Below are 56390 nucleotides of genomic sequence, written 5' to 3'. Positions count from 1 at the left end.
CGGGCGGGTGAACGCGCGCTCAGGCCGAGGCGCGTGCGGGACGTGCCGTGGTCTCGCTCATGCGTTCGAGCACGCGCTCGATGCGCACAAAGACGTCGCGCAGCGTGTCCGGTTCCGGCAGCAGGGTCAGACGCAGGTGGCGGCTGGCTTCGACATTGAAGCTGGAGCCGGGGGCGAGCAGTACGCCTTCCTCTTCCAGCAGACGCAGCGCAAAGTCGCTGTCGTCGAATGTGGGCAGGGTCTCGGCGCGCACGGCGGGGAAGGCGTACAGCGCGCCGCGCGGGGCGACCAGTTCCAGATGGCGGCTGGCGGCGACGCCGTCCAGCACGGCCTGGCGCGCGGCGTGCAGGCGGCCGCCAGACTGCAGCAGCGGGCCGATGGTATCGGGTCCTTCCAGCGCGGCGCGCACGGCCCACTGCGCGGGGACGTTGGCGCACAGGCGCAGCGCGGACAGCAACTGCAGCGCGTCGCGCAGTTCGGCGGTGCGCGCGCGATCGCCGGACAGGCTCATCCAGCCGATGCGGAAGCCGCAGGCACGGTGCACCTTGGACAGCCCGGAGAAGCTCAGGCACGGCACGTCGCCAGCCAGCGGTGCTAGCGGTTCGAAGGTCGCGCCGTCGTACACGATGTCGTCGTAGATCTCGTCGCTGAGCAGCAGCAGATCATGTCGGGCCGCCAGGGCGACGATACGTTCGAGCAGCGCGCGCGGGTATACCGCGCCGGTCGGGTTGTTGGGGTTGATCAGCACGATGGCGCGGGTGCGCGGCGTGATCAGGCGTTCCATCTCCTCGGGATCGGGCAAATGGCCGTTGGCCGCGAGGCAGCGGTAGTAGCGCGGGCGACCGCCGTTGAGCACGGTCGCGGCGCTCCAAAGCGGATAGTCCGGGCTGGGCAGCAGCACCTCGTCGCCAGGGCCGAGCAGGGCGCGCAGGCTGATGTCGATCAGCTCGCTGACGCCGTTGCCGATGAACACACGGTCGGCGTCGACATCCGCCACGCCGCGTGCATGCTGGCGCGCGACGACGGCGTCACGAGCCTCGTCGATGCCCTGTTCCTGGCAGTACCCATCGCTGTGCGCCAGGTGGGCGGGAATGGCGTCGACCAGATGTGCCGGGGCGCGGAAGCCGAAGCGCCCTGGGTTGCCGATGTTCAGGTGCACGATCGGCGCGCCGGCCGCTTCCATCTCGCGCGCACGGCGAGCCAGGGCGCCACGGATCTCGTAGCGGACTTCGGCGAGGCGGGCGCTGGGTGCGATCGGCGTCACGGCGGGGCTTCACGAGTGGATTTGCCCGCATGCTAACAGCGCTTCGTGAGCAAGTGGGGCCGCGATGCGGCGCTTCGCAGGGCATAATCGTGGCATGAGTTCCGGTTCCGACATCGAGGCGCTGCGCCGCATTGGCTGGCGCGACGGCGATTCTGCCGCGCGCGTCGCCCGCGTGGTGGCGCAGCATCGCGCCGGCTATGAGGTGCACGATGGGCATGCCGTGATTGCCGCGCAGCCCGACGGACGCTTCCTGAAGCGCCGCATCGATCCTGCGGAACGGCCGGCCGTCGGCGATTTCGTGGTGCTGGACGAGGCCGAACCGCCGACCATCGAACGCATCCTGCCGCGTCGCTCGACGTTGACCCGCGCTGCGGCCGGCGAACGCTACGCGCGGCAGATCATCGCCACCAACATCGACTACGTGCTGGTGCTGACCGGTCTGGATGGCGACTTCAATCCGCGGCGCATCGAACGCTATCTGCTGCTGATCGAGGGCTCGGGCGCGCAGCCGGTGGTGCTGCTGACCAAGGCCGACCGGACCGAGGACGTCGAGGCCAAGTGCGCCGCGCTGCGCGAACGGCTGCCCGACACCACGCCGGTGCACGCCATCAACGCACGTGACCCGGCCACCATCGAACAGCTGTCCGGCTACCTCAGGCCGGGTGACACGGTGGTGCTGGTCGGCTCCTCCGGCGCCGGCAAGTCGACCCTGACCAACACGCTGCTGGGCGAGTCGCGCATGGCCACCGGTGCGGTGCGCGCCAGTGACAGCCGCGGCCGGCACACCACCACGCATCGCGCGCTGCTTCCACTGCCCGGCGGCGCCTGCCTGATCGACACCCCGGGCATGCGCGAGTTGAAGCTGACCGGCGAGGAATCGCTGGATCTGTTCGCCGACATCGAGGAACTGGCGCTGCGCTGCCGCTTCGCCGACTGCGCGCACGAAACCGAACCCGGCTGCGCGGTGCAGGCAGCCATCGCATCCGGCGAGCTGGATGCGGAGCGCTGGCGCAACTACGTCAAGCTGAAGGCCGAGCGCGAAGAGCAGGCGGCGACGCTGGAGGCGCGACTCAAGCAGCAGGGCCGGGCCAAGACGCCCGGCCGCCGCTCGGGCCAGCGCGGTCGCGGTCGGGACGATGTTTGACGGTCAGAAGACGCCTGGCCGTTTGGTTCCGTGAATCGGGGATTGTGTCGACCATCCTTCGGGCATGGGCAAGACACGTCGAGGCGTCCATGACCTGCATGGGGTTTGGGAGCGATTATGTAGGGGATGTGCATGCGGTTGACCACGGTGTTGCAGCGGCTGGTGGAGTGTTGTGTGCATCCATGCGTTGGCGTGTGACGAATAGGTGGCTAGCATGTGGACTTCCGGTCCGTCGTGGTCCCAGCCTTTGGAGTCGACTCTTCCTGTCCAGTATCTCCAAGGAACTCGCGCAAGACGCGCTCTCGGCGTACGCTGTGGCCCAGTATGTCTGCGATTTGTTCGGGCGACACAACACTTGTGCAGGTAGTGACGGATCCGCTTCCACTGCTTGTTTTTTTCCGATGCAGTTTGCGTGGGCGACGTGGTTTGCGTCGCAGTCGGTGAGCGCGTTTGCCGGCGCGAACCGTATCGTAGCCGGGGCGGTGGCGAGACCGTCCCGACCGAGAGCGACCACAGCACGGTAGCCCACCGTTGCGACGAAGCTCGCGGCTGATCGTGCTCGGCGAACGCCTCAGACACAACGCCACGGCACGAATGCTTTTGCTCACATGACGCAACGCCATGATCGTGCCGCGTTCCTTGGCACTCAGGCGCTTGTAGTGCGTTCCCATTCAACACTCCCCCTCAGATCGGGTCAGTGTTGCACTTGTTGTTGGAGACGAAGCGCATAGGAATTTTTCGGATACAAATATCCCCATGCTGTTGATATTTTCGAGTCAAAAGATTGCAAGGGTCAGCTCTGATATACGACAGCTGCCTCGCAGCAAACGATAAAGTTTTTGCGGCTGAAGGGATTCAGTCGTCACAAACACGGAGATGTTTTGAAACAGGGGTTGTTTCGCAAAGAAGTCGTTGATGCCCGCCGAGGCGATTGGTTGGGCTCTATCCAGTTGGCGGCGCCGCTTTCGCGGTGGTTGGTTTCGCTGCTAGCTGCTGGGCTGGCAGTAGCCATTCTCCTGTTTCTGGTTCTTGGTCATTACACGCGACGCTCGCGAGTGACGGGTCAACTTGTGCCTACTGAGGGCTTGCTTTCCGTGGATGCGATCGGTGCCGGGCGCGTCACGCGCGTGCGTGTGGATGAGGGCCAAAAGGTTCATCGTGGGCAGCCACTTCTGGAGATTTCCGGTGATACCGATAGTGCGGCGCTTGGCGATACGCGAGCGAGCATCAGCAAACAGCTCCGAGACCAGCGCATTCGCCTGCAATCTGACTTGGTAACGCAGCACAGGTCCAACCAGCAGCAGCGTGATCAGCTGAGGCAACAGATAAAGCTGTTGCATGCGCAGGAAGCAGAGATCCGGTCGCAGCATGCGCTGCAGAAAAAACGTATCGACAGCGATCAGCAACTGCTGGAACGTATACGCCCGTTGAGCAGTAAAGGATATGTCTCCGCATTCCGAGTGCAACAGCAAAATACGCAACTGCTGCAGGACCAGGCGCAAGCCAAGACTCTTGTACGGCAGCTTCTGGATGTGCAACAGCAGTATGCGCATGCGCAGCAAAAACTAGCGCAACTGCCTCTGGATCTGACAACGCATGCCAACGCGATTCAACGTCAATTGGCCGGCATCGACCAGCAGCTGGCACAGAACGAGGCGCAGCGCGCCATTGTATTGAGGGCGCCGCGTGACGGCGTGGTTGCAACCTTGCTCGCTCAGTCTGGGCAAACCGTAAGTGCGGGGGAATCGTTGTTGTCGATTCTTCCGCGTGGCTCCCGTTTGCAGGCACAACTTCTAGTGCCGAGTCGTGCCGTGGGCTTCATTGCCCCAGGCAGTCGCGTGGTGCTTCGTTATCAAGCGTATCCGTACCAGAAGTTTGGACAACAGTACGGAAACGTCGAGCAGATATCGCGAAGCGCGCTGAGTCCGTCGGAAACCTTTGCGTTGACGGGGCGGCGCGCGAATCAGCCGCTGTATCGGATCAACGTCAAGCTCGACAGGCAGGACATTGATGCCTATGGCAAAACGCAGGCGCTCAAGCCCGGCATGGCGCTCGATGCGGATATTTTGATGGATCGCCGCAGCCTGCTTGAATGGGTGTTCGAGCCACTGTACGGACTCGGGCAGCATCTTTCCGGGTCGGAGAAGCATCATGCCTGACGGAGCCGCAGCTCGCCCCGAAGTCGCTTCCCCGAACCCGCTGTCGAATATTCAGTTCGGCTGGGGGCGCCGCCTTCCCATGATCCTGCAGACCGAGGCCGCCGAATGCGGGTTGGCTTGCATCGCCATGATAGCCCGCTATCACGGCCACGATGTGGACCTTCCAGGCCTGCGACGACGATTTGCCACTTCGCTCAAAGGGGCAAACCTCGCACGCGTGATGATGGTATCGAGCGAGCTCGATTTCGTCACGCGCCCTTTGCGTCTGGAGCTGGATGAACTCGATCAGTTGAAGACGCCGTGCATCCTGCACTGGGATCTAAACCACTTCGTCGTGCTCAAACGGGCTACGACCCGGCATGTGTTCATTCATGATCCGGCACGCGGCGAACGCAAGATCGCGCTCAAGGAAGTCTCGGACCACTTCACCGGTGTCGCGTTGGAGTTGTCGCCAGCCGCCGATTTCAAGCCAGTCAAGGCGCGCCAGGGCATTTCCCTGCGCAAGCTGACTGGCTCGGTGCGCGGCCTAGTCCCTGCGTTAGTGCAGATCCTGCTGTTGGCATTGGCGCTAGAGGTATTTTCCCTGGTCGGTCCGTTCTATATGCAGTGGGTGCTGGATCAGGCGCTGGTCTCGGCTGATCGTGATCTGCTCACCCTGCTCGGGCTGGCTTTTCTGGGTGTGGTGGTCTTCCAGACCCTGATCACCGCCGCGCGCAGCTGGGCTGTGTCCTGGTTGGGGGCCACCCTCAACGTACAGTGGGTCAGCAACCTGTTCGGCCACTTGATGCGCCTGCCACTTGCATGGTTCGAGACCCGCCATATCGGTGACGTGATCTCGCGATTCGGTTCCATCCAGGCCATCCAGCGCACGCTGACCACACAATTCATCGGCTCCTTGCTGGATGGCCTGATGTCGGTCATCACCTTGGTGGTGCTCTGCCTATACAGCATGCCGCTGGCGCTTCTGGTGGTAGCGTCCTTCGTGATCTACGGTCTGCTGCGCTTGGCTTTTTATCGTCCGCTGTACCGCGCTAGCGAGGACCAGGTCGTCTACGCCGCGCGCCAGCAGAGTGAGCTGTTGGAATCCATCCGTGGTGTATTGCCGATCAAGCTGGCCAACAAGCAGCCTGAGCGCCGCACGCGCTATGCCAACGCCGCGGTAGAAACCATCAACCGCAACATTGGTATCCAGCGTCTGCACATCACCTTCAGCGCCTTCAACCAAGTTGTATTTGGCGTCGGCCGTGTGGCCATGATCTGGATCGCTGCCGTCATGGTGCTGGACGGAAAGTTCACCGTCGGCATGTTGGTGGCCTTCGTTGCCTATGCCGACCAGTTCCACACCCGCGCCGCGGGGCTGATCGACAAGCTGATCGAATTCCGCATGCTCAGGCTGCATGCCGAGCGCTTGGCCGACATCGCTCTGAGCGAGCCGGAACAACAACACGCAGGCACCTATCAAGGGCCCATGGACGAGGCCAGCATTGAAGTTCGCAACCTGAGCTTCCGCTACGCCGAAGGCGAGCCATGGATTATCAAGCATTGCTCCTTCCGCATCGAGGCAGGTGGGTCGGTCGCCATAGTCGGCCCTTCGGGATGCGGCAAGACCACCCTGGCCAAGTTGATCCTCGGCCTACTTGAGCCAGTCGAAGGCGAAGTCCTGTTTGGTGGCACGGACATCCGCAAGCTGGGTTCGAATACCTATCGCAACCTGATCGGTGCAGTGATGCAGGACGACCAGTTATTCGCCGGGTCCCTGGCGGAAAACATTGCATTCTTTGACCCTCAAGCCAGCAGCATAAAAGTCGAGGCTGCTGCCCGTCTGGCCGCGATACACGAGGAAATCGTCGCCATGCCGATGGGCTATCAGACCTTGGTTGGCGACATGGGCTCAAGCCTGTCTGGTGGTCAGAGGCAACGCGTGATCTTCGCCCGGGCTCTGTACCGTCGCCCGAAATTGCTGGTGCTAGATGAGGCGACCAGTCACTTGGATGTGGAGCGTGAACGGGAAGTAAGTTCTGCAGTAAGCCAGCTGAATCTTACACGGGTTGTCATTGCACACCGGTTGGAGTCGGTGGCCATTACGGATCGAATTCTTGCCCTGAGTCATGGGTAGGCCCAGTTTGTCGAGCTGCACAAGCAGTGATCGGCAAGGCCGAAGCCGGGGCGGCATGGATTCCCGGCTAATTAGTGGAGAAAATTATGTACGTGTTGAATGATGCTTGTGTCGAGTCTGTATCTGGCGGTGTTGTGAATGAGTTGTTCGGAGTAACCGGCATTGAAGAAGGTCTGGCTTTCGGAGCCGCGGCAGGCGCTGTTGGAGGCGCGGCAGTTGTTGGGTGGGAAATTGGAACCTGGATCAATGGGAAGTTGGAGGATCATGGGCTGTAATTAAAGGCTAGTCTCTTATATTTTTTGTCTTAAATTGATTGACAAAATTTGAGGGTAGTCGAAATCGACGCGGTGGTGTTGGATGCTTTCCTTCGCCACCGTGTTTGATGAGATAATTTTGGCGTTGCTCAAAACCATAACATTCAATCTAAATTATTCGTTAAAGTAAATGTCAGATGAGGCAGAGTTCCAATCATGCGGCAGTCGATGTCTAGAGGGAAATTTGCAAAATATAGCCAACTTTTGGGCTTGGTTTTGTCTGGCATATTCATATTGATTTATATGTCATTTCGAAGGGATGTGTTTAGCGATGTTGTTTTGTCATTTGATATTATCATGGGGTTCATTTTTATTCTTGCGGTAAGTATTTTCATCCATGAGTATATTCATTATGCCTCGTTTACGTTTAATGGCGGTGCTGATAAGGGTTTGGTGGATTACAGGTTTAGTCGAAAAGCATTGACTCCTTATGTTGTTTGCAGGGATAAAGTTAAAGCCTGTAGATATATGGTTTCCGCAATATTGCCATTTCTTTTGCTTGGAGTCCTGCTGTTCATTATAAGCATTGTTTATGGTTCTAGGTTTGTGTTTTGGTTGTCTGTATATCAAATTTATGGAAGCTCTGGCGATTTGTTATTATTTTTTATGTTGACAAAGTTTGATGCAAGCCGCTTTGTTGTACGTACAGTTGGTGAGGTTGGTTTTGAAACCTTGTGAATGTAGTGGCTGTTGGACGCCGTGAAGGTCTGTTGCGCCAAGACCTTCTGTCTGGACATGACCACCATTGTGATCATGGGTGACGTGACCGCGGACCAAGCGCGAAAGGTGTGGCACAAGGGGGCTTCGGGGGCTTCGGGGGCTTGGGGGCGTCCGGACCGAAGCCAGAAACGGCCTATCCGGCGGTGCCTATGAACACGCCGAGTCAGATACATACGCCAGATTCGTCTGCGGTACAGGATTCGGTGGCCCTGGCGCACAACGTCGCGTTGACCCAGTGCGCGATTGCACTTGCAACTGGCGTTGCTGCGTACACTGCGCACGAAATCCCGCCGTTGCCGGCTCCCGTGGCGGTCAGGCGTACTATGTCTATAAGCTTTGATCTCTGAGGCAGTTCCTGGCTTGGCCAGGGATTGCTGTTAAATTAACAACAAGCCCCCTCGAGATATCAGGGGGCTCGCTTAAGATCTAGGAGTGGAAGGTGCTCAGTAACTCAAAAACATATTCCGGTGTGGGTATTGCATTTCTTGGGTGTGCTATTCGTGGTTTCTTGCAATATTGGAATTGAATATATAAATACACCAAATTGGGTTGGGTGGTTTGTGCTGGTCGTAAGTTTATACTTGGCTTTCAAGGGGGTATCGTTTGTTTTGTTGCGTCGGGCGGGCAGGGCGAGCGGTGAAGGTAAGTAAGTATCTCCCATCGTGGCAAAGCATGGGTTGCCGTGCTGCGGGCTGGTGCTAGCATAGCTTTCCGCCCGTTCCGATCGGGCTCCTCGTCGCAGAAGTGTTGTCGTCCATGTCCAGCATCTCCAAGGAACTCGCGCAGGCTGCGCTCGAGTATCACCGCAAGCCCACCCCCGGCAAGATCAAGGTCACGCCGACCACGTCGCTGATCAACCAGCGCGATCTGGCGTTGGCCTATTCGCCCGGCGTGGCGGCGGCCTGCGAGGCCATCGTCGACGATCCGGGCGAGGCGGCCGAACTGACTGCGCGCGCCAATCTGGTGGCGGTGATCTCCAACGGCACCGCGGTGCTGGGCCTGGGCAACATCGGGCCGTTGGCCGGCAAACCGGTGATGGAAGGCAAGGGCGTGCTGTTCCAGAAGTTCGCCGGCATCGACGTGTTCGACATCGAGCTGGACGAGACCGACCCGGACAAGCTGGTCGACATCATCGCCTCGATGGAGCCCACCTTCGGCGGCATCAATCTGGAGGACATCAAGGCGCCCGAGTGCTTCATCGTCGAGAAGAAGCTGCGCGAGCGCATGAACATCCCGGTGTTCCACGACGACCAGCACGGCACGGCGATCATCGTCGGCGCGGCGGTCATCAATGCGCTGCACGTGACCGGCAAGAAGATCGAGGACGTGAAACTGGCCACGGCTGGCGCCGGCGCGGCCGGCATCGCCTGCCTGGACATGCTGGTGTCGCTGGGCTTGAAGCCGGAGAACATCCTGGCGGTCGATCGCGACGGCGTGCTGTACACCGGTCGCGAGAACATGGACCCGGACAAGCAGCGTTATGCCCGCGACACCGACAAGCGTTCGCTGGGCGAGATCATCGAGGGCATGGATATCTTCCTGGGCCTGTCCGCCGGCGGCGTGCTGAAGCCAGAGATGGTCCAGAGCATGGCCGACAAGCCGATCATCCTGGCGCTGGCCAATCCGTATCCGGAAATTCTGCCCGAAGAGGCGAAGAAGGTCCGTCCCGACTGCATCATCGCGACCGGCCGCTCGGACTATCCGAACCAGGTCAACAACGCGTTGTGCTTCCCGTACATCTTCCGCGGCGCGCTGGATGTCGGCGCCACAGTCATCAACGAAGCCATGAAGGTGGCCTGCGTGCACGCCATCGCCGAGTTGGCACGTCGCGAGGCGTCGGACGTCTCGGCGCGTGCCTACGGCGGCCAGGTACCGCATTTCGGTCCGGACTACCTGATTCCGCAGCCGTTCGATCCGCGCCTGCTGGTGCAACTGCCGCCGGCAGTGGCCAAGGCCGCCATGGAGTCCGGTGTGGCCGCGCGGCCGATCGAGGACATGGAGGCCTACTGCGACAAGCTGTCGAACGTGGTCTTCCGCACCGGCCTGACCATGAAGCCGGTGTTCGACCGCGCCAAGGCCGACCTCAAGCGCGTGGCTTTCGCCGAGGGCGAGGAAGACACCATTCTGCGCGCGGCGCAGACCATCGTCGACGAAGGGCTGGCACGGCCGATCCTGATCGGCCGCCCGGACGTCATCGAACAGCGCATCGAGCGCGCCGGCCTGCGCCTGAAGGTCGATCGCGACTTCGAGCTGTGCAACATCCACTCCGATCCGCGTTTCGACGACTACTGGCAGCATTACCATCTCCTGATGGAGCGTCGTGGCGTGACGCCGGCCCACGCCAAGGCCGTGGTGCGTTCGCGCGGCATTGCCATCGCGTCCCTGATGGTCGAGCGCGGCGACGCCGACGCCATGATCGGCGGTCTGGTCGGGCACTTCCACCGCAAGCTGCGCTATATCACCGACATCATCGGTCTGGACGAGGGCGCACAGGGCGCCTCGGCGATGTCGGCAGTGTCCACCGACAAGGGCGTGTTCTTCTTCCTGGACACCTATGTCGAGGAAGATCCGAGCGCCGAGCAGATTGCCGAATCCACGCTGATGGCGGCGATGCGTCTGAAAATGTTCGGCATCACGCCGCGCATCGCGCTGCTGTCGCATTCCAACTTCGGCAGCCGCGAGACCGCCAACACCTGCAAGATGCGTCGTGCGCTGGAACTGATCCGTTCGCGCGCGCCGCGACTGGAGGTCGAGGGCGAGATGCAGGCCGATGTGGCGCTGGACCCGGAGATCCGCACGCGCCTGTTCCCCAATTCCAACCTCACGGACAAGGCCAACATGTTCGTGTTCCCCAACCTGGATGCGGCCAACATCGCCTACAACATGACCCGGCACATGTCCGACGGCGTGACCATCGGTCCGATTCTGATGGGCGTGGCCAAACCCGCGCACCTGCTGACACCGCAGGCGACGGTGCGGCGCGTGGTCAACATGACGGCGATCGCCTGCGTCGAGGCGCAGATTCGCGCCGAAATGGCCCGCGGAGAGGGCTGAAACAGCGGCGAACGTCGTTTAAACGGCCGTGACATTGGCGCATTTCGCCGTGAGCGGTAAACTTGATGGACTCGCCGCGCGATTCATGCGCGCGGCCTTCCCCCTGTTCGACATGAGCGGGCGCCCGATCCCCACGGACGCGCCGCGGAGGAAAACCGATGGATCAACTGCAGGACATCCTCGACCAGGATCTCGACCCCACCGAGACCCGGGAATGGATCGATTCGCTCAGCGCGGTCATCAATGCCGACGGCCCGGAACGCGCGCACTTCCTGCTCGACCGCATGGTCGACGCCACGCGCCGCGCCGGCGGGTACCTGCCGTTCGACCCGACCACCGAATACGTCAACACCATTCCGCCGCACATGGAGGCCAAGAGCCCCGGTGACGCGGCGCTGGAATGGCGCATCCGCTCGCTGATTCGCTGGAACGCGATGGCGATGGTGGTGCGTGCCAACCGCAAACCGGGCAGCCTGGGTGGCCACATCGCCAGCTTCGCCTCCTCGGCGACACTGTACGACGTCGGCTTCAACCACTTCTGGCGCGCGCCCAGCGAAGACCATCCGGGCGATCTGATCTTCTACCAGGGCCATTCCAGCCCGGGCATCTACGCGCGCTCGTTCCTGGAAGGGCGCTTCAGCGCCGAGCAGATGGACCTGTTCCGCATGGAAGTGGCCGGCAAGGGCAAGGGGTTGTCCTCGTATCCGCATCCGTGGCTGATGCCGGACTACTGGCAGGTGCCGACGGTGTCGATGGGTCTCGGCCCGATCCAGGCCATCTACCAGGCGCAGTTCTGGAAGTACCTGGAGCACCGTGGCCTGATGCCGAAGACCGATCGCAAGATCTGGTGCTTCATGGGCGACGGCGAGTGCGACGAGCCGGAGTCCCTGGGCGCGATCGCGCTGGCCGGCCGCGAGAAGCTGGACAACCTGGTCTTCGTCATCAACTGCAACCTGCAGCGCCTGGACGGCCCGGTGCGCGGCAACGGCAAGATCATCCAGGAGCTGGAAGGCGGCTTCCGCGGTTCCGGCTGGAACGTGCTGAAGCTGGTCTGGGGCAGCTACTGGGATCCGCTCCTGGCGCGCGACGACAAGGGTGTGCTGCGCAAGCTGATGATGGAAACGCTGGACGGCGAGTACCAGGCCTGCAAGGCCTTCGGCGGCGCCTACACGCGCGAGCATTTCTTCGGCAAGTACCCCGAGACCAAGGCCATGGTCGCCAACCTGTCCGACGAGGACGTGTGGCGCCTGAACCGCGGCGGCCACGACCCGCACAAGGTGTATGCGGCCTATCATGCCGCCTCCAACACCGAGGGCATGCCGACCGTGATCCTGGCCAAGACGGTCAAGGGCTACGGCATGGGTGAGGCCGGCGAGTCGCAGAACCCGACCCATCAGCAGAAGAAGCTGGACGCCGACGCGGTGCGCCATTTCCGCGACCGCTTCAATATTCCGGTGCCGGACGATCAGCTGGACGACGTGCCGTACTACCACCCGGGCGAGGACTCGGAGGAAGTGCAGTACATGCGCGAGCGCCGCAAAGCGCTGGGCGGCGCGCTGCCGCAGCGTCGCAGCAAGTCCAGCAAGACCTTCAAGGCGCCGGACCTGGACTTCTACAAGCAGATCACCAAGGGCAGCGGCGATCGCGAGATCTCCACCACCATGTCGCTGGTGCGCGGCATGAACCTGCTGCTGCGCGACAAGGAGATCGGCCCCCGCGTGGTGCCCATCGTCTCCGACGAGGCGCGTACCTTCGGCATGGAAGGCATGTTCCGGCAAATCGGCATCTATGCGCCGTTCGGCCAGAAGTACCGCCCGCAGGACGCCGATCAGCTGCTGTACTACCGCGAGGACATCAAGGGCCAAGTGCTGCAGGAAGGCATCTCCGAGGCCGGTGGCATGAGCGCCTGGATGGCGGCGGCGACGAGCTATTCGACCAGCGATCAGCCGATGCTGCCGTTCTTCATCTACTACTCGATGTTCGGCTTCCAGCGCATCGGCGATCTGGCCTGGGCGGCGGGCGACATGCGTTCGCGCGGCTTCCTGATTGGCGGTACCGCCGGCCGCACCACGCTGAACGGGGAGGGCCTGCAGCACGAGGACGGTCATTCGCACCTGCTGGCCGGGGCCATTCCCAACTGCAAGGCGTACGATCCGACCTTCTCCTACGAGGTGGCGATCATCCTGCAGGACGGCGTGCGTCGCATGCTGGCCGAGCAGGTGGACGAGTACTACTACCTCACGGTCATGAACGAGAACTACACCCATCCGGACATGCCCGAGGGCTGCGAGGAAGGCGTCCTCAAGGGCATGTACCTGCTGCAGGAGGCCGACAAGCCCAAGGGCAAGTCCAAGAGCGTGCCGCGCGTGCAGCTGCTGGGGTCGGGCACCATCCTGCGCGAGGCCATGGCGGCGGCTGAACTGCTGAAGGACGACTTCGGCGTCGAGGCCGACATCTGGTCGTGCACCAGCTTCAGCGAGCTGCGTCGCGACGGTTTCGATGCCGAGCGCTGGAACCGCCTGCACCCGGAAGCCAAGAAGCCGCGCGAGGCCCATGTCACGCAGTGCCTGAAGGATCGTGCCGGTCCGGTCATCGCGGCCACCGACTACGTCCGCGAGTACGCCGACCAGATCCGCGCCTTCATGCCGGACGGCAAGCACTACACCGTGCTCGGCACCGATGGCTACGGTCGCAGCGACACCCGCGAGCACCTGCGCAGCTTCTTCGAGGTCGACCGCTACTGGATCGCCCACGCGGCCCTGGCCGCGCTGGCGCGCGAGGGCGCGGTCAATGCCAAGGACGTGGCGCGGGCCATCAAGCAGTACAAGCTCGATGCCGACAAGCCGAATCCGCTGTCGGTGTAACGGTTCCGAAAAAAGTAAAACCTATGCTGACCCGGCAAGCCTTCGGCGAGCCGGGTCTTTTTTTGCGCGAAGGACGTGGTGTCGGACTTCGCCTACACGCGAAGGCGCGATCATCCGGCAGACGCCGCGCCGCCAAATCGCGACACTGGTTCCGTTCCGGCGCTTTTTGGCTTGGATGAGCTGACCGTAGGTCCACCCACAGGATGTTGGGAAGTGTCGGAACAAGGCAAACCGGCGAGCCGGCGGCACGGACGCCCGCCGGCCCACCCATGCTCGGACGGTGGATGGCATGACCCAGCGAATCGTCTACAAGATCATTTGCCAGGACGGCGTCTGGTCCGTGTCGCAGGGCGACGAGTTCGTCGGGGCGTTCATGCTCTGCGAGAGTGCGGTGAAGTTCGCCGGCCTGGTCGCGCAGCGCAACTACGAATCCGACGGCCGACCCGCAGCGGTATGCCTGGATGACGGCGAGCAAACCGTCGACATCATTCTTCACGGGGAACGGGACCCGGCCGCGCAAGCATTGGCTTGGCTGCGTCGTGTCAGTGCCTTGCGCAAGGGACGCGAGAGCGGCGCCCGCAACGATATGCACCTGTCGCGCAGCGCCTGAGCGTTCGCGCATTCGAATTCCCGTACACGCAGGTATCTTGCCTTCCCTGCAATCCGCTTGGGTGCAGCGGCGGCCTCGTCATGGCCATCGTCACTTATCGTGCATAAGGGACATAATCTGGTCATACGGGCGCGCGGAAGAGCGGTATTCGACTCGCTCAGCCGGGCGTCCGCGTCACCAGCCGTCGGTTTCAGCGTCCTGCGGGCGCTTCCGGCCATGCACCGCGCATGCGTGCGATGTACAGGCGAGGCGTCAGGGCGATGCGGGAGGCTGTTCTTCCGCAGGATTCTCCAGGGTCTGGCGTCGACGCAGCACCGGGAACATCCACATCCACAGACCGACCACGACCAGCGTGCCCAGGCCGCCCACCAGCGCCGAGCCGACCGCGCCGACCCACGCCGCGATCATGCCCGACTCGAATTCGCCGAGCTGGTTGGAGGTGTTGATGAAGATCGAGTTGACGGCGCTGACACGGCCGCGCATTTCATCCGGAGTGTCCAGCTGTACCAGTGCGCCGCGGATGACCATGCTGACCATGTCGAACGCGCCCAGAGCGGCCAGCGCCAGCAGTGACAGCCACAGCACGTGCGAGAGCGCGAACACCACGGTGGCCACGCCGAAGCCGGCCACCGAGGCGAACATGATCATGCCCACGCGGCGTTGCATCGTGCGCCGCGCCAGCCACACCGACATGAGCAGCGCGCCGACCGCCGGCGCGGCGCGCAGCAGGCCCAGTCCCCAAGGGCCGGTGTGCAGAATGTCGCGGGCGAAGATCGGCAGCAGCGCCGTCGCACCGCCCAGCAGCACGGCGAACAGGTCGAGCGAGATCACACCCAGAATCGCCGGTCGCGCGCGGATGAAGCTGACGCCCGCAAACACGGTCTTCAGCGTCGCCGGCTCGCGGCGCGGCGGGCGGTGGTCGTAGCGCAGGCGCGCCAGCAGCGCGATCGAGACCAGGTACAGCATCGCGGCCGTGGCGTACACAGCATCCGGGCCGGCGACGTAGAGAAAGCCACCCGCGGCCGGACCGGCGATCATCGCCACCTGCATCGCCGAAGCGTTCATCGCCATCGCGCGTGGCAGCACGGAGGCGGGCACGAGTCCGGGCACCATGGCCTGTCGGGTCGGAAATTCCACCGCGCGCGCCAGGCCGATGACGAACAGCAGCGTCAGAATGCCGGTTTCGCTCAGCCAGCCTTGCCAGCTGCCCAGCGCCAGCGCGGCGATGGCGATCCATTCCAGTGCCTGGCAGGTCACCACGATCCGACGACGATTGAACTGGTCGGCGATGTGTCCGGCCGGCAGCGCCAGCAGCAGTGAGGGCACGAACTGCACCAGGCCGACCAGGCCCAGGTCGAAAGCGTTGCCGGTCAGCGCATAGATCTGCCAGCCAACGGCGACCGACAGCATCTGGAAGCCGAAGCCGGAGGCCATGCGTGCGATCCAGAAATGCACGAATGCGGGGTAGGCGCGAAGCGGCGCGGCGTTCGCGGGGGCGTCATGGGCCATGCGTTGAGGCTTTGTACAGGGAAGAAGAGGTGCGCCGTGTTAGGCTGCACCGCTCAGTATATTAATTCAAATGTCGTTTCGACATACAGGAGCCGAGCCATGCTGAAGACCCCCGCCTGGGCCGCCCCGTCTGCCACCGAACCGCTGGCCCCGTTCGCCATCGAGCGCCGCGAGCCGGGACCGCATGAAGTACTCATCGACATCCGCTACTGCGGCGTGTGCCATTCCGATATCCATCAGGCGCGCGACGACTGGGGCGGCAGCATCTTCCCGATGGTGCCTGGCCACGAGATCGTCGGTACCGTGGTCAAGGTCGGCAACCAGGTCGAGCGTTGGAAAGAGGGTGATACCGTCGGTGTCGGCTGTTTCGTCGATTCCTGCCGTCATTGCGAGGCCTGCCTGGACGGCGAGGAACAGTTCTGCAGCGAAGGCATGAGCGTGACCTACAACGGTTACGAGCGCACCGACGGCAAGCTGGACAAGAGCCGGCCGACCTGGGGCGGCTACTCCACCCGCATCACGGTCGACGAGAACTATGTGCTGCGCGTGCCCGAGGGCATTCCGCTGGATCGCGCCGCGCCGCTGCTGTGCGCGGGTATCACCACCTATTCGCCGCTGCGCCGCTACGACGTCGGCAAGGACGACAAGGTCGCCGTGGTCGGCCTGGGCGGTCTGGGCCACATGGGCGTGAAGCTGGCCAAGGCCATGGGCGCGCACGTCACCGTGCTCAGCCATTCGCCGGGCAAGCGCGACAGCGCGCTGGCGCTGGGGGCGGACGATTTCCTGTCCACGCGCGACGAGGACGTCTTCGCGCAGCATGCCGGCCGTTTCGATTTCATCCTCGACACGGTTTCCGCTGCACACGACTACAACGCCTATCTGGGCCTGCTGCGCCGCGACGGCACCATGGTCCTGGTCGGTCTGCCGGAACCGCAGGCGCTGAGCGCCGGTTCGCTGATCCGGGGTCGCAAGCGTCTGACCGGTTCGCTGATCGGCGGCATCCGCGAAACACAGGAAATGCTGGACTTCTGCGCCGAGTACGGCGTGGCGGCGGATGTCGAGGTGATCGGCATCGAGCAGATCAACGAGGCCTACGAGCGCATGCTGCGCGGCGACGTCCGCTACCGTTTCGTGATCGACAACGACAGTCTGCGCAAGCCGGAAGCTGCCTGAACTCGCTCGGCGGGCGGTGGTCTGGTTCAATACAACGCAAGCTCCTGACTGGAGGATCGTGTGATGAAAGCGCGTACGTGGGTTCTGGCATCGATGCTGATTCCTCTGGCGGCTTGTGCAAGTGTGCCGTCCTCGCAGGACCGGGCCGCGCGCGCGGCCCGGTTCGAGGCCGCGGCCGGCCAGCCGGTCAATCACATCCAGCTCAATTCCATCCGCGGGTTCTATGCCTGGGATCCGATCAACGATCATCAGGTGGTGGCCTACGTGACACCCCGGCGGGTCTATCTGATGGACCTGCCGTCGTGTCCGGGGCTTGAATACACGCCGGCGATCTCGATCACTTCGCACATGGAGCAGGTCAGCGCGACCTTCGACTCGATCATCCCGTCGAACACGGGGGTTCCCTGCCAGATCCGCCGCATCCGTCCGTTGGACAGGGACATGATCAAGGATGCGCAGAAGCACCGGGGCGATGTCGAGGTGATGGCCAAGCCCGCGCCGGACATGCACAAGACCACGAACGGCAGCGGCAGCTGAAGGCGCCTGCGGTAGCCGATACACTGGCCGGTGACTGACGGCGAGGCCGTCGATGCATTCGGAGCGTGTTCGATGATGTACAGGACTGCCCGCCGCGCTGCGGCGCTCGTGGTGATGCTGGCGGCGCTCGGCGCCTGCTCGAAGGGGCCGACCCCGGAACAGCAGGCGGCAGCGCGCAAGGCGGCGACCGAAGCGCGTGCGCAGGATGCGCTGACGACCTATCAGAAGATGGTGGACATGAAGAGCTACAGCCTGGCGGTGCCGCTGGGCGAGGAAATCGTGTCCAAGTATCCCGACACCAAGGCTGCGGCCGAGGTGAAGCCGCAGCTCGACGACTTGCGCGCCAAGGCCAAGGCCAAGGCGACCAAGGAGCGGCTGCAGCGCCTGTGGGTGTACCAAGTCGCGCCGATGGCGGGCGGCACGCAGAGCACAGCGGCGATTGGTGTCAGTCGTCCGGCGGCGCTCGATCTGCGCCTGATCCTGCGTCGGCACAGTGATTGGGGCTTGAGCGTGTTTCTCTATGCCGACGGTAGCCAGGGATTCGTCTGCAAGGGCAACTGCACTGTCCCGGTGAAGTTCGACGACACCACGGTCAAGCTCAAGGCCTATGTGCCGCAGGGCGGTCGCCCTGCCTTGATGTTCCGGGACGAGAAGGGCTTCATCGCACGCCTGGAAAAGGCGTCCGTCATTCACATGAAGGTGCGCATGAAGGGCAGCGGCGAGCGCGACCTCGAATTCGAGGTCGGTGGCTTCGATGCATCCAAATGGAAGCCGTTGCCCAAGAAGAAGTGAGGCAGGTGCCGCTTCGCGTCGCAGGGCGCGAAGCGGCCATCGCGGTGCGCATGATGCGTGTCGGCTTCAGCGCAGCACGAAGCGCTCGGTCAATTTGGTCAGTGGAGTCTGCAGGCCGGCGCTGAGGCGCGGCGGAAGATTCAGCGGTTTGAGCAGCATCTTCACCGTCATCTCCGCAGGCAGATGCTTGCGGATCCGCCCGTAGATGCGGCTGCTGGCCTGCTTGAAGGCCTCGGGGTCTTCGTTCAGCTCCGGGCGGCGGTAGGCGAACACGTGGCGCAGTGCGATGTCGCCGTCCTCGTTGCGGATTTCCATCAGACGGCGGAACACCGCGCGCAGCACGCGCCAACGTCCGTTGCGCTCGCGTTTCTCGTAGGCCCGGAAGTACTTGTAGAAGTGGCTGTAGTGGCGTACTTCGTCGCTCTTGATGTACTCGGTCAGCTGCTTGAGCACCGGTTCCTCGGTCTGCGTGTGGATCGCGCGATAGAGGCTGGCGGTGCCGGTCTCGACCACGCAGCGGGCGGCCAGCTCCAGGCCGCGGCGTGGTTCCAGTTCTTCGCTGGTGCACACCGCGCCGTATTCGGCGAAGAAGTCGGCGAAGGCGCTGTCCCAGTCGAAGTCCGGCCAGGCGTGGCGGACGTAGGTGGCCAGGGCGCGGCCGTGCTGCAGCTCTTCGTGTTCCCAGTGGTCGTCGAGCCAGGTTCGGACCGCCTCATCGTCCCGGTAGTGCTCGACCAGGTTACGGGTGTAGAGATCCGAGCCGCTTTCGATGAACGAGGACGCGCAGATCAGGCAGATAAGGTCTTCGTCCGCGCGAGCCTTCTCGGCGTCGAAGCGTGTGAAGTCGATGTCCTCGAGTTTCCAGGGCAGCGCTCTGGCATCTTGCATCGGGCAGGTCTCCTTGCGTGCACGACGCGTGCTCGGTTCGTCACCGGGCCGCGTGTGACGTTCTTATGACAACTAGCATAGTCAAGCCGCCCCGAAAAACACCAGCGGTGCGGGTCGGCAGTCAGCGCACCACCGTGACTGGCACGCGTGCGCGCGACAGGATGTCGTCGGAGACCGAGCCGATCAGCCAGCGGGCGAGCACGCCTCGGCCGCTGTGGCCGACCACGATGTGATCGATGCCGTGCGCAGCGACCTGCGCCAGCAGCACATCGCCCGGACTGCCGTAGACGACCTCCGTATCCATGCGACTGCCCAGATCGGATGCGCTGTTTTTCAGCGCGTTCAGCATGTCTCGGGCCTGGCGCGCGCCCTCGTCGGTCATCATGGCCGCGCAGGAATCGGCCCCGGCTTCGGTCACCTGCAGCGCGGAGACGACGCGGATGCGGCCGCCGTCATGCCGGGATTGATCTGCGGCGAATGCGAAGGCGCGGTCCGCGGATGCTGAACCGTCGTATCCCACCAGGTAGTGCTTGCTCATGACGCCTCCAATACTTGTCATGACAGGTAGTATGCGCCCGGTCGCGTCCAAACGCACCCGACGCCGCGTTCGAAATACTTCCTGAACAAGATCATACGGACTTTTGCCGCGATTCATCGACGCCCGACAAGACTGGTTGCCGTTCCACGTTGAACCCACGCAAGGAGGTAATCAATGACCATTCGACGCTCGATGCTCATGGGTGCGGTGCTGGTTGGTTGCGCGGCGATGGCCGTGCCGGCGATGGCCGCGAAGCCGACGCTGGACTGCAAGCTCACGTATTCGATGACGGGCTGGTCCGCCATCTACAAGCATGCCGAAGGGACCGGAATGGTCACCTGCGCCGACGGCACCAGCATGCCCGTGAAGATCACTGTGAAGGGCGCAGGACTGACGGCCGGTAAGTGGCACATCGACGATGGCAAGGGTCGGTTTTCCGATGTGCACACGATCGCCGACGTGCTCGGTCGCTACGCCCAGGCCCAGGCGCATGCCGGCGTAGTCAAGTCCAGCTCGGCGCAGGTGCTGACCAAGGGCACCGTGTCGCTGGCGCTGGCCGGGACCGGCGAGGGCGTCGATCTGGGCATCGACGTGGGCGCTTTCACGATCTCGCGCCGCTGATCCGGTGCGCCGGCGATGCGGGCCTCCGGGCCGTGTGGCCGGATGACGCGACTCGGGCCGGCAAGCCTTCCGGGCTTGCCGGCCTTTTTCGTGGCAGGCGGTGACGCATGGCACAAGCAGTTAGACTGAAAGACTGTTTCGAAGACTCTGCAAGCGTCCCCATGAGTGAACGTCACCTGTTTCTTCTGCGTATCGTCGTCTGGTTGGTGCTGCTGCTGACCGCCTGGGGTGTGCTGCAGTACGCCATGCATGCGTGGCGGTTGATGCACTTGATCGGCGATGCAGCGGCCGCGCAATCCTCGCGGATGGGCTGGATGCTGGCCTGGGATGCCGTGTATGTGCTGGTGGCGGGACTCGCGCTCAGCGCATCGGCTGGCGTACTGCTGTGGCGAAGCTGGGCGCGTCCGTTGCTGCGCTGGCTGGCGTTCGCGCTGGCGGCCTATTCACTGGCCAGCGGCGTACTGTTGTTCGCGCAGTGGCAGAGCTTCCAGCATTCGAGCGTCGATCTGCTGGCGCAGGCGCAGTATCCGGAGCTGACACGCGCGCTGATCGCCAAGGTCAATCGCACCACGTTGATCAGTCTGGCGTTGAAGGCCATTGCGGTTCCCGTACTGGCCTGGCTGGGTTGGCATCTGGGCACGGTTGCAGTGGTGCAGCGTTTCACGGCTGTGGCAAAACGCGGCTGAGGTTCGTCGGGGGTCAGCGCTGCGCGTTGCGGCGTGGCGCGGGCGTCGGCGTGCCGTGTTGGCGCGTGAATTCATACAGCGCGACCGAGGCGGCCACGGCGACATTGAGACTGTCCACCGCACCCCACTGTGGGATGCGCACGAAGCGCGCGCCGCTTTGCGCGCGAGCCTCTTCGCTCAGGCCGTGCAGTTCGTGGCCGAGCACGAACGCGCAGCGCGGAGGCAGTTCGATTTCGTGCAGTAGTTCGTCGGCGAACGGCTCCAGTGCCACCAGCGTGAAGTCGTCCTGTGCCAGCGCCGTGGCGCAGTCGGTGAAGCGCTCGTGGAACCGCGCCGGCACATGCTTGAATCCGCCTTTGGCCGGTGCCGGGTCGAACGGTCCAACGTCGACCAGATGCACGGCGTGCGCACCGAAGGCCTCGGCGCTGCGGAAGATCTTGGGCACGTTGAAGTCGGCTTTCAGGCGGTCGAGCACCAGTGCGACGGCATGCGGTCCCGGCGTGGCCTGCAGATTCTGTCGGCGGTGCTTTTCATAGCGCCATAGCGCGTTGGCGTCGCCGGATTGTCCCTTGGCGGCGATGGTGCCGGGCGCGATGACGCGATCGGGGTCGGCGGGTGCGCGAGGTTTGCCCATGTCGGTGCGTGCGTGGAAATGAACCGCCAATGTACCGGAAGCAGGCGTCGTCGCCGAACGCGCTGCGGAATGGTCGGGCAGCCGGCGGGGCGATGGTAACCTGATGCTTTATTTTTCATTGTGGAAGTAAGGCGAAGCCATGACGGATCTCTTCAATCGACTCGGCCTGCCCGATCATCTGGCAGCCGATCTCAAGTCATACGGCATCAAGTTGCTGATCGCGTTGCTGGTGCTGGTGATCGGCATCTGGATCGCCGGTCGCGTGGCCAACATGGGGCGGCGCGCGATGAATCACGCCAAGGTCGACATCACCCTGGTCGCTTTTCTGCGCAATGCGCTGTTCGGACTGCTGCTGGTGATGGTCATCATCGCCGCGCTGAGCACGGCGGGCATTCCCTCGGCGTCGTTCGTCGCGGTGCTGGGTGCCGCTGGCCTGGCCGTCGGTCTGGCGCTGCAGGGATCGCTGTCGAATCTGGCCTGGGGCGTGCTGCTGATCATGTTCCGGCCGTTCAAGGTCGGCGATTTCGTGCAGGTGGGATCGTTCCTGGGCACGGTCGACCGCATCGACCTGATGCAGACCTGGCTGATCGCGCCGGACGGCCGCGACGTGGTGATTCCCAACGCCAAGGTCGGCGGCGAAGCGGTGATCAATTTCAATGCCCGCGGCACGCGACGCTTCGAAGTCGCGGTCGGCATCAGCTACGATGCGAACATCGGCAAGGCGATGGACGCGGCGCGCGATCTGCTGAAGGCCGACAAGCGCGTGCTGGACGATCCCGCGCCGGGCGTGTGGACGACCGAACTGGCCGACAGCAGCGTCAATCTGGTGATCCGGGGCTGGACGAAGGCGCCCGACTTCTGGGCCACGCAGACCGACTTCGTGCGCGCGGTGAAGGAGCGCTTCGACGCCGAAGGCATTTCCATTCCGTTCCCGCAGCGCGACCTGAATGTGCGCAAGATCGATGCCGACAAGCTCTGATCGGGCGTTTTTGGCTCGATAGAGAGCGATTTTTTGCCCAGATTCGGCGCGCAAGATGAAACAAGCGCGTCGATTCGTCATATCATGGACGTTCCCCCCACGTTCGCCGGCGTTATCACCGGTTTCAGCTCAACCCCGCCAGGAGGATCCATGGCCCAAGTCCAGGAAATTCGCGTACCGGATATCGGTGATTTCGACGGCGTTCCCGTCATCGAAGTACTGGTGAAGCCGGGTGATTCGGTGCAGAAGGACCAGGGCCTGGTCACGCTGGAATCGGACAAAGCCACGATGGAGGTGCCGTCGCCCGGCGCCGGTGTCATCAAGGAGGTCAAGGTCAGCGAGGGCGATGAAGTTGCCGAAGGCAGTGTGATCGCGACCTACGAGCCGGCGGACGACAGCGCTTCGAGCGGTGGTGAAGAACAAGCCGAGGCGTCTGCTCCGGCCCCTGCACCTGCGCCAGCTCCCGCACCGAGCAAGGCCGAAGCGCCTGCTCCGGCCCCGGCGCCCGCGGACAGTCGCGGCGCGGCATCGACCGATGCCGGTGAGACCCGCACTCCGCCGGTGCCGTTCGACGCCAGCGTGGTGATGCCGGGCGATGCGCCATACGCCAGCCCGGCCGTGCGTGCCTTCGCCCGTGAACTCGGCGTGGATCTGCATCAGGTCAAGGGCAGCGGTCGCAAGGGACGCATCCAGCGCGAGGACGTGCAGGCGTGGGTCAAGCATGCGCTGGCCTCCGGCGCGCGTCCGAGCGGCGGTTCCGGCGGCGGCAACGGTCTGGACCTGTTGCCGTGGCCGAAGGTCGATTTCGCCAAGTTCGGCGAGATCGAGGAAAAGAAGCTCTCGCGTATCAAGAAGATTTCCGGCGCCAATCTGGCCCGCAACTGGGCCATGATTCCGCATGTGACCCAGCACGATCAGGCCGACATCACCGAGATGGAAGCCTTCCGCAAGCGCCTGGCCAAGGAGAACGACAGCCTCAAGGTCACGCCGCTGGTCTTCATGATCAAGGCCGTGGTTGCGGCGCTGAAGGAATTCCCGCAGTTCAATGCCTCGCTGGATGCTTCCGGCGAGACGCTGATCCTGAAGAAGTACTTCCACATCGGCATCGCCGTGGACACGCCGGATGGCCTGGTCGTGCCGGTGATCCGCGACTGCGACAAGAAGGGCCTGCTGGAGCTGGCGCGCGAGCTGGGCGAGATCTCCAAAAAGGCGCGCGAGAAGAAGCTGGGTCCGGCCGAGATGTCCGGCGGCTGTTTCTCGATTTCGTCGTTGGGCGGCATCGGCGGCACCGCGTTCACGCCGATTGTGAACGCGCCGGAAGTCGCCATCCTCGGCGTGTCGCGCTCGTCGATGCAGCCGGTGTGGGACGGCGAGGCTTTCCAGCCGCGCCTGATGCTGCCGCTGTCGCTGTCGTACGACCACCGCGTCATCGATGGCGCCGACGCTGCGCGCTTTGCCGCGTACCTGGCCCGCACGCTGGGCGACATCCGTCGTCTGCTGCTGTGACCCGCCGCTGATGCTCGCCTGGCTCGCCCCCGATTCGGTCATCCCCGACGCGCCCAAGAAGGCCGTCGAGCATGGCGTGAAGCAGGTGGGCGAGTGGCTGAACTACGGCTACGAGATCGGCGGGGTGAAGATCACCGTCGGTTCGGTGTTGTTCGCGGTGCTGCTGCTGGTGCTGTTCATGGTCGCCTCGGCGGTCATCAAGTTCCTGCTGCGGCGCTACGGCAACAAGCACGGTCAGGTGAACCAGTCGTCGATCTACACCATCGAGCGGGTGGTGCACTACCTTCTGATGGTGATCGGCATCCTGGTGGCGCTGAACGTCGCCGGCGTGCCGATGGCGAAGATGACGGTGTTCGCCGGTGCGCTGGGTGTGGGCCTGGGCTTCGGTCTGCAGGCGATCTTCAACAATTTCGTCTCCGGCCTGATCCTGCTGTTCGAGCGCACGCTGAAGGTCGGCGATTTCGTCGAACTGGCCTCGGGCGTGCACGGTCATGTGCGCGACATCCACATCCGCGCCACGCGCATCACCACCAACGACGATATCGACATTCTGGTGCCGAACTCGGAGTTCGTGAACGGCAGAGTGGTGAACTGGACGTTGCGCGAGGTCTCGCGCCGCATCAAGGTGGAGTTCGGCGTCGCCTACGGCACCGACAAGGAACTGGTGAAGAAGGCCGCGCTGGAAGCCGCCGCCGAGGTGCCGTTCACGCTGACCAACGAGGGGCCGCGCGCGCCGCAGGTGTGGCTGACCGGCTTCGGCGATTCCTCGCTGGACTTCAAGCTGGTGGTCTGGCTCAACGCCGAGGCCACGCGTCGACCGGGCGCGGTGACGGCGGCCTACTACTGGGCGCTGCACACGGCGCTGGAAAAATACGAGATCGAGATTCCCTTCCCGCAGCGCGACCTGCATGTGCGTACCTGGCGCCGTCCTCCGGAGGACGGCGAGGACGAGCGCGCACCGCGCGGGCCCGATGCGCAGGACCCCGGACATCGCCACGGCAACGACGCCGTGCGCGATGTCGAACGCGAGATCGCCGAAGCGTCGCCCGCTTCGACGCCCGCAGACGATCCCCACGCCGCCGATGGCGGCAACGAGAAAAAGTAAGGATTTTCAGGCATGGCCAAGACCATCGAGATCAAGGTTCCCGACATTGGCGACTTCGACAAGGTGCCCGTCATCGAGGTGCTCGTCGCGCCCGGCGATCGGGTGGAGAAGGAGCAGGGCCTGATCACGCTGGAGTCGGACAAGGCGACGATGGAAGTTCCCGCGTCGGCTGCCGGCAAGGTCGTCGAGCTGAAGGTGAAGGAGGGCGACGAAATTGCCGAGGGTTCGGTGATCCTGACCCTGGAGGTCGAGGACGGCGCGTCCAACGGTGATGCGAAGGACGCCAAGTCCGAGTCGGCGCCGACCGCTTCGCCCGCTCCCGCACCGGCGCCTGCGCCTGCACCGGCCAAGGCCGCCGAGCAGCCGACATCTTCGCCGGCCGCATCGGCTGCTTCCGAGACGGGCCGTAAGGCCGACATCACCTGCCAGGTGCTGGTGCTCGGTTCCGGCCCCGGCGGCTACACCGCGGCGTTCCGCGCCGCCGATCTGGATCAGGACACGGTGCTGGTCGAACGCTACGGCTCGCTGGGCGGCGTCTGTCTCAACGTCGGCTGCATTCCGTCCAAGGCGCTGCTGCACGCGGCTGCCGTGATCGAGGAAGCCGAAGCCATCGCCGCGCACGGCATTTCCTTCGGCAAGCCGAAGATCGATCTGGACAAGCTGCGCGACTTCAAGGACAAGGTGGTCGGCAAGCTGACCGGCGGTCTGGCCGGCATGGCCAAGCAGCGCAAGGTGCGCACCGTGCAGGGCACGGGCACCTTCGTGTCGCCCCACGAACTGGAAGTGGAGGGCGCCGACGGCACCAAGCTGATCCGCTTCGAGAAGGCGATCATTGCCGCCGGTAGCCAGTCGGTGAAGCTGCCGATGTTCCCGTGGGACGACGAGCGCATCATGGATTCCACGCGCGCGCTGGAACTGGCCGACGTGCCGAAGAAGCTGCTGGTCGTCGGCGGCGGCATCATCGGCCTGGAAATGGCCACCGTGTACGCCGCGCTGGGCAGCGAGGTGACCGTGGTCGAACTCATGGATCAGTTGATGCCGGGCGCGGACAAGGACCTGGTCAAGCCGCTGCAGCAGCGCATCGCCAAGCGCTACAAGGGCATCCATCTGAAGACCAAGGTGGTCGAGGCCAAGGCGCAGAAGAACGGCATCAAGGTGACGTTCGAGGGCGACGATCAGCCGGACGGTTCGATCTTCGACCGCGTGCTGGTGTCCATCGGCCGCAGCCCCAACGGTAACAAGATCGGCGCCGACAAGGCCGGCGTGAACGTCTCCGAACGCGGCTTCATCGCGGTCGATCGGCAGATGCGCACCAACGTGGCGCACATCTTCGCCATTGGCGATCTCGTCGGTCAGCCGATGCTGGCGCACAAGGCCACGCACGAAGGCAAGGTCGCGGCCGAGGTCTGCGCCGGCATGAAGAGCCAGTTCGACGCGCGCGTGATTCCGTCGGTGGCCTACACCGACCCGGAGATCGCCTGGGTCGGCGTGACCGAGCGCGAGGCCAAGGAGAAGGGGCTGAAGGTCGGCGTCGGCAAGTTCCCGTGGGCCGCGTCGGGCCGCGCCATCGGCATCGACCGCACCGAGGGCTTCACCAAGCTGATCTTCGACGAGGACACGCACCGCATCGTCGGCGCCGGCATCGTCGGTCCGCACGCGGGCGATCTCATCAGCGAGCTGGCGCTGGCGATCGAGATGGGCTGCGAGGCGGCCGACATCGGCCTGACCGTGCATCCGCATCCGACCCTGAGTGAATCGGTGGGCATGGCGGCCGAGGTCTACGAAGGCACCATCACGGACCTGTACATTCCCAAGAAAAAGAAGAAGTGACGTCACGGCGGCGCCTGACGCCGTATGGTGCGTTCGGCGCGGTGCCTTGTGCGCCGCGCCTCACTCCGTCGTTTCGGGCACGGCGCTGCCGATGCGGTTGCGTCCGTCACGCTTGGCCTGCAACAGCAGGCGGTCGGCGCGTTTGAAGGCCTGCATCGTGGATTCACCGCGCGCGAGTTCCACGACGCCGAAACTGGCCGACAGCGTTTGCGAGGTGCCCGGCGCTTCGGTGCGCTGCAGGTGAAGACGCAGGCGGTCGGCGGCAGCGAGGGCCTGCTGCAGGCCGATTCCGGGCAGCAGCAGCATGAATTCGTCGCCGCCGAAACGTCCGAACACGTCGGCGGCGCGCAGGTGCGCACGCACGGTCTCGGCCACGCGGATCAACGCCTGATCGCCGACGGCATGGTCGTATTCGTCGTTGATACGCTTGAAGCGGTCAATGTCCAGCACGATCAGCGCGGCCGGGAGTCGATACTTGCGTGCTTCGATCAGCGCGCGTTCGCCATCCTCGAAAAAGTGGCTCTTGCTGCACGCGCCGGTCAGCGCGTCCTGGAAGGCCATCTCGCTCAGCTTCCGGTTGCGCGCCAGCAGCACGGGCACCGCCAAGCCGAAATAGGTGTTGGCGGCGATCACGCAGATCGCGAACTGGTAGACCAGCGCCTGGTCGATCAGGCCGAGTATTTCCACCCACAAGGCCAGCACGGTGCTGAAGATCGCGATGCTCAGTGCGCTGCGGAACGGGGTTTCGGTGTACACCACCCACATCTGCGGCAGGATCAGGAAAAACGTGCCGAAGGCGATTTCCGGCTGGCGGAAGTGCGCTGCCGTGAGCATCAGCGCGCTGAGAAGCACGACGCTGACCAGCAGCTTGCCCGCATAGGGCCAGCGGTGCTGGGGCTGGACCTGGAACTGCAGGCCGCCGAACCAGGATTCGATCTGTGGAAACAGTTGGCTGATCAGGGCCAGGAAGAGCGGCGTGAGCACCAGCACGCCGGCCATGTCGCCGACCCACCACGGCAGCCAGAGACCGTGATTGGCCGAGGCGGCGAGTAGCCCGGCCACGCGCAGCGATTCGACGCCCGACCATGCGGCGCTCAGTGCGGCGAGGCAGCCGAGCACCAGGAAGGCGATGATGATGCCCGGTAGCGAATGCAGGGTGCTGCGGCGGATGATGCGGCGCAGCAGTCCGGCGCCGATGCCGTACGAGGCACAGTGCGCCACGCCGAAAATGACGCCGGTCAGGAGCAGCTCCCGCCACGGCGTGTGCGACTGGTAGATGCGGTCGATCCAGAACGTCGCGCCGACGCCGCAAAGCATCAGAGCTGGCACGGCGCGCCAGCCGATCAGCAGCAGTGCGGCAAAGCTCAGTCCCGCCGGTGGGAACCACAGGCTTGCGTGCGGTGCATACTGCATTAGCGCGGACAGACGCCACAGCAGCAGCCAGGCCAGGATCAGGCCCAGATGCAGAAGAATCGGATGTGCCTTGAGAAAGCCTGCGGCCCGCAGGAACGCGCCGCGCTGGGCGGGTCTCGGTGCGTGCGGGTCCTGGCGTGAAATCATGCCCCTGTCCAAGCGCTTCTTCGTGTTCCGCTATCGACCGTGCCGTTGGCGCGGTGACATGGACCACTCTACCTGCATTGCGCAGATTTGTGATGCGGTTGGCGAAAGTGGGTGCTTCCGTTGCCGGTTCTAGGTTTCCAGAAGGGGGCGGATTGCGTCGGCGGCATCGTCGATGCCGCCGACGCGAAGTCGCGACGATGAATCAGGATTTCTGGCGCACGATGGCGTAGTAGATCAACTGACTGATGCCGGCGCAGACGGCGATCACGGCGATGGCGCCCGGCGTCACCGAGGTCCAGCCGAACGCCGAGATCAGGCCGAAGGCGACACCGATGGCGACCAGGAACACGCCCCAGCGCAGGGAGCTGTAGCGGCGCTGTTCGCGTTCGGTTGCGATCATCGATTCCATCAACTCGCCGGACACGCCTTCCTTGACGATACGGTAGCGCACGATGGCGTCGAAGCCGGCCTTGATGGCGTAGGTGACGCAGAGAAAGAACACGATGGGGATGAGAAAGGACATGCAGGGCTCCGTGGTCGGGGCGGCGAATGCGCCGTTCATGGAGGATGGATACGCGCTTGCGCCGAATGGTTGCAGCAGGCACGTTGCAACCATTCCGATGGCGGACGTATCCATGCATGCATGAGGCGACTTCCCGCATGATGAGCGACCGCGAACTGGTCCAGGCCGTGACCGCAGGTCGGCCCGGAGCATTCGAGTGCCTGGTGCGTCTGCATCAGGGGCTGTGCTGGCATATCGTCCAGCGCATCGTGCGCGATCCGGACGAGACCCGCGATCTGTGCCAGGAAACTTTTCTGCGCGTGCATCAGTGTCTGCATCAGTACCGTTTCGACAGCGCGCTGAAGACCTGGATCGGACGCATCGCCTATCGTATCGCGCTGCGGCACATGGAGCGCCGGGGCAAGGCGCTGTCGGCCTGCGTCGGTGGCGAGGAAGGACAGGCGTTGCTGGATGGCATGGACAGTGGACTCGATGTCGCGCAGAACGCTGCACAGGGCGAAATGACCGCATGGCTGCTGGAGCAGATGGATGACCTTCCGCCGGTCCAGCGCACCGCCTTGACGCTCTATCATCTGGAAGAGCTGACGATTCCCGAGATTGCGCGCATCCTGGATGCGCCCGAAGGCACCGTGAAAAGCCACCTGCATCGCGCGCGGAAGCTGTTGCGCGCACGCATGGCCGAACAGATCGGAGAACCCGCATGACTACGCGCAAGCCGCATCACGACCCCGTTGACGAATCGGCCTGGGAGGCGCAGGAATGTGTCTGGCGCGCCGTGCGCGAGGGCCGGCCAACGGAGGACGAGGATGCCCTGGATGCCGCCCTGTTCCGCGGACTGAAAAGTCTTCCGCGTCCGGTGCCGGATGCCGATTTCGCCTCCGAGGTCGCGCTTCGTGTCGAGGGTGTGCGGCGACGTCGCACGCAGGTGCGCCGTTTCCGCTGGCGGGTGCTCGGGGGACTCGCGGTGGGGTACAGCGTGGTGCTGGGCGTCGGCCTGCAGTTGGGTGGCGCGGGCGGATGGCTGCCGTTTTCGCAGTTGCTTCAACATGGCTGGGTAGCGACTGCGCTGATCACCATCGCGCTGTTCGCGGTGTTCGATCGTTCGGCGCGGTATGTGCTGCGTCCGCGCGGATGAAGGCTGACCGTTCGCCAGTCGGCATGTGCTGCGATGCCGCGCGATGCGCGCCTCAGGGTATGCGGTCGCCGAACAGGTCGTTCTGCACCAGATGGCTGTCTGCGTCGACGAAGCCGGACAGTCCCACGCCGACCAGGCGGTAGCGGGTCGTTTCCGGCAGCTCCACGCGACCGCGCAGCGCGCAGGCGATATCGGCCAACTCGCGTTCGCTCTGCGGCGGCTGCTGCGGCGTGAGGCTGCGGGTGAGGGTGCGGAAGTCGGCGGTCTTCAGCTTCAGCACGATGGTGCGGGCTACGCGCGGGTGCTCGTCGTCGATCTTGCGTTCGTAGGCGCCCCAGGTCTTGCCGGCGAGGCGGCGGATATCCGCTTCCAGTGCATCCAGCGGCAGATCCTCGGCGAAGGTGTCCTCGGAGGAGATCTGCTGCAGCTCGCGTTCGTTGCTGACCGGGCGCTCGTCGATGCCACGCGCCAGTTCGTACAGACGCCCGCCCCAGCGCCCGAAGCGCTGTTCGAGCGCCGCGCGCGGGTGCGTGCGCAGGTCGCCGACGGTGCGGATGCCGAGCTTCGCCAGGCGCTGCTGCATGACCTTGCCGACACCGGGAATCTTGCCCACCTCGAGCGGCGTCAGAAAGGCTTCGACCTGATTCGGACGGATCACGAACTGGCCGTTGGGCTTGTTCCAGTCCGAGGCGATCTTGGCCAGGAACTTGTTCGGTGCGATGCCGGCCGAGGCGGTGAGTCGTGTTTCCTCGAGGATCGCGGCGCGGATCGCCTCGGCGGTGGCGGTGGCCGAAGGCAGACCGGACTTGGCATCGGTGACGTCGAGGTAGGCTTCATCCAGCGACAGCGGTTCGATCAGGTCGGTATGGCGCGCGAAGATCGCATGGATCTGCCGCGACACGGCCTTGTAGCGGGTGAAGTCCGGGGCCACGAAGATCGCCTGCGGGCACAGCCGTTCCGCGCGCAGCGCCGGCATCGCCGAACGCACGCCGAACGGGCGCGCCTCGTAGCTGGCCGCGCACACCACTGAGCGCGCGCCGCGCCAGGCCACCACCACGGGCTTGCCGCGCAGGCGCGGATCGTCGCGCTGCTCCACCGACGCGTAGAACGCGTCCATGTCGACGTGGATGATCTTGCGCGGCGAGGGCATGAGCGAGGCGGTGAAGAAACGGTCTCGGGCGATTGTACGCAGCTTGCCCTCAAAGCCCGAGCGCGAAGTATCAGCGCTGCCGGTCGCGTTCGCGGCGGCGGTGCTCGCCCTCGGCCAGCACCTTGGCCTGGTTCATCGACTTCAGCCACAGCGGATGCTGCTCGGCATCGTGCTCGACCGCCTCGGGAATGTGGCTGAAGGGGATGCGCATGGGCGCGGCATCGTGTTCGAGCGCGGTCTGCATGCTGCCGAAGTAGACCTTGTTGAGGCCGTACTTGGCGTTGATGCGGTCGACCACGGCATCCAGCTTGCGCATCGATTCCAGCGGCGCGAACAGCGAGCCGCTGCTCTGCGTGCGCGCGACCAGCTTGTGCAGGGTCACGCTGACCGATAGTGGCGTGGCGCGCGGCGGGCCGGGCAGGGCGTCGCGGCGGTCGCGCGGTCCGTCCAGCATCCGGTTCATCCGGTTCATCCGGTGCAGCAGGATGCGGGTGTCGTCGGTGGGATCGATACGCAGGTCGGCGCCCCAGCGTTCGTCGTGGCCGACGAAGCGGATGTGCACGGCCAGCGCGCCGCTCAGCAGATCGTCGCGGCGCAGGCGCATCGCTGCCTTGGCCAGTAGCTTGGCCAGCACCGCGCGTGCGCCGTGCGCGGTGCGAAGTTCCGGATTCAGCACGTGCGAGTGGCCGATCGAGCTGCGCGTGGTCTTCGCCGGCGGCAGCCACTGACCGTGCAGCAGCCCCCACATGCGCTCGCCCTCGATGCCGCCCCATGCGTGACGCAGCAGGTGCGGCGGGGCGGCGGTCAGGTCGGCGACGCTGTGGATGCCGTGTTCGAGCAGGCGGCGGTGCATGGACGGGCCGATGCCGCACAGGTCGCGCAGTTCCAGCGCGTGTAGGGCGTGCGGCAGGTCGCTGGATTCGATCACGGTCAGGCCGTCGGGCTTGCGCATGTCCGAGGCGGTCTTGGCCAGCCACGGATTGGGCGCGATGCCGATCGAGCAGCGGATCGCACCGCCGGGCGCGGCCTTGTCGATCTCGATCTTGACCTGTCGTGCGACGTCCTCGGCCACGGCGCGCTGTCGCTGGCGACCGACCAGTTCGCAGGCGACCTCGTCGATGGAGCCGGGTACGCCGACCGGGATGGCGCGGTCGATGGCCTTCATCAGTTCGTGATGCCAGTGCACGTAGCGCTCGGGCCGCGCCTGCACCACCACGATATCGGGGCACAGCCGGCGTGCCTCACGCACCATGGTGCCGGTCTTCACGCCGAACGCCTTGGCCTCGTAGCTGGCGGCGATGCAGCAGGTGGTTTCGGCGGCCACCGGCGCCACCGCCACCGGACGGCCGCGCAGCGCTTCGTCGTCGTGTTGCTCGACCGAGGCGAAATAGCTGTTGAAGTCGACGAAGAGGCTACGCAGAGTCATGGGCGGGAAGCCTGCCGCCCAAGGGTCTCAAAGGCGGCGACAGAAGGTCAGGGAATGATCTCGTGGGTGTCGTACAGACGCACCAGCGGCTCCATGTCGAGCAGGAAGCGGTCCTCCTCGTCCAGGTACACGGCGCGTTCCGGATCGCCGCCGACCCAGGCCTGCATGGACTCGTGCGAATCCCATAGCGTGATGACCTGGAATTCGCTCTTGTCCCCCTGTTCACGCTGGAGGATGTACGAGTGCAGCAGCCCTTTCGCGCCTTCCAGACGCGGCACGGCCTGTTCCTGCAGATGGGCGAGATACTCGTCGGCCAGATCGCGTGACGTGATCCCGCGCCAGATTCGGGCGATCATGGAACTCTCCCGGCGGCGGCTCGAAGGTGCAGCCTATCATCCGCATCCCGCCGCAAGGGTTAACTTCCCGTTGTGCCGTGTGGCGGTATCCGTGGAACGGTTTCCGCTATCAGAAATTTGATTTCAAAGGGTTTTCTCTGCATGAGAGTGGTGGTGTTCGGCGCCAGTGGGTCCATCGGACGGTTCCTTCTTCCGCAGTTGCGCGAGGCGGGCGATGCGTTCACGGCGGTCAGCCGTCAGCCCCGCGATGACGATGCCGGTGCGTGGATACGGGGGATGCTGCCGGATGGCGTGCCGGCGTTGCCGGAGGTCGACGCCGTGGTCTGCCTGGGGCCGCTGGATCACTTTGTCGCGTGGCTGGAGCGGGCGACCCTGGCCGGGACGCCGCGCATCGTGGCGATGTCGTCGATGAGCGCCGAGAGCAAGCGCGAGGCGCCGCTGGACGCCGAACGCGCGCTGGCCGCACGGCTGCGTGATGCCGAGGCGCGACTGGCCGCGACCTGTGAACGACGGGGTCTGCACTGGACCGTGCTGCGCGCCACGTTGATCTATGGCGACGGCCGTGATCGCAGCCTGACGCCGCTGGCGCAGCGCGCGATGCGCTGGCGGGTGTTTCCGCTGCCGGCCGGGCGCGGATTGCGTCAGCCGGTGCATGCGCAGGATCTGGCCGCGGCGGTGTTCGCGGCCCTGCATGTCGAGAACGCACCGGATCGCGTGCTGGAGGCTGGCGGCGGCGAACGCCTCAGCGCTCACCAGATGTTCGCGCGGGTGCGCGCCGGTCTGCCGCGCTGGACGCTGCCATTGCCGGTTCCGCGCCTGGCGCTGCGGCTGGCGGCGCGGCTCAGTCCCCGCGTGCGCGGCGCGGTGGCGCGGCTGGACGAGGACCTGGTCGCCGACAATCGCGAACTCGAGCGCCGGCTCGGCGTGAAACCGCGCGATTTCCGTCCGTAAGGCTCGGCATCTTCAACGCCGTCGCATGACCCGCGCCGGCCTCGGTTTGCCTGCGGATCTACGGAGAACGGAGAAGTGGGCGTTCGTCCGCGACCGGGCGGCGCTCAGTGCGAGAAGCCGGCCAGCGGAATCAGGGCCAGCACGGCGATCACGCCGACGCACAGGCAGGCATTGCCGAGCGTGATGCGGTGGCCGTCGCCGCGCGGCACCAGACGCCACAGCAGCGCGACGCCCAGCAGCATGTCCAGCAGCACCGCAGCGCGGACCCAGCCCGAGGCCAGCAGCAGATGACCGGGGCCGACGGCCTGCTTGCCGCCCAGCGAGATCAGACCGATGGTCACCGCGCTGGCGGCCAGCGCCCATAGCAGGCAGGCCAGGTACACGCGGTTGAACGGCACCGGGCAGCGCGTGGTCCAACGCAGCAGGCCCCAGCAGATCAGGGCCAGCAGCAGCGCGACCACGCTGTCGGCGAGGATCAGGTAGACCAGCGAGGCGCTGATCGCCAGCAGTGAGCTCATGGCGTTGACCGGTGCGGAAAGCCGCTATTGTGCCGCAGCCGGCGTCAGTACCGCAGGCCGAAGCGGCGCATCAGTTTGCCCAGTAGCCAGGCTGGGCCGATCAGCAGGTAGGTCAGGTCGGTCAGGAACGACGGTTTGTGCCCCTCGATCTTGTGGCCGACGAACTGGCCGATCCAGGCCAGCACGAACAGGATGCCGGCCAGCCACGCCAGGCGGACGACGCCCAGTTTCAGGTAGGCGAAGTGCGCGATCAGGCCGAACACCGCGAATACCACCGCCATGCCCAGGCCGATGGCGCGCGAGGTGCGGTAGTAGAACAGGAACGACAGGAACATGATGCCGACCGCCCATAGGCCCTGACGGCCCAGCATCGGCGGCACCGGAATCAGCCACAACGCGGCGATCACGCACCACAGAATCACCGGCACGCAAACCCAGTGGATGGCGCGGTTGGTGGCGTTCTGGTGGTCCTGGCTGTAGGCCGCGAACCATTGGTGTGCATCGCGCATGGCGTGTGTCCCCTTGTTCGTTCCGTGTGATCCTCGCGCGTCGCGCGGGGCGGATAAAGTTACAACGCGATAAAAAATATCAGGTCCGATAGATTTTCATGGGTACGGTCGTCATACCGGTGTCCGCGAATCCTTGGCAGCACCGCAGCATGGCGTACGTGCTGAACGTTGATACGCGAACAGACTTGAGCGCTGTACCTGATTACGCATACCGCAACCAATGGAGAAGCAGTTCAAGACCCGTTCGAGATTTCACGTGGACCCGGATTGCTTTGTACGAATATCCCAGTGATCGAGCAACCGACTCGATATCTGCATGCCTGCCCATACGACGATCAGTCGGCTCATATACCTTTTTGATCTGCACATCCGGCATATGCCCGGGTGCAGCATCCACGTAAAGAGTGACTTCGGAATCGTTTTCTCTGGACAGCACGAGTTCGCGGCCTGAAGGGAACACGAACCCTGCAATTTTCTTGACGAGTCGGGTTGGCTGGAGGTGTTCCGATTCGTTCAGGAGGGCCTCGGCCTCAATGGGATTCCACGCCATGAATGCTGATTCCTAGAGTGCATGGATTCGTGATGACTGGAACGCGCTGCGGTATGGGATGACATGTCCATGCGCACCCGGTGCGGCTCAGTCCAGCACGATGCCGGCCAGGCGCTTGAGCGCCTCGGCGTAGCGCGCGGCGGTGCCTTCGATGATGCTCGACGGCAGCGACGGGCCGGGCGCCTTCTTGTTCCAGTCCAGCGTCTCCAGGTGGTCGCGCACGAACTGCTTGTCGAAGCTGGGCGGGCTGGTGCCGACCTTGTATTCGTCGGCGGGCCAGAAGCGCGAGGAGTCGGGCGTGAGCATTTCGTCCATCACGTATAGCGTGCCGTCGGCGTCGGTGCCGAACTCCAGCTTGGTGTCGGCGATGAGGATGCCGCGTTCGGCGGCGTGCGCGGCGGCGAAGCGGTAGATCGCCAGCGTCGCCTCGCGCACCTTCTCCGCCAGTTCGCCGCCGATTTTGGCGACCATCTGGTCGAAGCCGATGTTCTCGTCATGGTCGCCGGCGGCGGCCTTGGTCGAGGGCGTGAAGATCGGCTCGGCCAGCTGCTCGGCCTGGCGCAGGCCGGCCGGCAGGTCGATGCCGCAGAGTTGGCCGGTGGCCTGGTAGTCCTTCCAGCCCGAGCCGATCAGGTAGCCGCGGGCGATGGCCTCGACCGGCACCGGCGTCAGTTTCTTGGTTACCACCGCGCGCTTTTCGTACAGGGCGATGTCGGTGCCTTCCGGCAGCACCTCGGCGACCGGCGTGCCGGTGAGGTGGTTGGGCATCAGGTGTTCGGTCTTGCCGAACCAGAAATTGGAGATCTGCGTCAGCATCTCGCCCTTGCCGGGGATCGGGTCGGGCAGGATCACGTCGAACGCGGACAGGCGGTCGCTGGCGACGATCAGCAGGCGGTCGTCCGACAGTTCGTAGACATCGCGGACCTTGCCGCGGTAGGTCGGTTGCAGACCCGGCAGGTCCGATTGCTTCAGGCAGGTGGGCACGGCGAGACATTCCTGGGAACGGACGGCCATTGTAGCGGTGCGCGGCCGCGAACGCGCGGCGGCGGGCTGGTAGAATGGGCGACTTTGACACGGCTTCGGAACGGCGATGAAGGCTTTTCCCCTGTGGGCGGCACTGCTGCTGGCTGCGCCCGTCGCGGCGCAGGCTGGCGACGCGACGCCTCCGCCACAGCTCGGCATGTGCGCGGCCTGCCACGGCGAACACGGCATCGCCGTGGTGCCCGGTGCGCCGAATCTGGCGGCGCAGCGCGCCGACTACCTGCTGGACGCGATGCATCAGTACCGTGACGGACGCCGCGACGTGGCGGTCATGCGGGCGGCGCTGGGTCCGCTCAGCGAGTCCCAGCTGAAGGCCCTGGCGACGTGGTTCGCCGCGCAGCCGCCGGCGTCCCCACAGACGGAGGCGTCGCGGTAATGGGGGCGATCATCGGCGCGGTCATCGGTTATCTGCTGTTGCATAATGTCGCGGGCGCGATCATCGGCGGCGTGGTCGGCTGGCTGTTGACGTCTTCGCAGCGCGCCGCGCGTCCGCGCACTTCGTTCGATCAGGTGTTGCAGCCACTGTTCGCGCTGCTCGGCGCGGTGGCCAAGGCCGACGGCCGCGTCAGCGAAAAGGAGATCGCGGTCGCCGAGCGCCTGATGGCGCGCATGGGCCTGACCCGGGAGCAGCGCCGTCACGCCGTCGCCAGCTTCAATCTCGGCAAGCAGTCGGACTTCGACCTCGACGCGGCCTTGGCGCAGCTGCGCCAGTGGACCGGTGGCCGTCGCGACCACGCCATCACCATTCTCGACGTGGTGGTCGAGACGGTGCTGGCCGAAGGCGCCAGCGAGGGCAAGATGCAGCTGCTGCGCCGCCTCGCCGCGGCGCTGCGCATCAGCGAGATGGAGCTGATGGCGGTGATGGCGATGAAGGGCTATGCCTGGACGCCCCCGGGCGGCGGCGGTCGCGGCTGGGGCGGCGCCCACGGTGGTGGCTACACGCCGCCGCGTCGCGAGCCGTCCGGTCCCGATCCGTACGCGATCCTCGGTGTCCAGCGCGACGCGGACGATCGCGCCATCAAGCGTGCCTACCGCAAGCTGATCTCCGAGCACCACCCGGACCGCCTCGGCGACCTGCCCGAGGATCTGCGCAAGCGCGCCGAGGAACGCGCCAGCGAGATCAACGCTGCCTACGAACGCATCAAGGCCGAGCGCGGCTTCAAGTAAGCCCGCGCGGGTCGCTCGTGCTACAACGGCCTGCGTGCAGGCAGGCCGCCCTTCGTCCCTTCAACGACCGGATTCCATCATGGCCAGGCAAACTCCCGTCATCGCTCCGTCCATCCTCTCGGCCGACTTCGCGCGGTTGGGCGAGGACACCCGCGCCGTGCTGGAGGCCGGCGGCGACTGGGTGCACTTCGATGTCATGGATAACCACTACGTGCCCAATCTGACGATGGGGCCGATGGTGCTCAAGGCGCTGCGCAAGTACGGCATCGAAGCGCCCATCGACGTGCACCTGATGGTCAAGCCGGTGGACCGCATCGTGCCCGATTTTGCCGAGGCCGGTGCCAGCCTCATCAGCTTCCATCCGGAGGCCGTCGAACACGTCGACCGCACCCTGGGCCTGATCCGCGAGTGCGGCTGCCAGGCCGGTCTGGTGTTCAATCCGGCCACGCCGCTGAGCTACCTCGACTACGTCATGGACAAGATCGACCTGGTGCTCATCATGTCGGTCAATCCGGGCTTCGGCGGGCAGAAGTTCATTCCCGCGGCACTGGACAAGCTGCGTCAGGCGCGCGAGCGCATCGACGCCAGCGGCCGCGCCATCCGCCTGGAGATCGATGGCGGTGTGAAGGCCGACAACATCGGCGACATCGCCGCGGCCGGTGCGGACACCTTCGTCGCCGGGTCGGCTATCTTCGGCGCGTCCGACTACAAGGCCGAGATCGACGCGATGCGCCGCGCAATCGGCTGAGTCGCGTCGTCCACGCGCTGCGCCAGCACCACGTAGCGCAGCGGGCCGCCGGGCACGATGGCGTCGAACGGATAGCAGGTCACCAGCAGCAGGCCGTCGGCGCTGTCGGCGGCCGGCAGGTGTGCGTGGCGGCTGTCGACGACTTCCGCGCGCACGACCCGGTAACGCGTCGCGCCCTCCGCACTGTTCAGCAGGATGCGGTCGCCGGTGTGCAGTTTCCCGAGGAAGTCGAACTGCGTGTCGCGGTGGGCGCTGATGACGCTCAGACCGGATGCGCCGGGCGCGGCGCTGGAGGGCGTCCAGCCGGGCCCGAAGGCCAGCGCCTGGCCGCTGTCGCGATCCAGCACGATCAGATCCTGATGCAGCCGTGGCACGCGCAGTCGAGCGATCGGCGCCATGTCGGCCCACGGCCACGGCCGCCGCAGATGGCGCCCGTGGTCGCTGCCGGCCCAGGCGCGTTCCAGCAGCACCTGGGCCAGCATCGCCTTGGCGTGGATCCAGCCGGCGCGGCCGCCCAGCAGCACGGAGATACCGAGCAGCACAGGCACCAGCCAGCGAGCGCGCCGCAGCATCATGCGTCTTCCGCTTCGCGTCGCTGCCACCAGGCGGTGGCCAGGGCGAGCAGCAGCACCAGCGCCGCCAGCAGCATCCACACGCGCGCTGAGGTGGCAGTCTGGGCGAAGGCCGAGCCGGCCGGCAGCACGTTGGGAATCCGCGTGTCGCGTAGCGCCTGCGGCTTGTCGCGCGCCGGCGTGCGGTCGACGGCGACCAGACTGGTATAGCGGCTGACCAGATGCGCATCCAGCGCGGTCTTCACGATCTGCGGGCGCAGCGTGTCCTCGTCACCGCCCTGGCGCAGCTGCTCTTCGAGATGCTCGATGCGCGCCTGTGCCCACAGCCGATTCAGACCGCGCGCCGGACGCGCCGCATCCAGCGACACCGGGGCGGTCCAGGCGTGGTCGGCGAGCTGGCCGTGCAGTTGCACGCGGCCGCCCGGCGCATCGAGCCGTGCGGTGACCAGCAGCGGCTCGCCCAGGTACAGGTCGGGCAGGGCGCGCGGATAGGCTTGTGCGCCGTGCGGCCAGTCGATGTGCAGGTTGCGCAGCGCCGGGTGGCCGAGTCGCGCCAGCAGGCCGCGCATGGCGTCGCCGACTTCGTGCAGGTCCGGAATCAGCGTCTCGCTGCCGCGACCATGCACGGCGGCCTGTTTCAGGAATCCGGCGTTGGGCGCGCTGCCGATGCCGACCGGGAACAGGCGCGAATCGCCGAGGTCGCGGTCGATGATGTTGATCAGGCCGGCGTCGTTGTCGACCGCGCCGTCGGTGGCGAACACGACTTGGCGCACGTAGCCCTCCGGCGCATGTCCGTCGAGCGCGGCCTTCAGCGCCGGCGCCATCTCGGTGCCGCCGCCGGCGTTCAGTGCGGCAACCCAATCGCGCGCCTGCTGCACGGCCTGCGGCGTGGCTTGCACCGCCTGCGGGTGCAGCATTTTCATGTCGGAGTTGAATTCGATGACGTTGAAGCGGTCTTCCGGGCGCAGGTTCTTCAGCGCCAGGTCCAGCGCCGCGCGCGCCTGGCGGATCGACGCGCCCTGCATCGAACCGGAGGTGTCGATCACCAGGATCAGCTCGCGCGGCAGCGTGCGCGCCTGCTGTTGCGGCGGCATCACCATCAGCGTGGCGTAATGCGCACCGCCGACGGTCTGCACGAAGCTGGCCACGTTCGGCTGCGTCTGCGGCTGCGGCGTCCAGCGCAGGATGAAGTCGCGGTCGGGCACCACGCTGGGATCGCGCAGTTGCACATTCCAGGTCGCGCCGTGGTGCGAGGTCTCGATGGCATGGCTGGGGCTGACGACGCGGGCCAGCGCCACGCCGGGGTTGAGCGTGACCGCGATCTGCGTGCGCAGCGGCGGTTCGCTCTTGGCCGAGGCGAAGGCCTGCGTTGCGGCGATGCCGGGATCGTGCGCCGCCGACACGGCGCCTTTCGCCATGTGGTAGCGGGGCGTGTAGGTCAGCGGGAAGTGCAGCGAGAAGGTGCCGTCGCGGTAGTCCACGCGCTGCCAGTAGTGCAGTTCGACATCGACCTGCTCGCCGGGCGCGACGTTGGTCACCGCGGTGCGGAACAGGTTCCCGCTGTCGGCCTCGACCAGCGCAGCCTTGCGTCCGCTGGCGCGCGCCTGCGCGAAGACCTTGCGCGCGGCCTGCTTCTCGCGGATCTCGCCGACGACGGTGCGCTTGCCGATGTGCAGTGTCATTGCGTACACCGCCGCACCGTCGGGCAGCGGCAGCAGGTATTCGCCCTGCATCCAGTCCTTGCCGTCGTTGCGGAAGCGCTGATGCACGGTGACGTCGGCGACCAGGCCGTCGACCCGGTAGGCGACGTCGGTGTCGAGGCTGGCCTGGACATGCGCCACGCCGCCGGCGTCGATCAGGCGCAATTCGCCGCTGCCGGGTGCTTGCTGCGCGCGCAGCGTGGCGGTGCACAGCAGCAACAGCAGCAGGACCAGCGGCGGGCGCCAGTCCAGGCGGCGGGCGGAGCGTCGAGCGATGTCGTTCATGACGAGGCGTCCTTTCGTTGGCGGTGATGCCATTGCAGGGCGCGCGTGGGTCTGTCAGGCGACCGCGATCGGACCGAATGCGGGCCGGATGTGGCGTGTTGCGGGCAGTGCGGTATGGACGTCCAAAAAAAGACCCCGCAAGAGCGGGGTCAATCGGAATCACCCAGGGGTGGGCGGGAGTACTAGAGCGGATGCCAGTCCGGATCGGGCTCGACCGGTTCCACGGCGGCGGCGCATCCTTCCGCCGCCGTCGGGCCGGCGCCTTCCACGGCAATCGGCAGAAAGTCGTCGAACAGGTTCATGGGCGTCTCCTGAAGTTTCATCACAGCAGGCCGACCAGCAGGCCCAGCAACAGCGCGCCGATCGCCAGGATCACGCGCAGCGGTTCAATGCCGCGTTGCAGGTCGGTGTTTTCGGTGGCGGTGGTCATGGGCATCTCCGGTGTGCTTCCTCGGTATCCATGAAAGACGTCGGCGCGGCGCGTGCGGGGACGCGATGCGGGCAATCCGCGGTCCAGATGTGGCCGAATGCGGGCAGGTGCGGTTTGCGCCTTGCACGGGGCCGCGCGCCGTTGCAGGCTGCAAGCCAACGATCATCCATTCGCAAGGAGCCCGCTCATGGGGCGCAGCATCGCCATCGTCGAGGACGAACCGTCCATCCGCGCCAACTACGTCGAGGCATTGACACGCTTCGGCTACGAAGTGCGTGGCTATCCGTCGCGACGCGACGCCTCCAGTGCGTTCGGCACGCGGCTTCCGGAGCTGGTCATTATCGATATCGGCCTCGGCGACGAACCGGAGGGCGGCTTCGATCTGTGCCGCGAACTGCGTGCAAAATCGTCGACGCTGCCGATCATCTTCCTGACCGCGCGCGATTCGGACTTCGACGTGATCTCCGGTCTGCGCCTGGGCGCCGACGACTACCTCAGCAAGGACACCAGCCTGCATCACCTGGCCGCGCGCATCGGCGCGCTGTTCCGCCGCATCGAGGCGCTGAAGACACCCGAGGCCAGCGAGACGGTGATCGAACACGGCCCGCTGAAGCTGGAATCCGAACGCATGCGCGTGACCTGGAACGACGCGGAGATTCCGCTGACCGTGACCGAGTTCTGGATGGTGCACACGCTGGTGCGCTTCCCTGGCCATGTGAAAAACCGTGACCAGCTGATGCGCGAGGCCGAACTGGTGGTCGACGACGCGACCATCACCTCGCACATCAAGCGCATCCGCAAGAAGTTCGTCGCCATCGCGCCGGACTTCGATGCCATCGAGACCGTGCACGGCGTCGGTTACCGATGGAAACCTTGAGCGCGGCGCCGCGCGCGATTCGACTCGGTTTTGCACTGCTGCTGGGTTTGTGCGCCGTTTCTGCACAGGCGGCGCCCGCATCCGGAAAGTCCGCCGTGGCCTATGGTCGGGCCGGGGACAAGTGGCCCGGCTGGTCCATCGTTACCGATGTGCCGTCGGGCTGGACGGCGGACTGCTGCGATCATGCGCGCTGGGTCGGCGTGCCGATGGTGATCTATCGCGGGGACTGGACCGGCAAGCCCGAGGGCGTGATGGTGCTGAACGTCTGGCTTTCGCACGGCCAGACCCTCGAGCAGGATCTGGACAAGGACCGGGATGAGTATCGGCGACGCGATCCGAAAGCGACCATCGCCGCGCTGTCGATGCCGACGCCCAGGGGCGTGACCTGTTCCGGCGTGCGTTACCACGGCAGCGACGGTGTCGAGGATGCCGTGATGTTCTGCGATCCGGGCCAGCGCACCGGCATCCATTACAGCTGGTCGATCAGCATCGGTGAAAAGAACCCGCAGCGTGCCGCAACGCTGAACGCGTTCGCGCAGGTGGTCGCGCATTCGCGGTACCTGCGCTACGACCCCGCTTCCGGTCCGCCGCCGGCCGAGTCCGGGAAGAAGTAAGCTGGTGAGCGATGTGATCGCGCGACGGAACCCTCCCGCATGACTTTGCGCCGCAAACTGCTTCTGGTCGCCCTGTGTACGCTGGTGCTGCCGCTGGTGGGGTTGCTCTATGTGCGACAGATGGAGACGTTGCTGCGGCGCGGGCAGGCGCAGGCACTGGCGGCTTCGGCGCATGCGCTGGCGCGTTCGCTGGTGGTGGTCGGTGCGGCATTGCCGAAGAGCAGCGGCTGGTACGTGCAGCGTCCGGTCGATGCGATCACCGTCGACGGCTACGGCGACGACTGGGGACCGATGACGCCATGGGCGCAGCCGCTGGGCGACCGCGGCCGCCTGATGCTGGCGCACGACGACGCCTGGCTGTACCTGTTCGCGTCGATCCGCGACACCACGCGCACGCGCCGCGACGCCGATGCGCCGGACGCGATGCGCGCCGATCATGTGCTGCTGACGCTGGCGCGCGGACGATTGCTGTGCACCTATCTGATCGCCAGCGCCGCGCCAGGCGGATTCTCCGCGCCGGCATTGAACGATTGCCGCGACGATGGCTTCCCCGACCACGTCAACGGCCAGTGGCAGGACGATGGCAGCGGCTATCGCATCGAGCTGCGCTTGCCGCGCTCGCTGGGCGTGAATGGCCTGGGTCTGAGCGTGCACGACGCCGATGCCGCCACGGCCGATCTGACCGAGCCGGTGCGGCCGCTGCTCAGCTATTCGCGTTCACTGTCGGCGGAACTGGCGCAGCTGGCGCCGGACGGCGTGCAGGCGCGTTTGCTCGGTCCGCACGCGTGGCTGCTGGCGACGGCCGGCTCGCTGCGCACGCACGAGGACCCGCATCGACGTCCGGGCTGGCTGGCCTACACCATCTACCGCTTGCTGATCGCCGCGCCGTTCGATGCGGCGCAGCCGTGGACCCAGGACGCACCGCGCCTGGACACGCCGCAGGTGCGCGAGGCGCTGGCCGGCAAGGAGGCGATCTCGTGGACGCTGGGCGAACAGCGCGGCAGCGTGATCCTCAGCGTTACCGTGCCGGTGCGCGACGCCCATGGCGTGCTGCGCGGCGCGTTGCAGCTCGATCAGGCCAGTCTGGCCGTGCCGCTGCTGGCCAACCGCGCGCTGTTCGCGCTGCTGCTGGCCAGTCTCGGCGTGCTGCTGGCGGCCGGGCTGGTGCTGTTCGGCTTCGCCACGCGCCTGAGCATGCGTCTGGGTCGCCTGCGCGACGCCGCCGAGCGGGCGCAGGCGCGCGACGGGCGTCATTCGGGCGCGTTCCCGTCGCACGACGACACCGACGAATTGGGCGATCTGGCGCGCAGCTTCGAACGTCTGACCCAGGCGGTGGCTGGTTACACCGACTACCTGCGCACGCTGGCTTCCAAGCTCTCGCACGAACTCAACACGCCGCTGGCGATCGTGAAGTCATCGCTGGACAACCTCGAACACGCCGGCCTGCCCGAGCACGCGCGGCCTTATTTGCAGCGCGCCCGCGACGGCGTCACCCGGATGGGATCGCTGGTGCGTGCGATGAGCGAGGCCAGCCGCATGGAGCGCGCGATCGAAGCAGCCGAGGCCGAGACCTTCGATCTGCGCGAGGTCGTGCGCGGTTGCGCCGAGGGCTACCGTGAGCTGGCCGCGCCGCGCCGCATCGAGCTGGAACTGCCGGATGCGCCGGTGACGCTGCATGGCGCGCCGGAGCTGATCGCCCAGGCGCTGGACAAGCTGTTCGGCAATGCCGTGTCGTTCACGCCGGAGGACGGCTGGATTCGTCTCGGTCTGCGTGTCGAGGGCGACGAGGCGTTGCTGGAGATGGCCAACCAGGGTCCACCGTTGCCGGCGTCGATGCAGGACCGCCTGTTCGATTCGCTGGTCAGCGTACGCGAGGACCGCGGGCACGAGGGGGCCACGCATCTGGGTCTCGGTCTGTACGTGGTGCGTCTGATCGTCGAGCGCCATCAGGGCCGCGCCGAAGCGCGCAATCTCGACGACGGAAGCGGCGTGGCGTTCACGATGCGTCTGCGCGGCATGCCGCGCGAACGGCTGTCCTGACGCAGAAATCTCGGCGGCTTCACGTCGATCGCGCCACGCTTGCAGTAGGATCGAAGACTGGTCGCGGCATCGCATCCGTATGGACGTCCATGCTGCGCCGCAGGGGAGACTGAACAGGGGCGGTCTCGCATCTCGCGTGTCGACATGTCGTCGAAACGATCGGCGCATGCGCGGGCGCGCGCTTCGACACATGGAGGGATCGCCATGAGGCTGTGTCTGTCCGGTCCGCTGCGCACGGCAGCGGTGTTGCTGTTTTCCTTTGGTCTGGCTGGTGCGGTCTGCGCCGCCGGTGCGTCGTCAGACGTGTCATCCTCGCCGCCGCTGGGCGAAACCGGTGCGGTCACCGCGCTGCCCGACGTGCCGACGCCGCCGACGCGGCCGTGCGTGGTGCCGCTGTTTTCCGATGTGCAGTTCGCCAACTTCACGCCCAAGACTTTCGACTACGCGCCGCCCGCGCGCTGCCGCGGACCGTGGGCACGCGTGGTGCTGGTGATGGACTGGTCGGTCACCGCCGGTCGCCAGTTCGACCGCACCGCGAGCCTCTGGCTGGGCGGTGTCAACGTGTACTTCGGCACCACGCAGGAGCCGTCCTCGAACATCAGTCCGCACTGGCAGGTCCAGCGTGACCTGACCGACTACAGCGCACTGCTGCGTCACCCGCAATCGGGCCGCACTATCCTCGGCAACGTCGTCAACGGCACCTACACGGGCGTCATTCACGGCAGTGCGAAATTGGTGTTCTATCCCGGACCGGCACCGCGGGTGCCGGACATGATCGTGCCGCTGTCGTCGAACCCGGACGGCGACACCATGTCGGTCAGTCCCGGCACGCCGCAGGTCGGGCGCACGCTGGACCTGCCGCGCAACATGGTGGCGATCTACATGGACGTGTATGCGCAGAGTCAGGCCTCGGACGAGTTCTGGCAGTTCTGCGTGCCGGATGCCGTGGCCGACAAGCTGTATTCCTGTGGCGGCTCCGGCTTCCGCCAGACGATGGTCTACATCGACGGCCAGCCGGCCGGCGTGGCACCAGTGTATCCGTGGATCTACACCGGCGGCGTCAGTCCTGCGCTGTGGCGTCCGATACCGGGTGTGCAGACGCTGGATTTCCGTCCGTTCCGGGTCAACCTGACGCCGTTCGCGGCGCAGCTGGACGACGGTCAGCCGCATGCCGTCACCCTGGGCGTGACCAACACCGGCAACCATTTTTCGATGGCCGCGAATTTGCTGATCTACCGCGACCCGGCGCGCAAGGTCGTGACTGGCGCGCTGACGCGCAACACACTCGAAGCCGATCCGGCGCAGCAGGACGACATCGAGACGCTGAGCGATACGCAGACGCGCGTCAGCACCAACTCGACGCGTGATTTCAGTGTGGCGGGCTACGTGATGACTTCGCGCGGCCGCGTCGACACGCAGGTCCATCAGAAAGTCGATTTCTCCAGCGTGCAGGACTTCACCATCTCCGACACGCAGTTCCGGCAGACGCTGGATCAGCACACCAAAGTGCATGTGACCACGCGCGTTGACGGCCTCGGCCCGGCGCACGTCACTACACGCGAGATCGCCTTCCCGCTGTACTTCGACTACAACGACTACGTCGGTAGCGACGGGCTGGAGCGGCTGGCGATGCAGGTCGATCAGTCCTTCGACCGCACGCGGCGCAGCCAGCAGGGCCAGCATGTGGTGTTCAGCGATCATCTGCACAACGAGGTGACGCCTTCGGTGCAGTACAACTTCGATGCATCGGGCAATCTGGCCAGCGTGTCGCCGTGGACTGGCGCCCAGCACGTCCATTACGACAACAGCCTCGGGCAGTGCTTCGACCGCCGGCTGACCAGCGACACCTACGATCTGCTGGATGTCACGGACGGCGAGGGCTGCGGCGGCCACAACCGCTATCGTTGGACGCCCTTGATGAACCTCGGTGGCGGCTTCTTCACCATCGGCAACGAGGATGCGCTGTGGCGCTGGTGAGGATCTGACGCGGGACCGCGCTTCCGCAGTCTTTGTAGCGGAAGCGCGGATGCGGCCGGCGGCGCGGCTTATGCCGCCTGCTGCTGTCCCCGCACCGGCGCGGCCTGCTATCTTGCCGCGATCCCTTGCCCAGTCATGCCATGCCCGTGATCACCCAGGACAAATTCAACGCGCTCGCCGACGCCGGCTACAACCGCATCCCGGTGGTGCGCGAGGTACTTTCCGATCTGGATACGCCGCTGTCGGTGTACCAAAAGCTGGCCGACGGCCCGTACACCTTCCTGTTCGAGTCGGTCGAGGGCGGCGAGAATTGGGGGCGCTATTCCATCATCGGTCTGCCGGCCAAGCGCGTGTTCAAGCTGCGCGCGAACACGCTGGAGGTCGAGGATTTCGGCGAAGTGGTCGAGACCCGTGAGCTGGACGATCCGCTGGCCGAGATCGAGGCGCTGCGTACCAGTTACGACGTGCCGCGCCTGCCAGACTTGCCGGCCTTCACCGGCGGCCTGGTCGGCTACTTCGGCTTCGAGACCATCGGCTACATCGAACCGCGCCTGGCGCAGTGGGATCGCCCGGACGAGCTGGGCACGCCCGACGTGTTGCTGATGCTGGCCGAGGAGCTGGCGGTGTTCGACAGCTTGAAAGGGCGTCTGTACCTAATCGTGCACGCCGACCCGTCGCAGCCGCAGGCCTGGGCGCGCGCGCAGCGGCGGCTGGAGGAGCTGACCTTCCGCCTGCGCCACTCCGGCTCGACCTATCCGGAGAACCTGCATCCCGAACCGCTGGCCGAGAGCGACTTCAAGTCCTCGTTCACGCGCGCCGAGTTCGAGGCCATGGTCGAGCAGGCCAAGGAATACATCCGCGCCGGCGACATCTTCCAGGTGGTGCCTTCGCAGCGGCTGTCGGTGCCGTTCCATGCGCGTCCGGTCGACGTCTACCGCGCGCTGCGCGCGCTCAATCCGTCGCCGTACATGTATTTTCTGGACCTTGGCGCGACGCAGATCGTCGGCTCCTCGCCTGAGATCCTGGCGCGGCTCAAGGACGGCAAGGTCGTGGTGCGCCCGTTGGCCGGCACGCGCAAGCGCGGCGCCACGGACGAAGAGGACAAGGCGCTGGAAGCCGAACTGCTGGCCGATCCCAAGGAGCGCGCCGAGCACGTCATGCTGATCGACCTGGGCCGCAACGACGTCGGCCGCGTCAGCGTCGACGGCAGTGTGCAGGTGTCCGACGCCTTCAGCATCGAGCGCTATTCGCACGTCATGCATATCGTCTCGGAAGTCCAGGGCACGGTGCGCGACGGTATCGGCTACATGGATGTGCTCAAGGCCGCGTTCCCGGCCGGCACGCTCAGCGGCGCGCCGAAGATCCGCGCGCTGGAGATCATCCAGGAACTGGAACCGTACAAGCGCAACATCTACGCCGGCGCCATCGGCTGGATCGGCTGGTGGGGTGATGCCGACACCGCCATCGCCATCCGCACCGCCGTCATCCACGACGGCCGCCTGCACGTGCAGGCCGGCGCCGGCATCGTCTACGACTCCGATCCCGCGGCCGAGTGGGAAGAGACCATGAACAAGGGCCGCGCCCTGTTCCGCGCAGTGGCGCAGGCGGCCGAAGGGCTTTGAAAATCAATTGGTTTGGGTAGTCTCAGGGTTTGAGTATTTAGTCAGGTAGGCTCAAACTCCGTCCATGGAGGGCTAACTATGCTTAGTCGGCTAGCTAGATTCTTATTTGCCTGTGCTTCGTTGTCGCCTGTTGCGATTACATGGGTAATTGCTAACTATGGGCATCAAGGCTTCGATCGGGACCAGCTGTTGGTGGCCTTCTGCGCCATCATGGTTGCTTTGATTTGCTATCTGGTATTAAAGGAAAGTGCGGCGCGCCTTACAGCAGTGAGCTTTAAAGTTGTTGAGGTCAAGGCCGTCGATAGCGAAGTTGTTGGCTACATAGTTACGTATCTTTTTCCGTTTATTGCGCCTGAGCACGCTGTTAGCGTATCAACGTTAGCGTTCCTAGTTGTACTTCTTGCTTTCGTTTTATCAGCAGCGCATGCCTTCACATTTAATCCACTACTAACCGTGTTTGGCTATCATTTCTATGAAGTTAAATGTAGTAGTGGTGTTTCTTACTTGCTCTTGTCTGATAAGGATGTAACGGATGTAAAGCAAGTTGACGAGGCAGGTAAGATATCCAGCTATTTGTTGTTAGATTTGTCGAAAGGGAGGGGTTGAAGATGGATTTTTTTGTTTTAGTTGGTGGGGATAGGATGGCTACGTATCGTCTGAATCTAGATCGGGCGTTACAGCGGGAATTAGATGAGCATTTTGAAACAATTTCGCATCATATCGATGACGATGGATTAGAGGTTGTTCCTTTCGAGCGCGAAAATTTCCATCCTGATGATTCTGAGGTTCTCAGAATAAGACCGTTTGATTTGCCGGACTTTATTTTTGATCCAACACAAAACGCGGTGGGTTGGGCGGTTCTACCCAATGATGAAGAGATTATTGGAAGTATATATTGCTTGATTGCAAGCGAGCGTGGCGGAGAAAGGCTGATCTTCCAGGTAATACCCAAGGGGCGGCGGTTAAGCAAATCGCTTCTAAATGTTGTTCTTAGTAGGGACTCATTCGTTAAACTTGATGCCCCTGGTTTGGTGATCGATGATCACTGCCATGCTGTTTATAAAGATAGTGGGCTGTATTTCAAGAGTTTATGGTGGTTAAAGCAGATTATTGATATTTCGGAGTATTACAGAGAGGCTACAGAAGCAGATATTGATAATTTGGGGGCTGAGGATAGCGTTTTTATTGAAGATGTAGATTCGCTAAAAGAGCGAGCCGGGCAATGGGTACGAACACGCATAGCATACATCCTGGATTCCAAGGTTCTTGAGAGGTTTTCTCCTAATGAACTGAAGGAAAAGGCTGCTGCATTCAATCTAGATCTAGAAGTTAGGTCTGTGGATGAGATTGATAAGTTAGTTATTCCTAATGACCCAAAAATGTTAAGGTCTACACTTAAGTTCCTTGAGGAGGAATATTATTCTGGACCAATTACTGGTGCGAATTACGAGGCTAATTCAAAGAGGCGCATCGGGTAGTGGTTTTCTAAAACATTCGTGAGGATACTAACGTGCTGGTAGTTACTACGGAAAACGTCCCCGGCAAACGGGTGCGCGAAGTGAAGGGGCAAGTGTTCGGCGTGGTGGTCCGCAGCCGCGGTATCGGCGGCAACGTCATGGCCGGCCTGCGCTCGCTGGTCGGCGGCGAGATCCACGAGTACACCTCGCTGCTGGAAGAGGCGCGCCGGCATGCGCTGGATCGTCTGGTCACCAACGCCTCGGCGATGGGCGCGAACGCGGTGGTGATGATGCGCTACGACTCTTCGGAAATCGGCCAGACCATGAGCGAGATCGTCGCCTACGGCACCGCCGTGGTGCTCGAGCCCGACGCCTGAGGACACGACCATGCTGCGCACCGTCCTGCTGACGCTCGGCGTGCTGTGCCTGCTCGGTGCGCTGGGCGTGTTGTTGACCAGCCAGGGATTGCACGCGCTGCCGTGGCTGCTCTACGGCGCGCTGGTGCTGGGCGCGGGCGTGGCGTTCGAGAGCTGGCGCTACAAGCGCATCGGTCCGAAGCGCATCGAGGCGCACTGGCAGGACACCGGCGAGCGCTTCGTCGATCCCGAGACCGGCGTCATCACGGCGGTGTACTTCGATCCGCGCACGGCGGAACGGCACTACGTGGCGCAGGACGGGCCGCGATAGTAATCGTCGCCGCGGTCTGCACTTGGTGCATCGGCGCAGCATTCGTCGGGATGGATGTCGCTGAAAGTTGGAGTCCGGCGATTTTCTCGCCGGCGGCATGCGAAGTCGCGGGGTCCCGGTGTTCGCTCGGATGATTCCCGGAGGGAATGCGTGCGTCGCACGCCGAGAGAGCCTTTCGAGGCTTAACTCAAGAATGTGTGCGCAGTGCGTCCAGTTTCGCGTGGCGCTGCGCTGCGGGCAGTTTCGAAAGCGCCCGCACGGCGGCGAAGAACGCGGGCCAGTCGCCGTGCACCTGCGCGAACAGCGTGGCAAAGGCAGGCACGTCGCGATCGTAGAGCGCGAACGGCAGTAGCGCGGCGTTGTTCAGCGGTTGTGCCATCCAGGCGTCGTAGTCGGCGTGATCGCGCCACGGGCCAGCGCGCAGTGTGCGGTAGCGCGTGCGCAGTTCGGTGAAGGCCGCCTTTTTCAGGCGTCGCTTCTCGGCATCGCTGCGGTCGCTGGCGTACAGTTTCACCAGTTGTTCGCGCGTTCTCAGAAGAAGTCGGGTGAAACGCTCCGCGCGCTGCGTCGCGCCGGGATCGGACGGCGCCAGATGCTCGGCAGCGTGCCACTGCCGCAGACCCTCGCGTTGCACGAAGGTGGCGAAGGCCTCGTTGAAGGCGGTGTCGCCCTTCACGTACAGCTTCTGGTGCGCCAGTTCGTGGAAGATCGTGCCGACCAGCTCGTCGTCGCTCCAGCGGTTCATGCTCGACAGAATCGGGTCGGCGAAGTGGCCGAGCGTGGAATAGGCGGGCACGCCGCCGATGTAGACGTCGTCGCCCTTGGCGCGCAGGCGCCCGGCTTCGGCTTCGGCGCGTGTCTTCTTGTAGTAGCCGCGGTAGGCCACGCAGCCGGCGATCGGGAAACAGTGCGTGATCGGTCGCATCGACAGCGGCGGCGTGGCGAAGACGTTGTACATCACGAACGGTCGACCGATGTCGGCGTACAGCGTGTAGCTGCGGTTGCGCGGCAGGTCGAGGCGGTCGGAGGCGAACGCGCGGGCGCGCAGCGCCAGCCGCAGGCGGGCTTTCAGCGCCGGGTCGGTGCCGGGAGCGTCGAGCACCTTGCGGATGGGTTCGCGGCGCATCAGCAGGCGGGTCTCGCCGGTGGCCAGGTGCAGGTAGTAGCAGCCGCTCAGCAGCAGGGCGAGGGACAGCAGCAGGAGCGGGCGCAGCACACGGGGCATGCGCCTATTGTCCGACAAAGCGCCGATGCTGTCCGGCGGCGTCCACGACAGGGCCGGTCGCGGTATGGTGTGCGCGAATGCGAACGCTTGGAGACTGTGCAATGCGAATTCTGGTCCTCGGTGCCGGCGGGACGGGTGGCTATTTCGGCAGCCGGCTGCTGGCCGCGGGGCGCGATGTGACCTTTCTGGTACGACCGCGCCGCGCCGCGCTGCTGGCCGAACGCGGGCTGCATGTGCGCAGCCCCGTGGGCCATCTTGATCTGCCCGCGCCGCCGACGGTGACAGCCGATGCGCTGGATGCGCCGTTCGATCTGATTCTGCTCAGCTGCAAGGCTTACGATCTCGACAGCGCCATGGACGCGTTCGCACCGGCGGTCGGTCCGCATACGCGCATTCTGCCGCTGCTGAATGGAATGCGGCATCTGGAGGTGCTACGCGAGCGGTTCGGCCACGAAGCGGTGCTGGGCGGTCTGTGCCTGATTTCCGCCGCGCTCGATGCGGAGGGGCGGATCCAGCATTTTGCGCCTGCCCACAAACTGGTCTTCGGCGAACTGGATCCGCAGGCCACGTCGTCCGAGCCGGCCGTGCTGAAGGTGCTCGACGACGCCGGCTTCGACGTGCGGTTGAGCGAAAACATCCGCCAGGAAATGTGGGAGAAGTGGGTGCTGATCGCCAACCTCGCCGGCATCACCTGCCTGATGCGCGCTTCGGTCGGCGACATCATTGCGGCCGGCGCCGGGGATCTGGCGCTGAAGCTCTGGGACGAATGCGCCGCTATCGCCAAGCAGTGCGGATATCCACCGGGCGAGGAAGCCACGCAGCGGGTGCGCCGGATCATCACGGACGTCGACTCGGTGCTGATGGCGTCGATGCTGCGCGATGTCGAGAGCGGCAGCCGCACCGAGGGCGATCATATCCTCGGCGATCTGCTGCGTCGCGGCGGCGAGGGCAATTATCCGGTGCTGCGCGCCGCGCATTTGCACGTGAGGGCCTACGAGGCGCGTCGCGAACGGGTCACGCAGGGCAAGTGACGGCGGGCTCGGCGCCGCCACGCACACAGGTACGCTAGGCTGTCGGCACCCGGTACGAGCGCGCAAGCCATGAACGAGCCGCATCCCGAGATTGCCGTGATCGGCGCTGGCAGCATCGGCTGCTTCGTGGGCGGTCATCTGGGCATGCAGACGCGGGTGCGGTTGGTGGGACGCGAGCGCGTGCGCGCCGTGATTGCCGAACATGGCATGCGTCTGACCGATCTGGATGGCGGGCGCGTCGAACGCTTGCCGCAGGATCTGGACTACGTCACCGACATCACGGTCGCGCGCACCGCGGAACTGGTGCTGATCACGGTCAAGTCCGACGACACGCCCGCGGTGGCGCAGGCGCTAGCGCCCGTGCTGCGCGAGAGCGCCGTGGTGCTCAGTCTGCAGAACGGCCTGCAGAACGTGCCTGTGCTGCGCGAGGCGCTGCCGAAGTGCACGGTCCTGGCTGGCATGGTGCCTTTCAATGTGTTGCACCGTGGACACGGCCGGCTGCATCGCGCCTCGGCTGGCACGCTCATGGCCGAGCGGCATGCCGCGCTGGCGCCGTTCGCGGCGACCTTTGCAGCCTGTGGTCTGCCGCTGGAACTGCGCGATGACATGCGCGAAGTGCAGTGGGCCAAGCTGCTGCTCAATCTCAACAATGGCGTCAACGCGCTGTCGGACTTGCCGTTGCGCGAGGAGCTGGCGCTGCGCGACTACCGCAGATGCCTGGCGTTGCTGCAGGACGAGGCGCTGCGCGCGCTGAAGGCGGCGGGTATCCGCCCCGCGCGCCTGACGCCGTTGCCGGCGCGCTGGTTGCCCACGCTGTTGCGTGCGCCGGATGCCGTGTTCGGCTTGCTGGCGCAGCGCCTGCTGGCGATCGATCCGTTGGCGCGTTCCTCGACCTGGGAAGACCTGGCCGCGGGCCGGCGCACCGAAATCGAGCACATCAACGGTGAGGTGGTCCGTCTGGCCTCGCGACAAGGAATGCCCGCACCGGCCAATGCGCGGCTGTTGGCGTTGGTGCACGAAGCCGAACAGGGCGATCGTCGCATCTGGCGTCGCAGCGAGCTTTGGGACGAACTGCGCACCGCAGCGGAGTCGCGCTAGCCTGTTTTCGCGACACGATGTCACAGGCGAACGAAACCGAGGCGTGCGATCCTTCTGTCGCCGCACGTGACTGCGGCATGTGGCTTTCCGGGGTTCGCTGCTTGATCTTCTCGCGCCGACAATTCCGTGTGCTGGCTTGGCTGTGCCTGTCCGCGCTCGTCCTGACTGCGGTCGCGCCCGTGGTTTCGCGGGTGCTCATGCCGCCGATGACGATGGCCGCGGACTGCGGTCCGACGGTCGGCCACACGGCATCCGAAGGACACGGCACGCCGCATGGCGCGCCGCTGGATGCTTGCGCGTACTGCAGCCTGTTCTGCCACATTCCGCTGCAGGTGGGTGTGCCGCCGGCACTCGTGCTGGCCGCGCCGCTGCCGCCGCTGCCGCCAGCCGGTCCGGCACCGCTCGTCGACACGCCGTATTCCATCCTTGCTTCGCATCCTCGGGGACCGCCGCAGGCGCAGGCCTGATTGCTGTCTCCACACCGCGCAGGGCCGACGGCCGTGCGCGGCGATGCGTATTGTTTGCAGGATGAATCCATGTTTCCTCTTTCCCCGGAAGGGCGTGCCTGCGCGCGCCGTACTCTCGCGGCCGGTATTGCGCTGGCCCTGACTTTTCCTCTTGCCGTCTCGGCAGCGCCTTCGCAGCCTGCGTCGCACAAGCACGATGCCAAAACCGATCGGGCCCAGGCGCTGCAGCCGGTGGTCGTGACCGCACCGATGCAGGATGCGCCGCTGACCGTGACCCTCGATCCGAAGGCGGCGCACCAGCCGGTGCCGGCCAGCGACGGCGCGGACCTGCTGAAGACCGTTCCCGGCTTCGACACCATCCGCAAGGGCGGCAGCAACGGCGATCCGGTGCTGCGCGGCATGGTCGGTTCGCGCCTGAACATTCTCGTCGACGGCGGCCAGATCGCCGGCGGCTGTCCGTCGCGCATGGACCCGCCGACGGCCTACATCGCGCCCGAGCTGTACGACAAGGTGACCATCATCAAGGGGCCGGAAACTGTGCTCTACGGTCCCGGCAACTCGGCTGGCACGGTGCTTTTCCAGCGCGAGCATGAGCGCTACGACGAATCCGGCTGGTCGTTCGACGGCAGCCTGCTGGGCGGCACGCGCGGGCGCAACGATCAGATGGTCGACCTGCGCGCCGGCACGCCGCAAGGCTATCTAGAAGTGGCCGCCAATCACACGCGCGCCGGCGACTACGAGGACGGCTCCGGGCATCGTGTGCACAGCCGCTACGAGCGCTGGAACGTCGACACCACACTCGGCTGGACGCCCAGCGACGACACCCGCGTGGAGCTGTCGGCCGGTCGCGGCAATGGTCAGGCCGCGTATGCGTTCAGCGGCATGGACGGCGCACAGTTTCTGCGCAAGAGCGCGGCACTGCATGTGGTGCAGAAGCATCTGGGCACGCATTTCACCAAGCTGAATGCCCGCGTATACACCAACTACGCCGATCACGTGATGGACAACTTCACGCTGCGCCATCCCGACCCGAACAGCCGGATGCCGATGGCCATGGCCAGCAATGTCGATCGGCGCACGGTCGGTGGTCGCCTGGCCGGCACTTTCGAGTGGAGTGACGACGTGCGTCTGACGGCCGGCTTCGATGGTTCCGGCAATGTGCACAGCGCGCGCAACGGCGGCCCGCCGGGCAGCATGAACTACTACAAGGAGCTGCCGCGAGTCCGCGATGCCCGCATCGAGACGGCCGGGGCGTTCGCCGAGCTGCACTGGGACCTGACGGAGCGGCAGCGACTGATTTCCGGTGCGCGTCTGGACCGCGCGCATGCGCACGGTTATCACCTGAAGGCCGATGGCATGTCGTCCGGCATGGCTGGCATGACCTCGAGCACGGCCATGAGCGGCGGTATGGGCATGATGATGGATGCCACGCCCACGGTCGCGGCCAGCCGCAGCGACACGCTGCCGTCGGGCTTCGTCCGCTACGAGCGCGATCTGGCCTCTGCGCCCGCTACCTTCTATGCCGGCATCGGCCATGTCGAGCGCTTCCCGGATTACTGGGAACTGTTCGGCCAGCACGTCGACACGTCGCGGAGCGCCTTCCTGCACACGCGCCCGGAACGCACCACCCA

52 protein-coding genes (1 of these 52 only partly in view) are annotated in these 56390 nt (G+C 65.0%); 35 read left to right on the top strand and 17 right to left on the bottom strand.

The features are described from left to right. Positions 1 to 19: 19 nt before the first annotated feature. Positions 20 to 1264: an aminotransferase class I/II-fold pyridoxal phosphate-dependent enzyme gene (locus BTJ49_RS03575; protein ID WP_240601708.1), complete on the bottom strand. Its 1245-nt coding sequence runs from the start codon at positions 1262 to 1264 to the stop codon at positions 20 to 22. A gap of 94 nt (positions 1265 to 1358) precedes the next feature. Here BTJ49_RS03575 and rsgA point away from each other — a divergent pair, with 94 nt between their 5' ends. From rsgA to BTJ49_RS03535, 7 genes are all read left to right on the top strand, one after another. After that, positions 1359 to 2408 carry a ribosome small subunit-dependent GTPase A gene (gene rsgA, locus BTJ49_RS03570; RefSeq protein WP_113063945.1) on the top strand — a complete coding sequence of 350 codons (1050 nt, stop codon included), beginning with the start codon at positions 1359 to 1361 and terminating at the stop codon, positions 2406 to 2408. 881 nt (positions 2409 to 3289) lie between these two features. Beyond that, positions 3290 to 4567, top strand: coding sequence for an HlyD family efflux transporter periplasmic adaptor subunit (locus BTJ49_RS03560; RefSeq protein WP_113063943.1), 1278 nt, complete (start codon positions 3290 to 3292; stop codon positions 4565 to 4567). Positions 4568 to 4646: 79 nt separating this feature from the next. Then, positions 4647 to 6683, top strand: a complete 2037-nt coding sequence (locus BTJ49_RS03555) for a peptidase domain-containing ABC transporter (protein ID WP_343125515.1) — start codon at positions 4647 to 4649, stop codon at positions 6681 to 6683. A 470-nt stretch (positions 6684 to 7153) separates the two neighbouring features. Next, entirely contained in the window at positions 7154 to 7675 is a 522-nt protein-coding gene (locus BTJ49_RS03550) for a metalloprotease family protein (RefSeq protein ID WP_113063941.1), read from the top strand. 798 nt (positions 7676 to 8473) lie between these two features. After that, the gene (locus tag BTJ49_RS03545; protein WP_113063940.1) at positions 8474 to 10771 is read left to right on the top strand and encodes an NADP-dependent malic enzyme; all 2298 of its coding nucleotides are present in this window, start codon (positions 8474 to 8476) and stop codon (positions 10769 to 10771) included. Positions 10772 to 10929: 158 nt separating this feature from the next. Continuing rightward, positions 10930 to 13635, top strand: coding sequence for a pyruvate dehydrogenase (acetyl-transferring), homodimeric type (gene aceE, locus BTJ49_RS03540; RefSeq protein ID WP_113063939.1), 2706 nt, complete (start codon positions 10930 to 10932; stop codon positions 13633 to 13635). Between the two features lie 289 nt (positions 13636 to 13924). Then, a complete protein-coding gene (locus BTJ49_RS03535; protein ID WP_113063938.1) occupies positions 13925 to 14245 on the top strand; it encodes a hypothetical protein in 321 nt (106 codons plus the stop codon). Between the two features lie 252 nt (positions 14246 to 14497). Here the strand turns inward: BTJ49_RS03535 and BTJ49_RS03530 are convergent, their stop codons facing one another. After that, the gene (locus BTJ49_RS03530) at positions 14498 to 15754 is read right to left on the bottom strand and encodes an MFS transporter (protein WP_113063937.1); all 1257 of its coding nucleotides are present in this window, start codon (positions 15752 to 15754) and stop codon (positions 14498 to 14500) included. Positions 15755 to 15853: 99 nt separating this feature from the next. Here BTJ49_RS03530 and BTJ49_RS03525 point away from each other — a divergent pair, with 99 nt between their 5' ends. From BTJ49_RS03525 to BTJ49_RS03515, 3 genes are all read left to right on the top strand, one after another. Beyond that, the gene (locus tag BTJ49_RS03525) at positions 15854 to 16927 is read left to right on the top strand and encodes an NAD(P)-dependent alcohol dehydrogenase (RefSeq protein ID WP_113063936.1); all 1074 of its coding nucleotides are present in this window, start codon (positions 15854 to 15856) and stop codon (positions 16925 to 16927) included. Positions 16928 to 16990: 63 nt separating this feature from the next. After that, positions 16991 to 17464, top strand: coding sequence for a DUF6491 family protein (locus BTJ49_RS03520; protein ID WP_146742254.1), 474 nt, complete (start codon positions 16991 to 16993; stop codon positions 17462 to 17464). Between the two features lie 72 nt (positions 17465 to 17536). After that, complete coding sequence (locus BTJ49_RS03515) at positions 17537 to 18256, top strand: hypothetical protein (RefSeq protein WP_113063934.1); 720 nt, start codon at positions 17537 to 17539, stop codon at positions 18254 to 18256. Positions 18257 to 18322: 66 nt separating this feature from the next. Here the strand turns inward: BTJ49_RS03515 and BTJ49_RS03510 are convergent, their stop codons facing one another. Both BTJ49_RS03510 and BTJ49_RS03505 read right to left on the bottom strand, forming a co-directional pair. After that, positions 18323 to 19144 carry a ferritin-like domain-containing protein gene (locus BTJ49_RS03510; RefSeq protein WP_113063933.1) on the bottom strand — a complete coding sequence of 274 codons (822 nt, stop codon included), beginning with the start codon at positions 19142 to 19144 and terminating at the stop codon, positions 18323 to 18325. A gap of 121 nt (positions 19145 to 19265) precedes the next feature. Then, on the bottom strand, positions 19266 to 19682 hold the full coding sequence (locus BTJ49_RS03505; RefSeq protein WP_113063932.1) for a universal stress protein: 417 nt from the start codon (positions 19680 to 19682) through the stop codon (positions 19266 to 19268). A 174-nt stretch (positions 19683 to 19856) separates the two neighbouring features. On the opposite strand from BTJ49_RS03505, the gene BTJ49_RS03500 reads away from it, so the two are divergent. Both BTJ49_RS03500 and BTJ49_RS03495 read left to right on the top strand, forming a co-directional pair. Beyond that, positions 19857 to 20303 carry a hypothetical protein gene (locus BTJ49_RS03500; RefSeq protein WP_113063931.1) on the top strand — a complete coding sequence of 149 codons (447 nt, stop codon included), beginning with the start codon at positions 19857 to 19859 and terminating at the stop codon, positions 20301 to 20303. A 161-nt stretch (positions 20304 to 20464) separates the two neighbouring features. Then, positions 20465 to 20989 (top strand): hypothetical protein, encoded by a 525-nt coding sequence (locus BTJ49_RS03495; protein ID WP_113063930.1) that lies wholly within the window; start codon positions 20465 to 20467, stop codon positions 20987 to 20989. Positions 20990 to 21002: 13 nt separating this feature from the next. On the opposite strand, the gene BTJ49_RS03490 is transcribed toward BTJ49_RS03495, so the two are convergent. Beyond that, positions 21003 to 21623 (bottom strand): TrmH family RNA methyltransferase, encoded by a 621-nt coding sequence (locus BTJ49_RS03490; protein ID WP_113063929.1) that lies wholly within the window; start codon positions 21621 to 21623, stop codon positions 21003 to 21005. Between the two features lie 139 nt (positions 21624 to 21762). Between BTJ49_RS03490 and BTJ49_RS03485 the strand changes: the two genes are divergently transcribed. The 4 genes from BTJ49_RS03485 to lpdA all read left to right on the top strand — a co-directional run bounded on the left by BTJ49_RS03485 (position 21763) and on the right by lpdA (position 27043). Further along, positions 21763 to 22602, top strand: a complete 840-nt coding sequence (locus BTJ49_RS03485) for a mechanosensitive ion channel domain-containing protein (protein ID WP_113063928.1) — start codon at positions 21763 to 21765, stop codon at positions 22600 to 22602. 150 nt (positions 22603 to 22752) lie between these two features. Beyond that, a complete protein-coding gene (locus tag BTJ49_RS03480; RefSeq protein ID WP_113063927.1) occupies positions 22753 to 24108 on the top strand; it encodes a dihydrolipoyllysine-residue acetyltransferase in 1356 nt (451 codons plus the stop codon). Between the two features lie 10 nt (positions 24109 to 24118). Continuing rightward, a complete protein-coding gene (locus tag BTJ49_RS03475; RefSeq protein ID WP_113064041.1) occupies positions 24119 to 25213 on the top strand; it encodes a mechanosensitive ion channel domain-containing protein in 1095 nt (364 codons plus the stop codon). A gap of 12 nt (positions 25214 to 25225) precedes the next feature. Continuing rightward, complete coding sequence (lpdA, locus tag BTJ49_RS03470; protein WP_113063926.1) at positions 25226 to 27043, top strand: dihydrolipoyl dehydrogenase; 1818 nt, start codon at positions 25226 to 25228, stop codon at positions 27041 to 27043. Positions 27044 to 27103: 60 nt separating this feature from the next. Here the strand turns inward: lpdA and BTJ49_RS03465 are convergent, their stop codons facing one another. Both BTJ49_RS03465 and BTJ49_RS03460 read right to left on the bottom strand, forming a co-directional pair. Continuing rightward, entirely contained in the window at positions 27104 to 28603 is a 1500-nt protein-coding gene (locus tag BTJ49_RS03465) for a diguanylate cyclase (RefSeq protein ID WP_113063925.1), read from the bottom strand. Between the two features lie 202 nt (positions 28604 to 28805). Further along, complete coding sequence (locus tag BTJ49_RS03460) at positions 28806 to 29126, bottom strand: DUF6249 domain-containing protein (protein WP_113064040.1); 321 nt, start codon at positions 29124 to 29126, stop codon at positions 28806 to 28808. Between the two features lie 137 nt (positions 29127 to 29263). Here BTJ49_RS03460 and BTJ49_RS03455 point away from each other — a divergent pair, with 137 nt between their 5' ends. Together BTJ49_RS03455 and BTJ49_RS03450 are read left to right on the top strand one after the other, a co-directional pair. Further along, complete coding sequence (locus BTJ49_RS03455) at positions 29264 to 29830, top strand: RNA polymerase sigma factor (protein ID WP_113064039.1); 567 nt, start codon at positions 29264 to 29266, stop codon at positions 29828 to 29830. Continuing rightward, the gene (locus tag BTJ49_RS03450; RefSeq protein ID WP_113063924.1) at positions 29827 to 30261 is read left to right on the top strand and encodes a hypothetical protein; all 435 of its coding nucleotides are present in this window, start codon (positions 29827 to 29829) and stop codon (positions 30259 to 30261) included. The genes BTJ49_RS03455 and BTJ49_RS03450 overlap by 4 nt, the downstream gene beginning before the upstream one ends. 52 nt (positions 30262 to 30313) lie before the next feature. Here the strand turns inward: BTJ49_RS03450 and dinB are convergent, their stop codons facing one another. The 3 genes from dinB to BTJ49_RS03435 all read right to left on the bottom strand — a co-directional run bounded on the left by dinB (position 30314) and on the right by BTJ49_RS03435 (position 33193). Continuing rightward, positions 30314 to 31411: a DNA polymerase IV gene (gene dinB / locus BTJ49_RS03445; RefSeq protein WP_113063923.1), complete on the bottom strand. Its 1098-nt coding sequence runs from the start codon at positions 31409 to 31411 to the stop codon at positions 30314 to 30316. A gap of 70 nt (positions 31412 to 31481) precedes the next feature. Further along, on the bottom strand, positions 31482 to 32837 hold the full coding sequence (locus tag BTJ49_RS03440; RefSeq protein WP_113063922.1) for a DNA polymerase: 1356 nt from the start codon (positions 32835 to 32837) through the stop codon (positions 31482 to 31484). Positions 32838 to 32884: 47 nt separating this feature from the next. Continuing rightward, entirely contained in the window at positions 32885 to 33193 is a 309-nt protein-coding gene (locus tag BTJ49_RS03435; protein WP_043102629.1) for an antibiotic biosynthesis monooxygenase, read from the bottom strand. Between the two features lie 141 nt (positions 33194 to 33334). On the opposite strand from BTJ49_RS03435, the gene BTJ49_RS03430 reads away from it, so the two are divergent. Continuing rightward, the gene (locus tag BTJ49_RS03430; protein WP_113063921.1) at positions 33335 to 34144 is read left to right on the top strand and encodes an NAD(P)H-binding protein; all 810 of its coding nucleotides are present in this window, start codon (positions 33335 to 33337) and stop codon (positions 34142 to 34144) included. 104 nt (positions 34145 to 34248) lie between these two features. On the opposite strand, the gene BTJ49_RS03425 is transcribed toward BTJ49_RS03430, so the two are convergent. The 4 genes from BTJ49_RS03425 to BTJ49_RS03415 form a co-directional block, all read right to left on the bottom strand. Further along, entirely contained in the window at positions 34249 to 34662 is a 414-nt protein-coding gene (locus BTJ49_RS03425) for a hypothetical protein (RefSeq protein ID WP_113063920.1), read from the bottom strand. 44 nt (positions 34663 to 34706) lie between these two features. Then, complete coding sequence (locus tag BTJ49_RS03420) at positions 34707 to 35171, bottom strand: Mpo1-like protein (RefSeq protein ID WP_113063919.1); 465 nt, start codon at positions 35169 to 35171, stop codon at positions 34707 to 34709. 202 nt (positions 35172 to 35373) lie between these two features. Then, positions 35374 to 35721 carry a hypothetical protein gene (locus BTJ49_RS15420; protein WP_146742253.1) on the bottom strand — a complete coding sequence of 116 codons (348 nt, stop codon included), beginning with the start codon at positions 35719 to 35721 and terminating at the stop codon, positions 35374 to 35376. An 87-nt stretch (positions 35722 to 35808) separates the two neighbouring features. Further along, a complete protein-coding gene (locus tag BTJ49_RS03415; RefSeq protein ID WP_113064038.1) occupies positions 35809 to 36705 on the bottom strand; it encodes a phosphoribosylaminoimidazolesuccinocarboxamide synthase in 897 nt (298 codons plus the stop codon). Positions 36706 to 36811: 106 nt separating this feature from the next. On the opposite strand from BTJ49_RS03415, the gene BTJ49_RS03410 reads away from it, so the two are divergent. The 3 genes from BTJ49_RS03410 to rpe all read left to right on the top strand — a co-directional run bounded on the left by BTJ49_RS03410 (position 36812) and on the right by rpe (position 38677). Continuing rightward, on the top strand, positions 36812 to 37138 hold the full coding sequence (locus BTJ49_RS03410) for a c-type cytochrome (protein WP_113063918.1): 327 nt from the start codon (positions 36812 to 36814) through the stop codon (positions 37136 to 37138). Continuing rightward, entirely contained in the window at positions 37138 to 37929 is a 792-nt protein-coding gene (gene djlA, locus BTJ49_RS03405; RefSeq protein ID WP_113063917.1) for a co-chaperone DjlA, read from the top strand. The genes BTJ49_RS03410 and djlA overlap by 1 nt, the downstream gene beginning before the upstream one ends. Positions 37930 to 38008: 79 nt before the next feature. Continuing rightward, positions 38009 to 38677 (top strand): ribulose-phosphate 3-epimerase, encoded by a 669-nt coding sequence (rpe, locus tag BTJ49_RS03400; RefSeq protein WP_113063916.1) that lies wholly within the window; start codon positions 38009 to 38011, stop codon positions 38675 to 38677. Here the strand turns inward: rpe and BTJ49_RS03395 are convergent. Both BTJ49_RS03395 and BTJ49_RS03390 read right to left on the bottom strand, forming a co-directional pair. Further along, complete coding sequence (locus tag BTJ49_RS03395) at positions 38635 to 39252, bottom strand: class GN sortase (protein WP_206098356.1); 618 nt, start codon at positions 39250 to 39252, stop codon at positions 38635 to 38637. The two genes, rpe and BTJ49_RS03395, sit on opposite strands and share 43 nt — an antisense overlap. After that, entirely contained in the window at positions 39249 to 41234 is a 1986-nt protein-coding gene (locus BTJ49_RS03390) for a marine proteobacterial sortase target protein (RefSeq protein ID WP_168184649.1), read from the bottom strand. Before BTJ49_RS03390 ends, BTJ49_RS03395 begins: the two co-directional genes overlap by 4 nt. 617 nt (positions 41235 to 41851) lie before the next feature. On the opposite strand from BTJ49_RS03390, the gene pdsR reads away from it, so the two are divergent. From pdsR to BTJ49_RS03350, 9 genes are all read left to right on the top strand, one after another. Next, positions 41852 to 42541, top strand: a complete 690-nt coding sequence (pdsR, locus tag BTJ49_RS03385) for a proteobacterial dedicated sortase system response regulator (RefSeq protein WP_113063914.1) — start codon at positions 41852 to 41854, stop codon at positions 42539 to 42541. Beyond that, positions 42529 to 43155 (top strand): hypothetical protein, encoded by a 627-nt coding sequence (locus BTJ49_RS03380; RefSeq protein WP_113063913.1) that lies wholly within the window; start codon positions 42529 to 42531, stop codon positions 43153 to 43155. The genes pdsR and BTJ49_RS03380 overlap by 13 nt, the downstream gene beginning before the upstream one ends. 39 nt (positions 43156 to 43194) lie before the next feature. Next, positions 43195 to 45195, top strand: coding sequence for an ATP-binding protein (locus BTJ49_RS03375; protein ID WP_113063912.1), 2001 nt, complete (start codon positions 43195 to 43197; stop codon positions 45193 to 45195). A 204-nt stretch (positions 45196 to 45399) separates the two neighbouring features. Beyond that, complete coding sequence (locus tag BTJ49_RS03370) at positions 45400 to 47172, top strand: peptide-N4-asparagine amidase (protein ID WP_168184648.1); 1773 nt, start codon at positions 45400 to 45402, stop codon at positions 47170 to 47172. A 146-nt stretch (positions 47173 to 47318) separates the two neighbouring features. Continuing rightward, positions 47319 to 48794: an anthranilate synthase component I gene (gene trpE, locus BTJ49_RS03365; RefSeq protein ID WP_113064036.1), complete on the top strand. Its 1476-nt coding sequence runs from the start codon at positions 47319 to 47321 to the stop codon at positions 48792 to 48794. Between the two features lie 78 nt (positions 48795 to 48872). Beyond that, a complete protein-coding gene (locus BTJ49_RS15415; protein WP_146742252.1) occupies positions 48873 to 49400 on the top strand; it encodes a hypothetical protein in 528 nt (175 codons plus the stop codon). A gap of 2 nt (positions 49401 to 49402) precedes the next feature. Continuing rightward, positions 49403 to 50272: a Kiwa anti-phage protein KwaB-like domain-containing protein gene (locus BTJ49_RS03360; RefSeq protein ID WP_113063910.1), complete on the top strand. Its 870-nt coding sequence runs from the start codon at positions 49403 to 49405 to the stop codon at positions 50270 to 50272. Positions 50273 to 50304: 32 nt separating this feature from the next. After that, on the top strand, positions 50305 to 50628 hold the full coding sequence (locus BTJ49_RS03355; RefSeq protein WP_113063909.1) for a YbjQ family protein: 324 nt from the start codon (positions 50305 to 50307) through the stop codon (positions 50626 to 50628). A 10-nt stretch (positions 50629 to 50638) separates the two neighbouring features. After that, complete coding sequence (locus BTJ49_RS03350) at positions 50639 to 50938, top strand: hypothetical protein (protein WP_113063908.1); 300 nt, start codon at positions 50639 to 50641, stop codon at positions 50936 to 50938. Between the two features lie 187 nt (positions 50939 to 51125). Here the strand turns inward: BTJ49_RS03350 and BTJ49_RS03345 are convergent, their stop codons facing one another. Next, on the bottom strand, positions 51126 to 52163 hold the full coding sequence (locus BTJ49_RS03345; RefSeq protein ID WP_113064035.1) for an aminopeptidase: 1038 nt from the start codon (positions 52161 to 52163) through the stop codon (positions 51126 to 51128). Between the two features lie 101 nt (positions 52164 to 52264). Between BTJ49_RS03345 and panE the strand changes: the two genes are divergently transcribed. From panE to BTJ49_RS03325, 4 genes are all read left to right on the top strand, one after another. Continuing rightward, positions 52265 to 53194, top strand: coding sequence for a 2-dehydropantoate 2-reductase (gene panE / locus BTJ49_RS03340; RefSeq protein ID WP_113063907.1), 930 nt, complete (start codon positions 52265 to 52267; stop codon positions 53192 to 53194). A gap of 69 nt (positions 53195 to 53263) precedes the next feature. Beyond that, a complete protein-coding gene (locus tag BTJ49_RS03335; protein WP_113063906.1) occupies positions 53264 to 54292 on the top strand; it encodes a 2-dehydropantoate 2-reductase in 1029 nt (342 codons plus the stop codon). A 101-nt stretch (positions 54293 to 54393) separates the two neighbouring features. Continuing rightward, positions 54394 to 54759 carry a DUF2946 family protein gene (locus BTJ49_RS03330; RefSeq protein WP_168184647.1) on the top strand — a complete coding sequence of 122 codons (366 nt, stop codon included), beginning with the start codon at positions 54394 to 54396 and terminating at the stop codon, positions 54757 to 54759. A 69-nt stretch (positions 54760 to 54828) separates the two neighbouring features. Continuing rightward, positions 54829 to 56390, top strand: the 5' portion of a protein-coding gene (locus BTJ49_RS03325; RefSeq protein WP_113063904.1) for a TonB-dependent copper receptor. 598 nt of this gene lie beyond the right edge of the window; the window shows 1562 of its 2160 coding nt (coding positions 1–1562); the start codon lies at positions 54829 to 54831; its stop codon lies beyond the right edge, outside the window.

The sequence above is a fragment of the Oleiagrimonas sp. MCCC 1A03011 genome, from assembly GCF_003267965.1.
GTDB classification, from domain to species: domain Bacteria; phylum Pseudomonadota; class Gammaproteobacteria; order Xanthomonadales; family Rhodanobacteraceae; genus Oleiagrimonas; species Oleiagrimonas citrea.
This window is presented reverse-complemented; position numbering and strand designations above follow the sequence as displayed.

What these genes read in the sequence shown, in the direction of transcription:
- BTJ49_RS03420 (WP_113063919.1), bottom strand. Translation starts at nt 35,171, where the DNA reads ATGCGCGATGCACACCAATGGTTCGCGGCCTACAGCCAGGACCACCAG.
- aceE (WP_113063939.1), top strand. Translation starts at nt 10,930, where the DNA reads ATGGATCAACTGCAGGACATCCTCGACCAGGATCTCGACCCCACCGAG.
- BTJ49_RS03410 (WP_113063918.1), top strand. Translation starts at nt 36,812, where the DNA reads ATGAAGGCTTTTCCCCTGTGGGCGGCACTGCTGCTGGCTGCGCCCGTC.
- BTJ49_RS03395 (WP_206098356.1), bottom strand. Translation starts at nt 39,252, where the DNA reads ATGATGCTGCGGCGCGCTCGCTGGCTGGTGCCTGTGCTGCTCGGTATC.
- BTJ49_RS03485 (WP_113063928.1), top strand. Translation starts at nt 21,763, where the DNA reads ATGACGGATCTCTTCAATCGACTCGGCCTGCCCGATCATCTGGCAGCC.
- pdsR (WP_113063914.1), top strand. Translation starts at nt 41,852, where the DNA reads ATGGGGCGCAGCATCGCCATCGTCGAGGACGAACCGTCCATCCGCGCC.
- BTJ49_RS03480 (WP_113063927.1), top strand. Translation starts at nt 22,753, where the DNA reads ATGGCCCAAGTCCAGGAAATTCGCGTACCGGATATCGGTGATTTCGAC.
- BTJ49_RS03455 (WP_113064039.1), top strand. Translation starts at nt 29,264, where the DNA reads ATGATGAGCGACCGCGAACTGGTCCAGGCCGTGACCGCAGGTCGGCCC.
- BTJ49_RS03360 (WP_113063910.1), top strand. Translation starts at nt 49,403, where the DNA reads ATGGATTTTTTTGTTTTAGTTGGTGGGGATAGGATGGCTACGTATCGT.
- BTJ49_RS03425 (WP_113063920.1), bottom strand. Translation starts at nt 34,662, where the DNA reads ATGAGCTCACTGCTGGCGATCAGCGCCTCGCTGGTCTACCTGATCCTC.
- BTJ49_RS03465 (WP_113063925.1), bottom strand. Translation starts at nt 28,603, where the DNA reads ATGATTTCACGCCAGGACCCGCACGCACCGAGACCCGCCCAGCGCGGC.
- BTJ49_RS03550 (WP_113063941.1), top strand. Translation starts at nt 7,154, where the DNA reads ATGCGGCAGTCGATGTCTAGAGGGAAATTTGCAAAATATAGCCAACTT.
- BTJ49_RS03500 (WP_113063931.1), top strand. Translation starts at nt 19,857, where the DNA reads ATGACCATTCGACGCTCGATGCTCATGGGTGCGGTGCTGGTTGGTTGC.
- BTJ49_RS03370 (WP_168184648.1), top strand. Translation starts at nt 45,400, where the DNA reads ATGAGGCTGTGTCTGTCCGGTCCGCTGCGCACGGCAGCGGTGTTGCTG.
- panE (WP_113063907.1), top strand. Translation starts at nt 52,265, where the DNA reads ATGCGAATTCTGGTCCTCGGTGCCGGCGGGACGGGTGGCTATTTCGGC.
- BTJ49_RS03495 (WP_113063930.1), top strand. Translation starts at nt 20,465, where the DNA reads ATGAGTGAACGTCACCTGTTTCTTCTGCGTATCGTCGTCTGGTTGGTG.
- BTJ49_RS03335 (WP_113063906.1), top strand. Translation starts at nt 53,264, where the DNA reads ATGAACGAGCCGCATCCCGAGATTGCCGTGATCGGCGCTGGCAGCATC.
- BTJ49_RS03510 (WP_113063933.1), bottom strand. Translation starts at nt 19,144, where the DNA reads ATGCAAGATGCCAGAGCGCTGCCCTGGAAACTCGAGGACATCGACTTC.
- BTJ49_RS03545 (WP_113063940.1), top strand. Translation starts at nt 8,474, where the DNA reads ATGTCCAGCATCTCCAAGGAACTCGCGCAGGCTGCGCTCGAGTATCAC.
- rpe (WP_113063916.1), top strand. Translation starts at nt 38,009, where the DNA reads ATGGCCAGGCAAACTCCCGTCATCGCTCCGTCCATCCTCTCGGCCGAC.
- lpdA (WP_113063926.1), top strand. Translation starts at nt 25,226, where the DNA reads ATGGCCAAGACCATCGAGATCAAGGTTCCCGACATTGGCGACTTCGAC.
- dinB (WP_113063923.1), bottom strand. Translation starts at nt 31,411, where the DNA reads ATGCCCTCGCCGCGCAAGATCATCCACGTCGACATGGACGCGTTCTAC.
- BTJ49_RS03430 (WP_113063921.1), top strand. Translation starts at nt 33,335, where the DNA reads ATGAGAGTGGTGGTGTTCGGCGCCAGTGGGTCCATCGGACGGTTCCTT.
- BTJ49_RS03475 (WP_113064041.1), top strand. Translation starts at nt 24,119, where the DNA reads ATGCTCGCCTGGCTCGCCCCCGATTCGGTCATCCCCGACGCGCCCAAG.
- BTJ49_RS03515 (WP_113063934.1), top strand. Translation starts at nt 17,537, where the DNA reads ATGATGTACAGGACTGCCCGCCGCGCTGCGGCGCTCGTGGTGATGCTG.
- BTJ49_RS15420 (WP_146742253.1), bottom strand. Translation starts at nt 35,721, where the DNA reads ATGGCGTGGAATCCCATTGAGGCCGAGGCCCTCCTGAACGAATCGGAA.
- djlA (WP_113063917.1), top strand. Translation starts at nt 37,138, where the DNA reads ATGGGGGCGATCATCGGCGCGGTCATCGGTTATCTGCTGTTGCATAAT.
- BTJ49_RS03450 (WP_113063924.1), top strand. Translation starts at nt 29,827, where the DNA reads ATGACTACGCGCAAGCCGCATCACGACCCCGTTGACGAATCGGCCTGG.
- BTJ49_RS03435 (WP_043102629.1), bottom strand. Translation starts at nt 33,193, where the DNA reads ATGATCGCCCGAATCTGGCGCGGGATCACGTCACGCGATCTGGCCGAC.
- BTJ49_RS03530 (WP_113063937.1), bottom strand. Translation starts at nt 15,754, where the DNA reads ATGGCCCATGACGCCCCCGCGAACGCCGCGCCGCTTCGCGCCTACCCC.
- BTJ49_RS03440 (WP_113063922.1), bottom strand. Translation starts at nt 32,837, where the DNA reads ATGACTCTGCGTAGCCTCTTCGTCGACTTCAACAGCTATTTCGCCTCG.
- BTJ49_RS15415 (WP_146742252.1), top strand. Translation starts at nt 48,873, where the DNA reads ATGCTTAGTCGGCTAGCTAGATTCTTATTTGCCTGTGCTTCGTTGTCG.
- rsgA (WP_113063945.1), top strand. Translation starts at nt 1,359, where the DNA reads ATGAGTTCCGGTTCCGACATCGAGGCGCTGCGCCGCATTGGCTGGCGC.
- BTJ49_RS03345 (WP_113064035.1), bottom strand. Translation starts at nt 52,163, where the DNA reads ATGCCCCGTGTGCTGCGCCCGCTCCTGCTGCTGTCCCTCGCCCTGCTG.
- BTJ49_RS03520 (WP_146742254.1), top strand. Translation starts at nt 16,991, where the DNA reads ATGAAAGCGCGTACGTGGGTTCTGGCATCGATGCTGATTCCTCTGGCG.
- BTJ49_RS03555 (WP_343125515.1), top strand. Translation starts at nt 4,647, where the DNA reads ATGATCCTGCAGACCGAGGCCGCCGAATGCGGGTTGGCTTGCATCGCC.
- BTJ49_RS03490 (WP_113063929.1), bottom strand. Translation starts at nt 21,623, where the DNA reads ATGGGCAAACCTCGCGCACCCGCCGACCCCGATCGCGTCATCGCGCCC.
- BTJ49_RS03535 (WP_113063938.1), top strand. Translation starts at nt 13,925, where the DNA reads ATGACCCAGCGAATCGTCTACAAGATCATTTGCCAGGACGGCGTCTGG.
- BTJ49_RS03380 (WP_113063913.1), top strand. Translation starts at nt 42,529, where the DNA reads ATGGAAACCTTGAGCGCGGCGCCGCGCGCGATTCGACTCGGTTTTGCA.
- BTJ49_RS03505 (WP_113063932.1), bottom strand. Translation starts at nt 19,682, where the DNA reads ATGAGCAAGCACTACCTGGTGGGATACGACGGTTCAGCATCCGCGGAC.
- BTJ49_RS03460 (WP_113064040.1), bottom strand. Translation starts at nt 29,126, where the DNA reads ATGTCCTTTCTCATCCCCATCGTGTTCTTTCTCTGCGTCACCTACGCC.
- BTJ49_RS03350 (WP_113063908.1), top strand. Translation starts at nt 50,639, where the DNA reads ATGCTGCGCACCGTCCTGCTGACGCTCGGCGTGCTGTGCCTGCTCGGT.
- BTJ49_RS03525 (WP_113063936.1), top strand. Translation starts at nt 15,854, where the DNA reads ATGCTGAAGACCCCCGCCTGGGCCGCCCCGTCTGCCACCGAACCGCTG.
- BTJ49_RS03375 (WP_113063912.1), top strand. Translation starts at nt 43,195, where the DNA reads ATGACTTTGCGCCGCAAACTGCTTCTGGTCGCCCTGTGTACGCTGGTG.
- BTJ49_RS03390 (WP_168184649.1), bottom strand. Translation starts at nt 41,234, where the DNA reads ATGAACGACATCGCTCGACGCTCCGCCCGCCGCCTGGACTGGCGCCCG.